This window comes from Acidovorax sp. PRC11, assembly GCF_031844105.1.
Classification (GTDB): domain Bacteria; phylum Pseudomonadota; class Gammaproteobacteria; order Burkholderiales; family Burkholderiaceae_C; genus Paracidovorax.
In genome coordinates, this window is the sequence record NZ_JAUZUQ010000004.1 from 221856 (window position 1) to 277772 (window position 55917).

The window sequence follows — 55917 nt, forward strand, 5'->3', positions numbered from 1 at the left end:
TCAGGCCATAGGCCATGTTCTCGAAGTTCGTCATGTGCGGATAGAGCGCGTAGTTCTGGAACACCATCGCGATGTCGCGCTGGGCCGGCTCCAGGTCGTTGACCACGCGGCCGCCGATGTCGATCTCGCCGCCGGAAATCTCTTCCAGGCCGGCGACCATGCGCAGCAGGGTCGATTTGCCGCAGCCCGAGGGGCCGACGATGACGATGAACTCGCCGTCCTGGATTTCGGCGTTCACGCCGTGGATGACCTGGTTGGCCTTGGGGCCGTGGCCGTAGCGCTTGATGACGTTGCGCAGGGAAAGGGATGCCATAGTGCGGAGGAATCGGTTAGCGGGTGGCGAAATGGGCGCGGAGCGGGCGGGGGGGGAGTGCGGAGACGGGCGATGCGCCCGCTTATTTCTCGGTGTCCACCAGGCCCTTCACGAACCATTTCTGCATCAGGATCACCACGAAGGCGGGCGGCAGCATCGCGAGGATGGCGGTGGCCATGACGATGTTCCATTCGTTCTGGCCGTCGCCCCCGGCGATCATGCGCTTGATGCCGATCACCACCGGGTACATGTCTTCGCTGGTGGTCGCCAGCAGCGGCCAGAGGTACTGGTTCCAGCCGTAGATGAACTGGATCACGAACAGCGCGGCGATGGAGGTGCGCGAGAGCGGCACCAGCACGTCCTTGAAGAAGCGCAGCGGGCCGGCGCCGTCGATGCGCGCGGCCTCCACGAGTTCGTCGGGCACCGTCAGGAAGAACTGCCGGAACAGGAACGTGGCAGTGGCCGAGGCGATCAGCGGCACCGTGAGGCCCGCGTAGCTGTTGAGCATGCCCAGATCGGACACCACCTGGTAGGTCGGCCCGATGCGCACTTCCACCGGCAGCATCAGCGTGACGAAGATCAGCCAGAAGCACAGGCCCTTGAAGGGGAAGCGGAAGTACACGATGGCGAAGGCCGACATCAGCGAGATGGCGATCTTGCCGAAGGTGATGACCATGGCCGAGACGAAGCTCACCCACATCATGCGCGCCACGGGGGCGGTGGAGCCCGCGCCCTGGTCGCGGCCGAACAGCGCGGCGGAGTAGGTCTCCCAGAAGTGCCCGCCCGGCAGCAGCGGCATGGGCGCCTGCACGATCTCCTGGGCGGTGTGGGTGGATGCCACGAAGGCGAGGTAGAGCGGGAACGCCACGATGGCGACCCCCAGGACCATGATGAAGTGCGCGAGCAGGCCGCGCGTGAGGCTGCGTTCTACCATCTCAGTATTGAACCTTTTTCTCGACGTAGCGGAACTGCACGACGGTGAGCGCCACCACGATGAGCATCAGCACCACCGACTGCGCGGCCGAGCCGCCCAGGTCCATGGCCTTGAAGCCGTCGTAGTAGACCTTGTAGACCAGGATGGCCGTGTCCTTGCCGGGGCCGCCCTGGGTGGCGGCGTCCACGATGGCGAAGGTGTCGAAGAACGCGTACACCACGTTGATCACCAGCAGGAAGAACGTGGTGGGCGAGAGCAGCGGGAACTGCACGCTCCAGAACCGGCGCCAGGGCCCGGCGCCGTCGATGGCCGCGGCCTCGATCAGCGATTTCGGGATGGACTGCAGGCCGGCCAGGAAGAACAGGAAGTTGTAGGAGATCTGCTTCCACACGGAGGCCATCACGATCAGCGCCATGGCCTGGCCCGAGTTGAGCAGGTGGTTCCAGTCGATGCCGAACGTGCCGAGCGCGTACGACACCACGCCGAGCGACGGCGAGAACATGAAGACCCACAGCACGGCCGCCACGGCGGGCGCCACGGCGTAGGGCAGGATCAGCATGGTCTTGTAGAACATCGCACCCTTGGCGATGCGGTCGGCGAACACCGCCAGCAGCAGCGACAGCACGATGCCCGAACCGGCCACGAGCACCGAGAACATCGCCGTCGTCTTGAACGACTCGATGTAGCCCGGATCATCGAACAGGCGCTTGAAGTTCTCCAGCCCCACCCATTCCGTGGAGGTGCCGAAGGCGTCCTGCATCTGCATCGACTGCACGAGCGCCTGGCTGGCCGGCCAGAAGAAGAAGACCAGGATGATCGCCATCTGCGGGGCGATGAGCAGCCAGGGCAGCCAGGTGGATTGGAATCGGACGCGTTTTTCCATGGGGATGCGCGGGTTCCTGGTCGTGCGCCTTCAGGGGCGCACCGCAGGGGGTGAAAAGGAAGAAAAAACCCTCCCCGCTCAGCGGGGAGGGCCGGGTGCCAGGGGTGGGGGCCGGCCGGGCCGGCCCGCGCGATCAGCCCTTGTTGGCCTTCTGGAAGCGCTCCAGCTGTTCGTTGCCGCGCTTCACGATGGCTTCGAGCGCCTCCTTGGCGGTCTTCTTGCCGGACCAGACCTGTTCGAGTTCCTCGTCCTCGATGGCGCGGATCTGCACGTAGTTGCCCAGGCGGATGCCGCGGCTCTTGTCGGTCACCTTGCGGATCATCTGCGTCACGGCGACGTCGGTGCCCGGGTGCTCCTTGTAGAAGCCGGACTTCTCGGTCAGCTCGTAGGCGGCCGTCGTCACGGGCAGGTAGCCGGTGCGCTTGTGGCTGGCCGACTGCACTTCGGGCGTCGAGATGAACTTGAAGAACTCGGCCACCCCCTTGTACTCGGCGGGCTTCTTGCCGGCCATCACCCAGAGGCTGGCGCCGCCGATGACGGTGTTCTGCGGCGCGCCCTGCACGTCCGGGTAGTAGGGCAGGGGCGCGAGGCCGTAGGCGAACTTGGCGTTCTTGGCCACGTTGCCGTAGAAGCCCGACGACGTGTTGATCATCGCGCACTCGCCGGAGACGAAGCTCGCCTCGGGCACGTTGCCTCGGCCCTTGTAGACGAACAGGCCCTGCTTGGCCATGTTGGCCAGGTTCTCGATGTGGCGCACGTGCAGGGGCGAATCGACCTTCAGGCGCGCGTCGAGGCCCTGCAGGCCGTTGGCCTTGCTCGCGAACTCGACGTTGTGCCAGGCCGAGAAGCTCTCGACCTGCGTCCAGTTCTGCCAGGCCGTGGTGAACGGGCACTTGTGCCCGGAGGCCTTGAGCTTGGCGGCCGCGTTGACCACTTCGGGCCAGGTGGCGGGCGCCTTGTCGGTGGGCAGGCCGGCGGCCTTGAAGGCGTCCTTGTTGAAGTAGAAGATGGTGGTGGAGCTGTTGAACGGGAAGCTCAGCATCTGGCCGTTGGGGGCCGTGTAGTAACCGGCCACGGCGGGGATGTAGGCCTTGGGATCGAACGGCGCGCCGGCGTCCTGCATCACCTTGCCCACGGGCACGATCGCGCCCTTGCTGGCCATCATCGTGGCGGTGCCCACTTCGAACACCTGCAGGATGTGCGGCGCGTTGCCGGCGCGGAAGGCGGCGATGGAGGCGGTCATGGACTCGTCGTAGGTGCCCTTGTAGGTGGGCACGATCTTGTAGTCCTTCTGGCTCTCGTTGAACTGCTTGGCCAGGTCGTTGACCCATTCGCCGTTCACGGCCGTCATGGAATGCCACCACTGGATCTCGGTCTGGGCCTGGGCGGAAGCGCAAGCGGAAGCGGCGATGGCGGCGGCCAGCGCCAGGTGCTTGAATCGCATGGGGAAAACTCCTCAAAGAATGGCGGAATGAAACGGCGCATGTTATGCACCGTTCATGTCATCGGCATGTCGTTGTCGCATACAACGGCCATTCCGCAGATCGGTAACTTCCCGGGACGGGAGGTCGTGTGTGGCGGAATTGTGTCCGTTTTGTGACGAAATCTTGTGAATGTGCGTCACGCCGGTGACGCACATTCCGCATGCCGGATCGGAGAACCCGCCAAGTGCAGGGTTTTTTCCCATTGCACAATGGAATGCGATCTGCGTCGCGCAGGCGTTCGCGGGCCCCTTCCGCTCATCCTTTCCTTTTCCTCCTCGCCAATCCATGACCAAGACGACATCGCTGGACAAGAGCAAGATCAAGTTCCTCCTGCTGGAGGGCGTGCACCCTTCCGCCCTCGACGTGCTGCGCGGAGCGGGCTACACGCAGATCGAGACCCTGCCGGGCGCGCTGGACGGCGAGGAGCTCAAGCGCCGGATCGCGGACGTGCATTTCCTGGGCATCCGCTCGCGCACCCAGCTGACGGCGGACGTGTTCGCGCATGCGCACAAGCTGGTGGCCGTGGGGGCCTTCTGCATCGGCACCAACCAGATCGATCTGGACGCGGCGCGCGAGCGCGGCATCGCGGTGTTCAATGCGCCGTACTCCAACACCCGCTCGGTGGCGGAACTGGTGCTGGCCGAGGCCATCCTGCTGCTGCGCGGCGTGCCCGAGAAGAATGCCGTGGCGCACCGCGGCGGCTGGCTCAAGAGCGCGGAGAACGCCTACGAGATCCGCGGCAAGACGCTGGGCATCGTGGGCTACGGCTCGATCGGCACGCAGCTGTCGGTGCTGGCCGAGGCGCTGGGCATGCACGTGGTGTTCCACGACGTGGTCAGCAAGCTGCCGCTGGGCAACGCCCGCCAGGCGCCCTCGCTGCAGGCGCTGCTCGCGCAGAGCGACATCGTGACCCTGCACGTGCCCGAGCTGCCCTCCACGCAGTGGATGATCGGGCCCGACGAGATCGCGGGCATGAAGCCGGGTGCGATCCTGATCAACGCGGCGCGCGGCACCGTGGTGCGCATCGAGGCCCTGGCCGACGCGATCCGCGACAAGCGCCTGCTGGGCGCGGCCATCGACGTGTTCCCGGTGGAGCCGCGCAGCAACAAGGACGAATTCACCTCGCCGCTGCGCGGGCTGGACAACGTCATCCTCACGCCGCACATCGGTGGCTCCACGATGGAGGCGCAGGCCAACATCGGGCTGGAGGTGGCCGAGAAGCTCGTGAAGTACAGCGACAACGGCACCTCGACCTCGTCGGTGAACTTCCCCGAGGTGGCGCTGCCGGCGCACCCGGGCAAGCACCGCATCCTGCACATCCACCGCAACGTGCCGGGCGTGCTGTCGGCCATCAACCAGGTGTTCGCCGACAACCAGATCAACATCGCCGCCCAGTACCTGCAGACCAACGAAAAGGTGGGCTACGTGGTGATCGACATCGATGCCCAGTCGTCGGAGCTGGCGCAGGACAAGCTCGCCACCGTGCCGGGCACGATCCGCAGCCGCGTGCTGTTCTGAGCGGGCGCCCGGCCGCCGCGGCGGCCGCAGCCGCGGCGCGGGCAGGGCCGGAGGCGGGCCGCCCCGGCAGGCGGCGGGGCGCTGGCGTAAAATCGCCGGCCCCGAGGCACGAGGGGCGCGCCGCCTGCGCCCGACCCAGGTCCACCCCATGAATGTTCCGATAGCGCTGGCCGCCCTGCAGGCCCAGTCCGCCGAGCCCACCCGCCTGCGCGAGATTCCCTACAACTACACCTCGTTTTCCGACCGGGAAATCGTCATCCGGCTGCTGGGCTCCGCCTCCTGGGATGTGCTGGACCAGCTGCGCCGCGAGCGCCGCACCGGCCGCTCGGCGCGCATGCTCTACGAGGTGCTGGGCGACATCTGGGTCGTGCAGCGCAACCCCTACCTGCAGGATGACCTGCTGGACAACCCCGACCGCCGCAAGGCGCTGGTGGATGCGCTGCAGCACCGGCTCGCCGAGATCGGCAAGCGCCGCACCCCGGGCGAAGACGAGGAGCGCGACCGCCTGGTGGGCCAGCTGGTGGAGTCCGCCCGCCGCGCCATCGCCGAATTCGACGCCACCTTCGTGGAGGCCGCGCAGCTGCGCCGCCAGGTGCAGAAGCGCCTGGGCCGCCACACGGCCAAGGACAACATCAAGTTCGACGGCCTCTCGCGCGTCTCGCACGTGACGGACGCGACCGACTGGCGCGTCGAATACCCGTTCGTGGTGCTCACGCCCGACACCGAGGCCGAGATGGCCGCGCTGGTGAAGGCCTGCATCGAGCTGGAACTCACCATCATCCCGCGCGGGGGCGGCACCGGCTACACCGGCGGCGCGATCCCGCTCACGTGGCGCAGTGCCGTCATCAACACCGAGAAGCTCGAAGCCATGACGGAGGTGGAGATGCGCCGCCTGCCGGGCATGGACCGCGAGGTGGGCACCATCTGGACCGAGGCCGGCGTGGTCACCCAGCGCGTGGCCGACGCGGCCGAGCGCGCGGGCTTCGTCTTTGCCGTGGATCCGACCAGCGCCGAGGCTTCGTGCATCGGCGGCAACATCGCCATGAACGCGGGCGGCAAGAAGGCCGTGCTCTGGGGCACGGCGCTGGACAACCTGGTCAGCTGGCGCATGGTGACGCCCGATGCGCAGTGGCTGGAGGTCACGCGCCTGGACCACAACATGGGCAAGATCCACGACGTGGAGACGGCCACCTTCGAGCTGCAGTACTTCGAGGCCGACGGCAGGACGCCGATCCGCACCGAACGGCTGGCCATTCCCGGCCGCACCTTCCGCAAGGAGGGCCTGGGCAAGGACGTGACGGACAAGTTCCTCTCCGGCCTGCCTGGCATCCAGAAGGAAGGCTGCGACGGCCTCATCACCAGCGCGCGCTGGGTGGTGCACCGCATGCCGGCGCACACGCGCACCGTGTGCCTGGAGTTCTTCGGCAACGCCAAGGACGCCGTGCCCTCGATCGTCGAGATCAAGGACTTCATGTTCGCCGAGCAGAAGCGCTCGGGCGTGCTGCTGGCCGGTCTGGAACACCTGGACGACCGTTATCTGAAGGCCGTGGGCTACGCCACCAAGAGCAAGAAGCACGGCGGCGGCCTGCCCAAGATGGTGCTGTTCGGCGACATCGCGGGCGACGATGCCGACGCCGTGGCGCGCGTGACCAGCGAAGTGGTGCGCATCGCCAATTCGCGCGCGGGCGAGGGCTTCATCGCCATCAGCCCCGAGGCGCGCAAGAAGTTCTGGCTGGACCGCAAGCGCACGGCCGCCATCAGCCGCCACACCAACGCCTTCAAGATCAACGAAGACGTGGTGATCCCGCTGCCGCGCATGGCCGAATACACCGACGGCATCGAGCGCATCAACATCGAGCTGTCGCTGCGCAACAAGCTCAAGCTGTGCGACGCGCTGGAGGAATTCCTGCTGCGCGGCAACCTGCCGCTGGGCCGCCAGGACGATGCGCACGAGATCCCTTCCGCCGAACTGCTGGAAGACCGCGTGGCCCAGGCCGTGGCGCTGGTGGGCGGAGTGCGCGACCTGTGGGCCGGCTGGCTGCAGGACGTGGCCGCGCTGTTCCCGCAGCTGCAGGACCACACGCTGCGCGCGAGCTGGAAGACGCAGCTGCGCGAGCCGCTCTCGAAGATCTTCCCCGGAGCGTCCTTCCAGCCCATCATGGACGAGATGCAGGCCATCCACCAGCGCGTGCTCAAGGGCCGCGTGTGGGTGGCGCTGCACATGCACGCGGGCGACGGCAACGTGCACACCAACATCCCCGTCAACAGCGACGACTACGACATGCTGCAGACGGCGCACGAGGCGGTCGAGCGCATCATGGTGCTGGCGCGCAGCCTGGACGGCGTGATCTCCGGCGAGCACGGCATCGGCATCACCAAGCTGGAGTTCCTGACCGACGAGGAGCTGCGACCGTTCGCCGACTACAAGCAGCGCGTGGACCCGCAGGGCCGCTTCAACAAGGGCAAGCTGCTGCGCCACCAGGAGCCGCCGGTGCCGCCGGGGCAGGGCGCGCGCGCCGACGCGGCCGTGCATGCGCGCCGCTCGCTGATGTTCGCGGACCTGACCAATGCGTACACGCCGAGCTTCGGCCTGATGGGGCACGAATCGCTCATCATGCAGCAGAGCGACATCGGTGCCATCGCCGATTCGGTCAAGGACTGCCTGCGCTGCGGCAAGTGCAAACCGGTGTGCGCCACCCACGTGCCGCGCGCCAGCCTGCTCTACAGCCCGCGCAACAAGATCCTGGCGACCTCGCTGCTGGTCGAGGCCTTCCTGTACGAGGAGCAGACGCGCCGCGGCGTGTCGATCAAGCACTGGCAGGAGTTCGAGGACGTGGCCGACCACTGCACCGTCTGCCACAAGTGCTACACGCCGTGTCCGGTGAAGATCGACTTCGGCGACGTGACGATGAACATGCGCAACCTGCTGCGCAAGATGGGCAAGAAGAGCTTCCGGCCCGGCAACAAGCTGGCCATGGCGATGCTGAACGCCACCAATCCCGACACCATCAAGCTGATGCGTTCGGCGATGGTGGACGTGGGCTTCAAGGCGCAGCGCGCGGTGGTCGATCTGGCGCGCGCCGTGGGCCGGCGCCAGACCGCGCACCCGCCGGCCACGGTGGGCACCGCGCCCATCAAGGAACAGGTGATCCACTTCGTCAACAAGAAGCTGCCGGGCGGGCTGCCGAAGAAGACGGCGCGCGCGCTGCTGGACATCGAGGACAAGAACTACGTGCCCATCATCCGCAACCCGGCCGCCACCACGGCCGAGACGGAGGCGGTGTTCTACTTCCCCGGCTGCGGATCGGAGCGCCTGTTCAGCCAGGTGGGCCTCGCCACCCAGGCGATGCTCTGGCATGCGGGCGTGCAGACCGTGCTGCCGCCGGGGTACCTGTGCTGCGGCTATCCGCAGCGCGGCAGCGGCCAGTTCGACAAGGCCGAGAAGATGATCACCGACAACCGGGTGCTCTTCCACCGCGTGGCGAACACGCTGAACTACCTGGATATCAAGACCGTGGTGGTGAGCTGCGGCACCTGCTACGACCAGCTGCAGGGCTACCAGTTCGACAAGATCTTCCCGGGCTGCCGCATCATCGACATCCATGAATACCTGCTGGAAAAGGGAATCACCCTGGGTGATTCCCTTTCGGCGGACGCCGCAGGCGGCAGCCAAAAGGGCCGTGCCTACCTCTACCACGAGCCCTGCCACAACCCGATGAAGCTGCAGGACTCGGTGAAGACCGTGAAGGCGCTCGTCGGCCCGCAGGTGACCAAGAGCGACCGCTGCTGCGGCGAATCCGGCACGCTGGGCGTGACGCGGCCCGACATCTCCACGCAGGTGCGCTTCCGCAAGGAGGAGGAGATCCGCAAGGGCGAGGCCGCGCTGCGCGCGAGCGGCGCCGTGGGCGCGCAGGACAACGTGAAGATCCTCACCAGCTGCCCGAGCTGCCTGCAGGGCCTGAACCGCTACCAGGACGACCTGCAGAACGGCCTGCTCGAAGCCGACTACATCGTCGTCGAGATGGCGCGCGAAATCCTGGGCGAGAACTGGATGCCCGAGTACGTGCAGCGCGCCAACGCGGGCGGCATCGAGCGGGTGCTGGTCTGATGGCCCCGGCCTGCCCGCTCTGCGGCGGCGACGGCGGCACGCTGGTCTGGCGCGGGCCGCGCATGCGCGTGGTGCATGCCGCCGAGGAAGCCGAGCGCGGCTTCCCGGGCTTCTACCGCGTCATCTGGAATGCGCACGTGCCGGAGTTCTCGGATTTGGCCGAAGCCGACCGCGCGCACTGCATGGCGGCCGTGGCCGTGGTGGAGCAGGTCCTGCGCGAGCAGCTGCAGCCCGCGAAGATCAACCTCGCGGCCCTGGGCAACATGGTGCCGCACCTGCACTGGCACGTGATCGCCCGCTTCGCGTGGGACAGCCATTTCCCGGCGCCCGTCTGGGCGCCGCCCCAGCGCGAGCGCGATCCGGCGCAAGAGGCCGCCGTGCAGGCGCGCGGCGAATCCGTCGCGCGGCGGCTGCGCGAGCGCCTGGACCAGGCCGGCCTGGGCTGAGTCCACGCGCCGGGAGAGGGCACCGTCCGGGGCCGGGGCCGGGGCCCGGCCGCCGGTCAGTCCGCCGCGGTCACGCGGTTGCGCCCCGCATCCTTGCTGGCATACAGCGCGCGGTCGGCGCGGGCGATCGCGGCTTCGAGCGACTCGCCGCTGCGCAGTTGCGCCACGCCCAGGGACACGCTCGCCGGGATGGCGCCGGCCCCGTGGCCGGCCGGCTGGCGGGCCACGGCGTCGCGCATGCGCTCGGCCACGGCCAGCGCATCGTCCAGGCCGGACGTGGGCATCACCAGCAGGAACTCCTCGCCGCCCCAGCGCGCCAGCAGGTCCTGCGCGCGGCTGTTGCGCGCCAGCAGGTCCGCCACGTGCACCAGCACCCGGTCGCCGGCGTCATGGCCGTGGGAGTCGTTGATGCGCTTGAAGTGGTCGATGTCCGCGATCACCACCGCCGCCGGCTCTCCGGCCTGCCGTGCCTGCGCGATGCGCTCCGCGGCGAGGCTGGCCAGGCGCCGCCGGTTGGACAGTCCCGTGAGCGGATCGGTGGCGGCCTGGTCCTCCAGCCGGCGCTCGGCGCGCAGGACCGATCCGTAGTAGTAGCGGGCCGTGTAGGCCGCCATGGCGAACACCACCGCCACGTTGAACGCATGCATGACGGAAAGCCCGGATGCGTCGAGCGGCGCCTGCGCGCCGTGGCGGCGCGACAGCTCGTACATGCCGATGTAGAAGACGAACAGCGCCAGCAGCAGGACCGGCGTGACCCTGCGGCGCCCCCGGCCCACCACGATGGCGGGAATGAACATCAGCAGGTAGTAGTGGAAGCCGCTGTTCCAGCCGATCAGCCAGGTGCCGAGCGCGGAATGGCCCACCACCTCGGTCCATATCAGCACCAGCGCGGCACCGTTGCGGTGCCGCCGCAGCAGCGCATGGGCCGCCGCGTACAGGGCGATGCTCGCCACGTTGATCCAGGTCAGCAGCGGCGATCCGAGCAGCAGGAAGAGCGGGATGAAGGACGCGTCCACGGCCGCGGCCATCACGGTCACCCGCCGGGTCATCACCCAGAAGGCCTTGCGTGCCAGGCGCCCCTCCCGGACGGATCGGTGCGCGGGGGACGGGGAAGCGTCGGTGCTTGGCATGTGGGCCTGTGTGGGATGGCGGGTGGTGGGACAATTCTCGTCCACGAATGTAAGAGTTGCTACCGCGCGGCCCGCCGCGTGTCGGCAAGACGAGACGAGTAGAGAAGGACTCCCCATGGCAGACCCGCATACGGCCGCCGCCGCAGCGCCGCAATCGCTCACCGTGCATGGCACCTCGCGCGTGCTCGAAATCGCCTTCGAGGACGGCGCGCATTTCCGCATCCCGTTCGAGTTGCTGCGGGTGTACTCGCCCTCCGCGGAGGTGCAGGGCCACGGCCCGGGCCAGGAGGTGCTGCAGACCGGCAAGCGGGACGTGGAGATCACCGCCATCGAACCCGTCGGCCACTACGCGATCAAGCCCGTGTTCTCCGACGGGCACCAGAGCGGCCTGTTCACCTGGCAGTACCTGTACCGGCTCGGGCGGGAGCAGGAGACGCTCTGGCGGCAGTACCTGGAGCGCCTCGCGGCCGCGGGGCTCGACCGCGATGCGGCCATGGCGGCGGGGCGCAGCGGCAGCGGGAGCCCCGGAGGCGCCTGCGGCACCGAATGACCCCATGCTCTAATATTGATAGCGCCTGCACTTTTTTCCACGAGCGCCGGCGCCGGTTTTCCCTTCAGGTTTCGCGTACCCGCCGCGCGACACATGCCCCAACCCTCTGCGGGGTTGTCGCCATCTGCGCGGCCCCGCGCTCTTAGCATGCCCACCATGAGCACCACCCATTTCGGTTTCCAGTCGGTCGATGAGAAGGACAAGGCCCGCCGCGTGCGCGGCGTGTTCGATTCCGTGGCCTCGAAGTACGACCTCATGAACGACCTCATGTCCGGTGGCCTGCACCGGGCCTGGAAGGCCTACACCGTGATGGTCGCCAACCTGCGCGAAGGCCAGAGCGTGCTCGACATCGCGGGCGGTACCGGCGACCTGGCGCGCGCGTTCGCGAAGAAGGTGGGCGCGAGCGGCACGGTGGTGCACACCGACATCAACGAATCCATGCTGCGCGTGGGCCGCGACCGCCTGATCGACGGCGGCACCGTGCTGCCCACGCTGGTCTGCGACGCGGAGCGCCTGCCGTTCCCCGACAACCATTTCGACGTGGTGAGCGTGGCCTTCGGCCTGCGCAACATGACGCACAAGGACCAGGCCATCGCCGAGATGTGCCGCGTCCTCAAGCCGCGCGGCCGCCTGCTGGTGCTGGAGTTCTCGCAGGTGGCCAAGCCGCTGCGCAAGCCCTACGACTGGTATTCCTTCAAGGTGCTGCCCCGCCTGGGCAAGCTCGTGGCCGGCGACGACGCGAGCTACCGCTACCTGGCCGAATCGATCCGCATGCATCCCGGCCAGGAGGAACTCAAATCCCTCATGCAAAAAAATGGCTTTGGGCATGTGGACTATCACAACATGACGGGCGGCGTGGTCGCCTTGCATGTTGGAATCAAGTGCTGAGCCGCGTCCGCGGCTCCCGATAAATAGAAGGAGATGACATGATGAAATTCTGGTCCTTGGCTCTGGTGGCGATGCTCGCCGTGGTCCACCTGGATGCCGATGCCCGCCGCATGGGGGGCGGCAAGTCGGTCGGCAAGCAGTCGAGCAACGTGACGCAGCGCGAGGCCGCGCCCGCCGCGCCGGCCGCTCCCGCGCAGAACGTGAACAACGCGGCGGCGGCCAAGCCCGCGGCCGCACCCAACGCCGCGCCCGCCGCGGCGGCGCCCAAGAAGCCCTGGGGCGCGATGCTCGGCGGCCTGGCCGCCGGCCTGGGCCTGGCCTGGCTGGCCCATTCGCTCGGCCTGGGCGCCGCCTTCGGCAACTTCCTGCTGATCGCGCTGCTCGCGCTCGTGGCCTTCGCGGTGATCGGCATGATCATGCGTTCGCGCAAATCCGGCCCCGTGGCGGCGGGTGCCGGCGCGGGCGGCGGTGCGCCGTTCGCCTTCCAGGGCGCGGGCGCCGGCTCGGTGTCTCCTGCCGAGGCCCCCGTGCCGCGCCAGTACAGCCCGCAGAACGTGGGCAACGATGCCTCCGCGCGCCCCTTCGAGCGCAGCGGCATGGCCTTCGACGCCTCGCGCGCCGGTGGCGCCGGCGTGGGCAGCGGCGTGGTGATCGGCTCGGGCCTCGCGGGCTCGCAGAACTGGGGCATTCCGGCCGATTTCGACACGCAGGGCTTCCTCGATGCGGCCAAGCGCAACTTCGTCACGCTGCAGGCCGCCTGGGACCGCTCCGACATCCCGACGCTGCGCTCGATGATGACCGACAGCATGATCGACGAGATCCGCTCCCAGCTGAGCGAGCGTGAATCGCTGCGCGGCGCGAACCAGCCCAACCACACCGACGTGGTGATGCTGGAGGCGCAGCTGCTGGGCATCGAGGACCTGGGCGACGGCTACATGGCCAGCGTCGAGTTCTCCGGCATGATCCGCGAGGAGCTCTCCGCCGGCCCGAGCCCGTTCCGCGAGGTCTGGAACATGACCAAGCCCAAGAGCGGCAGCAGCGGCTGGCTGGTGGCGGGCGTGCAGGCGCTCCAGTGAGGCGCTCCGCGGGCCGCAGGCGGCCCGCGGTTTTTCTTTTTTCCTAATGGCGCGGCGCGCGTACGGACAAGCTTTCGGGCGCCCGGGCCAGTTCGGGGAATAATCGGGGACTATGGCAGCACCACAGTCCCCTTTTTCGTTCCTGGACGGGCTCTTCGAGCGCCTGGCCGGCGGCCCGCAGCCCCCGCAATGGCTGGTGCACGAGGTCCAGCACCGGCTCGTGCTGCTCGTCAACCACGTGCTCATGCAGGAGCCCGAGGCCATGGAGCGGCTCGTGCGGCAGAGCGGCAGCGTAGCCCGGGTGCAGTGGCGCGCCTACTCGATGGCGCTTCGCGTGACGCCCGCCGGCCTGTTCGATCTGGCCGGTGAGGCCGCCGTGCCGGACCTGCGGGTGGAGATCACCGACACCTCGCCGCTGTCGCTGGCCCAGACGGCCCTGCGCGGCGCCCGGCCCGCCATCCGCATCGAGGGCGACGTGCAGCTCGCCGCCGAGATCCAGTGGCTGGCCGACCACGTGCGCTGGGACCTCGAGGAAGACCTGGCGCGCATCATCGGCGACGCGCCCGCCCATGCGATCGGCACGGTGGCGCGGCGCGTGGCGCAGGCGCTCAAGCAGTTCGTGGGCATGCGCATGGCCGCAGGGCGCCCGGCGCCCGACGACGGCCCGCAGGCCGGCGCGCCCGGCTCGGACCGCGGCGCTCCATGAGCCGGCTGTTCCGCGGCGCCACCATCGTCTGGGTGGTGCTGCGCCATGGGCTCGACGAACTGGTCCTGACGAGCTTCCAGAAGCCCTGGCTGCGGATGCTCGCGCGCGTGGTCTCCGTCGGCCGCAACCTGGACGCCCCGCGCGGCCGCCGCCTGCGCGAGGCGCTGGAGCGGCTGGGGCCCATCTTCGTGAAGTTCGGGCAGGTGCTCTCCACGCGGCGCGACCTGCTGCCGCCGGACATCGCCAACGAGCTCGCCCTGCTGCAGGACCGCGTGCCCCCGTTCGATCCGAACGTGGCGGTGGCCACGATCGAGCGCGCCTTCCGCCGCCCGATCGGCGAGATCTTCGTGTCGTTCGACCGCGAGCCGGTCGCCAGCGCCTCGATCGCGCAGGTGCACTTCGCGGTGGTCCGCGACCGCTACGGCGTGGAGCGCGAGGTGGCCGTGAAGGTGCTGCGGCCCGGCATGCTACCGGTGATCGACAACGACCTGGGCCTGATGCGCGCGATGGCCGGCTGGGTGGAGAGCCTGTCGGCCGACGGCAAGCGGCTCAAGCCCCGGCAGGTGGTGGCGGAATTCGACAACTACCTGCACGACGAGCTCGACCTGATCCGCGAGGCCGCGAACGCCGCGCAGCTGCGCCGCAACATGGAAGGCCTGGGCCTGGTGCGCATTCCCGAGATCCTCTGGGACTTCTGCCACCCCGAGGTGCTGGTGATGGAGCGCATGAACGGCGTGCCGATCAGCCAGATCGAGCGGCTGCGCTCGGCGGGCGTGGACATCCGCCAGCTCGCGCGCGACGGCGTCACGATCTTCTTCACCCAGGTGTTCCGCGATGGCTTCTTCCATGCGGACATGCACCCGGGCAACATCCAGGTGAGCCTGGAGCCCGGCTCGTTCGGCCGCTATATCTCGCTCGATTTCGGCATCGTCGGTTCGCTCACCGAGTTCGACAAGGAATACCTCGCGCAGAACTTCACGGCCTTCTTCCGCCGCGACTACAAGCGCGTGGCCGAGCTGCACGTGGAAAGCGGCTGGGTGCCGGCCGACACGCGCATCAACGAACTCGAATCGGCCATCCGCGCCGTCTGCGAGCCGTACTTCGACCGGCCGCTCAAGGAGATCTCGCTCGGCATGGTGCTGATGCGGCTCTTCCAGACCTCGCGCCGGTTCCAGGTCGAGATCCAGCCGCAATTGGTGCTGCTGCAGAAGACGCTGCTCAACATTGAGGGCCTGGGCCGCCAGCTCGACCCGGACCTGGACCTCTGGAGCACGGCCAAGCCGTTCCTCGAGAAGTGGATGCTCGACCAGATGGGGCCGCAGCGCTTCTGGCGCGAGGTGAAGGCCGAGGCGCCGCATTTCGCGAAGATGATGCCCGAGCTGCCGCGCCTGCTGCACGACTACCTGCGCCACAAGCCGCACGACCACCGGCGCGAGATGCAGGAGCTGCTGGCCGAGCAGCGCCGCACCAACCGCCTGCTGCAGGGCCTGATCTACGGCGGCCTGGGCTTCGTGCTGGGGCTGCTGGCACTGCAATTGCTCATCCGCTGGCGGATCTACTGACGGCGCGTCCGCCGCGCTCCTGCGCGGCGCGCCGCCGGTTCCGCCTTCCCCCACCCCACTGCAACCCCCATCACTTCGCGACATCGAGGAGCATGCCGTGCTGCTGACCCTGGTCATCGTCTATCTGCTGGTCACCATCGCCATCGGGCTGGTGGCCGCCAAGCGCGTCAAGAACACGGCGGATTTCGCCATCGCGGGACGGCACCTGCCGCTCTACATGATCATCACCACGACGTTCGCGACGTGGTTCGGCTCGGAGACGGTGCTGGGCATTCCCGCCAAGTTCATCGAAGGGGGGCTGGGCAACGTGGTGGAGGACCCGTTCGGCGCCGGCTTCTGCCTGATCCTGGTGGGCCTGTTCTTCGCGGCCAAGCTCTACCGGATGACGCTGCTCACGATCAGCGATTACTACCGGGAGCGCTACGGCCGGGCGGTGGAGGTGATCTGCTCGCTGATCATCATGCTGAGCTACCTGGGCTGGGTGGCCGCGCAGGTGACGGCGCTGGGGCTGGTGTTCAACCTGCTCTCGGGCGGCTCGGTCAGCATCCCGATGGGGATGACGATCGGCGTGGTGTCGATCCTCGCGTACACGCTCTTCGGCGGCATGTGGTCGGTGGCGGTGACCGATTTCATCCAGATGATCATCCTGGTGGTGGGCCTGGCGATCATCGCGGTGTTCGCCGGCCGGATGGCGGGCGGGGCGGACAAGGTCATCGATTTCGCGGCCAGCCGCGACCTGTTCCGCTTCCTGCCGGAGCCGAAGTTCCACGACGTGGTGTTCTTCATCGCGGCCGGCATCACGATGATGTTCGGCTCGATCCCGCAGCAGGACGTGTTCCAGCGCGTGATGTCCGCCAGCAACCTGAAGGCCGCCACGCGCGGGCCGGTGATCGGCGGCATCTGCTACATCCTGTTCGCGTTCGTGCCGATGTTCCTCGTGGCGAGCGCGCTGCTCATCATGCCGAACGAGACCGCGGCGCTGCTCAAGGAAGATCCGCAGAAGGTGCTGCCCACGCTGGTGCTGGAGAAGATGCCGTTCGTGATGCAGGTGCTGTTCTTCGGTGCGCTGCTGTCGGCGCTGAAGTCCACCGCCTCGGCCACGCTGCTGGCGCCCAGCGTCACCTTCACCGAGAACATCTGGCGGCAGTTCCGCCCCGCCGTGAGCGACCGCGAGCACCTGCGCACGATGCGCATCAGCACGCTGGTGTTCAGCCTGCTGGTGCTGGCCTATTCGATCCGCATGCAGGGCACCTCGATCTACGAGCTGGTCTCGGGTGCCTACCAGGTGCCGCTGGTGGGCGCATTCGTGCCGCTGGTGTTCGGCCTGTACTGGAAGCGCGCCACCACCCAGGGCGCGCTCTGCGCGATCGTGCTGGGCCTGGGCTTCTGGCTGGCGTTCATCGCGCTGCCGGTGGGCGCCGTGTTCCCGGCGCAGCTCGCCGGGGTGCTGGCCGCCGCGGTGGGGATGCTGGCGGGTTCGCTCGCACCGCAGTGGCTCGCCAACCGCCACGCGCCGCACCACCGCGTGGTGGGCGCCGGGTGAGCGGGCGGGGCCTGGCGGCGGCGCCGCGGGCCTGCGGTAGCGCCTGCCTATAATTGAAGGTTTTGCGGCGCTTGCGTCCGCATTTCCCACAGCTCGGTATTAAGCACGGTACACATGCCTATCTACGCCTACAAATGCGGCTCCTGCGGCCATGCCAAGGATGTGCTGCAGAAGATGTCCGATGCCCCTCTCACGGTCTGCCCCGCCTGCGGCGCGGAGACCTTCTCCAAGCAGGTCACGGCCGCCGGCTTCCAGCTCAAGGGCTCGGGCTGGTACGTGACCGATTTCCGCGGCGGCAACGGCGGCGGTGCGAGCGCACCGGCCCCGGCCGCGGAAGGCTCCGGCGGCGGTGCCGCGGCCCCCGCCGCAGCGCCCGCGCCGGCCGCGTCGCCGGCCCCGGCGGCCGCACCCTCCGCCGCGGCGCCCGCCGCTTCCTCCTCCAAGAGCTGAACGCCCCTCGATGTCCGCTTTGCGCAAATGGCTGTTCACGGGCCTGCTGGTGATCGTTCCGGGCGTGATCACCGCCTGGGTCCTGCACTGGATCATCAGCACGCTCGACCAGACCCTGCAGATCCTGCCGGAGAACTGGCAGCCCGACCGGCTGCTCGGTTTCCACATCCCCGGCTTCGGGGTGCTGCTCACGTTCGCGATCCTGCTCACCGTGGGCGCGCTGGCGAGCAACTTCGCCGGCCGCAAGCTGGTGGAGTGGGGCGACCGGCTCGTGAGCCGCATCCCGGTGGTGCGCTCGATCTATTCGAGCGTCAAGCAGGTCTCGGACACGCTGTTCTCGGAGAGCGGCAACGCCTTCCGCACCGCGGTGCTCGTGCAGTGGCCGCGCGAGGGCGTCTGGACGGTCGCCTTCATCACCGGCTCGCCGAGCGGCGAAGTGGCCGCCTACCTGCGTGACGGCTACGTCAGCGTGTACGTGCCGACGACGCCCAACCCCACCGGCGGCTATTTCGTGATCCTGCGCAAGAGCGACTGCGTCGAGCTCGACATGAGCGTCGATGCGGCGCTGAAGTACATCGTATCGATGGGCGTCGTGGCTCCGCCGGACCTCACGCCTCCCGAACCCAAGTAACCCCGTTTTCGATCGCCTCCCCGTGGGGCGCCTGGAAACCCTCCCCATCCCGTTTGCGCGCTCCCCGCGGGCGCAGGAAGAAGCACCCATGGCCATGCGTTCCCACTATTGCGGTCTCGTCACCGAAGCCCTGATGGGCCAAACCGTCACCCTCGCGGGCTGGGTGAACCGCCGCCGCGACCATGGCGGCGTGATCTTCATCGACCTGCGCGACCGCGAAGGCAACGTGCAGGTGGTGTGCGACCCGGACCGCGCCGACATGTTCAAGACTGCCGAAGGCGTGCGCAACGAGTTCTGCGTGCAGATCAAGGGCCTGGTGCGCGCGCGCCCCGAGGGCACGACCAACGACAACCTGAAGAGCGGCAAGATCGAGGTGCTGTGCCACGAGCTGAACGTGCTGAACCCCTCGGTGACGCCCCCGTTCCAGATGGACGACGAGAACCTGTCGGAGACCACGCGCCTCACGCACCGCGTGCTCGACCTGCGCCGTCCCTACATGCAGCGCAACCTGATGCTGCGCTACAAGACGGCGATCCAGGTGCGCAACTTCCTGGACAAGGAAGGCTTCATCGACATCGAGACGCCCATGCTGGGCAAGAGCACGCCCGAAGGCGCGCGCGACTACCTCGTGCCCAGCCGCGTGCACGACGGCCAGTTCTTCGCGCTGCCGCAGTCGCCCCAGCTCTACAAGCAGATGCTGATGGTGGCCGGCTACGACCGCTACTACCAGATCACCAAGTGCTTCCGCGACGAGGACCTGCGCGCCGACCGCCAGCCCGAGTTCACGCAGATCGACTGCGAAACCTCGTTCCTGGGCGAGGAAGAGATCCGCGCGATCTTCCAGCGCATGGTGACCGAGGTGTTCAAGACCCAGCTGGACGTGGACCTGGGCGAATTCCCGATCATGACGTACCAGGACGCGGCGTTCCGCTTCGGCTCCGACAAGCCCGACCTGCGCGTGAAGCTCGAATTCACCGAACTCACCGACGTGATGAAGGACGTGGACTTCAAGGTGTTCTCCGGCGCGGCGAACATGGTCGGCGGCCGGGTGGTGGCCCTGCGCGTGCCCGGCGGCGCGCGCGAGAACGGCGGCCTGTCGCGCGGCGAGATCGATGCGTACACCGAATTCGTGAAGATCTACGGCGCCAAGGGCCTGGCCTACATCAAGGTCAACGAACTGGCGAAAGGCCGCGACGGCCTGCAGTCGCCGATCGTGAAGAACATCCACGACGCGGCCATCGCCGAGATCCTGAAGCGCACCGGCGCGCAGGACGGCGACCTGCTGTTCTTCGGCGCCGACAAGCTGAAGGTGGTGAACGACGCGATCGGCGCGCTGCGCCTGAAGATCGGCCACAGCGAGTTCGGCAAGAAGAACGGCCTGTTCGAGAACGTCTGGGCACCGCTCTGGGTGGTGGACTTCCCGATGTTCGAGTACGACGAGGACGACGCCCGCTGGGTGGCCGTGCATCACCCCTTCACGGCGCCCAAGGACGGCCATGAGGACCTGATGGACACCGACCCTGGCCGCTGCATCGCCAAGGCCTACGACATGGTGCTGAACGGCTGGGAGCTGGGCGGCGGCTCGGTGCGGATCCACCGCGCCGACGTGCAGAGCAAGGTGTTCGCGGCCCTCAAGCTCACGCCCGAGGACGCCCGCGCCAAGTTCGGCTACCTGCTGGACGCGCTGCAGTACGGCGCGCCCCCGCACGGCGGCCTCGCCTTCGGCCTGGACCGCCTCATCACGCTGATGACGGGCGCAGAGTCGATCCGCGACGTGATCGCCTTCCCCAAGACGCAGCGCGCGCAGGACCTGCTGACGCAGGCGCCGAGCCCGGTGGACGAGAAGCAGCTGCGCGAGCTGCACATCCGCCTGCGCAACCTGGACGCCGCCAAGGCCGTCTGACCGGGGGCCGGCGACGGTATCTTCCATCCCATGGCAGGGGCCTCGCGGCTTCTGCCATTTTTTTTGGGAGTGCCCCACAAAACTCGTGACAAGGAGCTGTATCCATGCGTGGTTTCGCGAAAAGCGCTGGGCTCGTGGCCGTGGCGCTGGCCCTGGCGGCCTGCGGCGAGAAGAAGACGGAGCTGGGCGAGGGCGGCTCGGTGGTGAGCGGCTCCGCCGGCCCGGAGGGCGCACGCAATGCGGCGCGCGAGCTGGTGCGCTGCGATGCGCCGGTGGCCACGCTGGCGCTGGCCGAGAATCCGAACGGCTACGTGATGGGCTCCGGCTACCAGTTGCCGGCCTCGCCCGTGCCGCTGGTCAAGCTGCTGGCCCAGCAGAGCGGGTGCTTTCGCGTGGTGGACCGCGCCGCCGGCCTGCGCGGCACCGTGCAGGAGCAGGACCTGCGCGAGTCCGGCGTGCTGCGCAAGGAGTCCACGGTGCGCAAGGGCCGGGGCTACGAGGCGCAGTACACGCTCACTCCGAGCGTCACCTTCAGCGAGCAGGACGCCGGCCGGGGCCTGGGCGGCATTCTCGCGATGATCCCGGGGCTGCGCGACGTGGCGGGCCTCGTCGGCCTCGCCGAGCAGGTGAAGTTCAAGGAAGCGCAGACGGCGCTGCTGCTGTCGGACAACGAGACCACCGAGCAGGTGGCGGCCGCCACGGGCGCCGCGCGCACCACCGACCTGGGCGTGGGCGGGCTGGTGCTGGGCCGCCTGGGTGGGGGCGCCGGGGCCGGCTGGAGCAACACGAACGAAGGCAAGGTGATCGCCGCGGCTTTCCTCGATGCGCACAACCAGCTCGTGGCGCAGGTGCGGGCCCTGCAGGCCAAGGAGCTGCCACCCGCGGTGCCGGTGCGCACGCGGCCGGCCGGCGGCTGAGGCGGCCGATGGAGGGCTCGCCCGCCGCCTTCAAGCTGCCCGAATCGGTGCTGGTGGTGATCCACACGCCGGCCCTGGACGTGCTGCTGATCCGCCGCGTGGGCAGTGGCGGCGAGCCGCACTGGCAGTCGGTCACGGGCAGCAAGGACTGGCCGCAAGAGCCGTTCGAGGCCGCCGCGGTGCGCGAGGTGCGCGAGGAGACCGGGATCGATGCCCGGGCGCCGGGGCACGTGCTGGCCGACTGGTTCCTGGAGAACGAATACGAGATCTGGCCGCAGTGGCGGCACCGCTACGCCCCGGGCGTGGTGCGCAATCGCGAGCGGCTGTTCGGCCTGTGCGTGCCGTCCGGCACGCCGGTGGTGCTCAGCCCGCGCGAGCACGACGCCTGGCAGTGGCTGCCGTGGCGCGAGGCCGCGCTCGCCTGCTTCTCGCCCTCGAATGCCGAGGCGTGCCTGCTGCTGCCGCGCTTTGCCGCCGGCGCGCCGCGGCCGCCGGGCTGGCGCTGAGGGGGCCGCACGGCGCCGAGGGCGGCGCGGCCGGCCGGCTGCTTCAGGCCGGTCGCAGGCGGAGCACGTCGGCGGCGTCCGCGCCGGCGGCGGCTGCGGCGGCGGCACCGGCCGCGGTACCGGTGTCGGCAGCGGGAGGCGGGCGCACGGTTTCGGGACGGGCGACGGCGGCCCGGCCGGTGCGCAGCACCAGCTCGCCGGGCTTGCGCTCCGTGCCCTGGCCCAGCATCGCCCGCGGCGGCGCGTGGCCGCAGCGCTCCCGCAGGGCCGCGATCTCCGCTTCCTGGGCCGCGACCAGAGCCGGGTCCAGCCGTGCGGCGTAGCGCGTCAGCACCTGCTGCGCGAGGTCCAGCAGCTTGGTGTTGAGGGTGTCGTCGGCGCGCACGATCAGCTGGCGCACGGCGCCGCCCGGATCCCCGCCCAGGCTGTGCGCGATCGCCTCCTCGGCCGCGCGGTTCACGCGCGGCAGGCAGGCGCGCACGGCCTCGGCATACGCGGGGCAGAGGCTGCCCGCGTTGGCCAGCAGCTCGCACAGGCTGCGCGTGTTCGAATAGCGCATGCCCAGCGCGTCGACCCAGCCCGGCGCTTCCGGCAGATCGATCGAGGTCTGCATGAGCACGGCCAGCAGGCCGATGAGGTTGCAGGCGGCCTCGAAATCGAAATCCGGTGCCGACGCCTCCGCCGCCATCGCCCGCACGCCGGCGACGGCCTGCCCGAACTGCCGCTGCAGGATCAGCTGCAGGGTGCGCACGACGTTCTCGAAGCGCAGCAGGCGCTCGCTGCCGGGATGTCGCTCCCGGATGCGCGCGAAGTCGGCCATGCACCGCTCCAGGCCCTTGCGGTCGGCGGCGTCGAAATGGTTGAACGCGAGCAGCACCACCGACTGGTAGTCGAACAGCTTGGAATCGAGCCCCAGGACGGCCGCCCGCGCGAGCATCTTCGTGGCGGTTTCGCGCTCCCCCAGGTAGTGGGCCATCATGCCCAGCTTCTGCAGCCGCACGATGGAGTCGGGCGTGAGCTGGGCCGCGGTGCGGTAGGTGCCGAGCGCTTCGTCGAACTGGCCCATCTCCACCTGCGCGCGCCCGAGCACGTCGTAGGCGTCGGCGAACGAGGCGTCGTCGCCGATGATGCCCTGCAGGGTGGTGACCGCCCGCGGCGCCTGGCCGGCCTCGATCTGCGCGCGGGCCACGCCCAGCTTGGCCCAGGGCAGGGCGCGCGCGTCGATGACGGCCTCGAAGAGCGTCCGGGCCTCGGTGTGCCGGCCCAGGCGCAGCAGCAGTTCGCTGCCGATGCGCGCCGCATAGAGCCAGTAGGGCTGGCGGGCCTCGAAGCGCTCCACGCACAGGCTGGCGGCCCCTTCGAAGTCCTCCGCGCCGATGGCGTCGAAGATTGGCTTGAGGTGGTTCTTGCGCAGCCGCGCGAGCGACAGCCGCTCGAACAGCGCGAGGGGCGTGAACGGCTTGAGCAGGTAGCCGTCGAGCGCGGATTCCGCGGCTTCGGCGACGGCGCCGTACGAGGCCTCTGCCGTCACCATGAAGAAGACGGTGGAGAACGGCAGCATCTGGGCGCGCCGCAGGTCGTCGAGCAGCGTCTGGCCCGACTGGCCCGTTTCCTGGAAGTACTGCTCGCAGAGCACGTAGTCGAAGACGGTGTGCTCCAGCCGCGCGCGGGCGTCCTGCACCCGGCTGCACTGCACCACGCGCCCGATGCCGTAGTCGCGCAGCTGCGCCACGAGGATGCTGCGCGACGTGGCGTTGCCGTCGATGACCAGGGCCTGCGATTCGGGAGGGACGGCGGCGGCTTTGGCGCTGGACATGGCAGGGCCGCGGCACGGCCTGGTGGGGATATCCACCAGTGTAGGGCTTTGCCGCTTCCCGGGGGACGGTAGATGCCCGGGGCCGCGCTCCTGGGCCACAATCGCGCCATGGAAGCAACGGACGTCCCGGACGACGGCGGCATTCTGCGGGTCGCCACCTACAACATCCACAAGGGCGTGCAGGGCGTGGGCCCGGCCCGCCGGCTGGAGATCCACAACCTCGGTCATGCGGTGGAGCAGCTCGATGCCGACATCGTCTGCCTGCAGGAAGTGCGCAAGCTGCACCACCGCGGCGCGCAGCATTTCGCGCGCTGGCCCGAAATGCCGCAGGCGGACTTCCTCGCGCCCGAGGGCTATGAGGCCGTCTACCGCACCAACGCGGTCACGCGCCATGGCGAGCACGGCAATGCGCTGCTCACGCGCTGGCCCGTGATCGGCCACCAGCACGAGGACATCTCCGACCACCGTTTCGAGCAGCGCGGACTGCTGCACGTGGAGCTCGAGGTGCACGGGCGCCGCGTGCACGCCATCGTGGTGCACCTGGGGCTGATCCCGGGCAGCCGCGTGCGGCAGGTGGCGCAGCTGCAGCGCTTCGTGGCGCGCGAGGTGCCGGCGGGCGCCCCCCTGGTGGTGGCCGGCGACTTCAACGATTGGGGCCTGCAGGTCAAGCGCGCGCTGGCGGAGTTCGGCATGCAGGAGTACGAGAGCCTGCATCGCGCCTTCACCTACCCGGCGCGCCTGCCGGTGGTGCAGCTGGACCACGTCTACGTGCGCGGCATGGAGCCCCTGGGCCTGCACGTGCCGCGCGGGCGCATCTGGTGGCGCATGTCGGACCACCTGCCGCTGATCGCCGAGTTCCGGCTGTGAACCGGCCGCCCCCGCGTTTCGCGCTCGGGCGGCGCGCGGCGCCGGCCGCGCTCTCCGGCGGCCACCGCATCGCGCTGCTGCAGGGGTCGGGCGAGCTCTTCCCGGCGCTGGTGGCCGACATGGACGCGGCGATCTCGGACATCCAGTTCGAGACCTACATCTTCGACTGCACCGGTGCCGGGGCCGAGATCGCCGAAGCGCTGGTCCGCGCGGCCCGGCGCGGCGTGCGCGTGCACCTCGTGGTGGACGGCGTGGGCACCGGCATCCTGTGCTCTCCCTGGCCGGAGCGCTTCGAGGAGGCGGGCGTGCGCATGCAGGTGTATTCGCCGCTCGGGCCGCTCGGGCTGCTGTTCCCAAAGCGCTGGCGGCGGCTGCACCGCAAGCTCTGCGTGGTGGACGGCTGCGTGCTCTACTGCGGCGGCATCAACGTGCTCGACGACCTGCACGACCCCAACCACGGCGCGCTGGAGGCGCCGCGGTTCGACTTCGCGGTGCGCATGGAAGGCGCCATCGTGGAGGAAGCGGGCGAGGCGATGGAGCAGGTCTGGTGGCGGCTGCAGGCCGGCAAGGACGCACGCCGGCACCGGCTGGCCGACCTGGTGCGGGACCTGCGCGCCGCGGCGCAGGCGCGCCAGGCCGAACGCATCGCCCGCGAGTCGGCGCTGGCCGGTCCGGCGGACGGCACGGGCCTGCGCGCGGGCCTGCTGCTGCGCGACAACCTGCGCAACCGCAGCCGCATCGAGCGGGCCTACCGCCGCGCGATCGGCAACGCGCGCGAGGAAATCATCATCGCCAATGCCTACTTCCTGCCCGGCGGCAAGCTGCGGCGCGCGCTGGTGCTGGCCGCGCGCCGGGGCGTGCGCGTGCGGCTGCTGCTGCAGGGACGCTACGAGTACTTCATGCAGTACCACGCGGCGCGGCCGGTGTACGGCGCGCTGCTGGCGGCGGGCGTGGAGATCCACGAATATGCGCCGAGCTTCCTGCACGCCAAGGTGGCGGTGATCGACGCACAGGGCAGCCGCCCCTGGGCCACGGTGGGCTCCTCCAACCTCGATCCGCTGTCGATGCTGCTGGCGCGCGAGGCGAACGTCGTGGTGGAGGATGCAGGCTTCGCGCGGGCGCTGCGCTCCCGCCTGGTGGACGCCATGGAGCACGCGGGCCGCCGGCTGGACCCGCTGGCCTACGGCGCGCGCCCCTGGGGCCAGCGGCTGCGCGACCGGGCCGCCTTCGCGCTCATGCGCCTGGCGCTCTGGGTCACCGGCAACCGCTATTGATTTTTGCTATCAAATGAATAGCTCCCGGCAGGCACCGGCCGGTGCTGCGCCGGCGAAGCCCCTGCCGAGCCGGAACGGGCCATCGCTGGTACCATCGCGCGCATGTTCACACAACTCGCCGACGATCCGGACGGCGCGCCCCCCGCGGAAGGCGTGCCTGTCTCGGCCAAGATCCGGGAACGCCTGCTCGCTGCCCGCAAGCGGTTCCATGCCAACGACAACATCGCCGACTTCCTGGAGCCCGGCGAGCTCGAGCTGCTGCTCGACGAGGTCGAAGCCAAGATGCAGGGCGTGCTCGACAGCATGGTCATCGACACGGCCGGGGACCACAACACCCAGAACACGGCCCGCCGCGTGGCGAAGATGTACCTGGGCGAGGTGTTCAAGGGTCGCTATGCGAAGCAGCCGGCCATCACCGAGTTCCCCAACGCCGAGCACCTGAACGAGCTCATGATCGTGGGCCCGATCACCGTGCGCAGCGCCTGCAGCCACCATTTCTGCCCCGTGATCGGCAAGCTCTGGATCGGCGTGCTGCCCAACGAGCACACGAACGTGATCGGGCTGTCGAAGTACGCGCGGCTCGTGGACTGGGTCATGGGCCGTCCGCAGATCCAGGAGGAGGCCGTGGTGCAGCTGGCCGACCTCATCATGGAGAAGACCCAGCCCGACGGCCTCGCGATCGTGATGGAGGCGAGCCATTTCTGCATGTCCTGGCGGGGCGTGCGCGAGATGGACAGCAAAATGCTGAACTCGGTGATGCGCGGCGTGTTCCTGAAGGACCCGGCGCTGCGCCGGGAATTCCTCTCGCTCATCCCCGGAAGGAACTGACATGCTCGTACGCCTGCTCTATGCGAGCCGCGCGGTGGATACCTCCAGTGCGGCCGTCGAAGACATCCTGGCGCAGTCGCGCCAGCACAACGCCGCCTGCGGCATCACGGGCGTGCTCTGCTACGGCGGCGGCGTGTTCCTGCAGGCCATCGAAGGAGGGCGCTCCGCGGTGAGCGAGCTCTACGGCCACATCCAGCGCGACCCGCGCCACAAGGACGTGGAACTGCTCCACTTCGACGAAATCGACGAGCGCCGCTTCAGCGGCTGGACGATGGGACAGGTGAACCTCGGCAAGATCAACCAGTCGATCCTGCTGAAGTACTCCGAGAAGCCGGAACTCGACCCGTACGCGGTTTCCGGACGCGTCTCGCTGGCGCTGCTGCAGGACCTGATGGCCACGGCGGCGGTCATCGGCCGGGGCTGATCCTGCCCGCGCGGGCGGGCTCCGCATGCCGCTTTCCGCCTTCGCCCTCATCCTGCTCGCCGGCCTGATCCACGCCGGCTGGAACATCGTCGCCAAGAAGGCGGGCGGCGATGCGCGCTTCGCCTTCTTCACCTCGGTGGTGATGATGGTGGTCTGGGCGCCGCTCGGCTTCTGGCTGGGGCGCGAGGCCGTGCCGCGCTGGGGCGGGGTTGAGTGGGCCTTCGTGGCCGCGAGCGGGCTGCTGCACGTCGCCTACTACGTCATCCTGCTGCGGGGCTACCGCAAGGCGGACCTCACCGTCGTCTATCCCGTGGCGCGCGGCTCGGGGCCGCTGCTGTCGTCCTTCGTTGCCATCGCGTTCCTGGGCGAGCACATCAGCGCGCTCGGGCTGGCCGGCATCGCGGGCGTGGTGGGCGGGGTGTTCCTCATCGCGGGCGGGCCCGCGCTGCTGCGCGCATCGCACGATCCGGCGGCGCGCCGCCGCGTGCACCAGGGCATCGCCTACGGGCTGCTCACGGGCGCCTTCATCGCCAGCTACACCGTGGTGGACGGCTATGCCGTCAAGGTGCTGCTGATGTCGCCCATCCTCGTGGACTACATGGGCAACTTCGTCCGCGTGGCGCTGCTGGCGCCGGTGGTGCTGCGCGACGTGCCCACGGCGCGCCGGCTCTGGAGCGCGCAGTGGCGTTTCGCCGTCGCCGTGGCGGTGGTGAGCCCGGTGGCCTACGTGCTGGTGCTCTATGCGATGCGGGAAGCGCCGCTGTCGCACGTCGCGCCGGCGCGCGAGGTCTCGATGCTGTTCGCGGCCCTGATCGGCGGGCACCTGCTCGGCGAGGGCGACCGCGCGGCCCGGCTGGCGGGTGCGGTGTGCATCGCGGCCGGCGTGGCCGCGCTGGCGCTGGGATAGGCCCATGGCCGCACCGGTGCCCCCTCCGATTCCGTCGCCGCCGTCCCCGACGTCCGGCCCGGTGCTGCTCGGCTGCGACTTCTCCAGCAGCCCCAGCCGCCGCAAGCCGATCGTGGTCGCGCTCGGCCACGAACGCGCGGCCCGGGTGGCGCTCGCCGCGCTGGAGCGCTTCGAAACGCTCGAATCCTTCGGCCGCTGGCTGGCCGCGCCCGGGGCCTGGGTGGGCGGGTTCGACATGCCGTTCGGGCTGCCGCGCGGCCTGCTCGCCGACCTGGGCTGGCCGATGGAATGGGAAGCCAGCATGGCGCACTACCGCGCCCTCACGCGGCCGCAGATCCGCGAGACCTTCGCGGCGTTCTGCGCGGCGCGCCCGGTGGGCGCGAAGTTCGCCCACCGCGCCACCGACGGGCCGGCAGGCTCCAGCACGTCGATGAAGTGGGTCAACCCGCCCGTCGCCTACATGCTGCACGCGGGCATGCCGCTGCTGATCGACGCGGGCGTGGAGATACCGGGGCTGCAGGCCGGCGATCCGGCGCGCGTGGCGCTGGAGGCTTATCCCGGTCTGCTGGCGCGCGAGATCCTCGGGCGGCGCAGCTACAAGAGCGACGAGGTGGCCAGGCAGACCGCCGACCGCTTCATCGCCCGCAAGGACCTGATCGCGGGGCTGGAGGCCGGTGCCACCCGCCTCGGCCTGCGGCTGGCGCTCACGCATGCCCAGCGGGACCTGCTGGCCGGCGATGCGAGCGGCGACAGCCTGGATGCCGTGCTCTGTCTCGTGCAGGCCGCCTGGGCGGCCCGGCAGCATGCGCGGGGCGATCCGCGCTACGGCCTGCCCGCGGGCATGGACCCGCTCGAAGGCTGGATCGTCACCGCGCCGTTCCCTGGCGCATGACACCGCCGTGGGCTGGCCGGTGGCGGCCGGCAGGGGCCGACGGTTTCGCACGGGCGACATCCGGGCTTTGCGCCGGCTTCACAGGGCGGCCGCACAATCCAGGCCGCACAGGCCGCAGTGGCTGCGGCGAAAGGATCCGGCATGCACCAGAGGACAGGAGCGACATCGGCGGCATGGCGCCGCGCCGCGCGGTCGGCGCTGGTCGCGCTCACGGTGATCGGCGGCGTGGCCGCGCAGGCAACCGGCCATGCGGACGGTGAGGGGCGCGCGCAGCGTGCGGCCCGGCAGGCGGACGGCGACGGCCCGTCCGGCGCTCCCTGGACGGCTCCCGCGGGCATGCGCTTCCTGCACGATGTGCCGTACGGAACCGATCCGCGCCAGCGCATGGACGTCTACCTGCCGGCCCGTCCGCAGGGGGCTCCGGTGGTCTTCATGGTGCATGGCGGCGCATGGCGGTACGGCGACAAGGCCGGCTCCACCGTCGTGCGCAACAAGGTGGAGCACTGGGTGCCGCGCGGTGCGGTGTTCGTGTCCATCAACTACCGCATGCTGCCGGACGCCGGCCCGCTCGTGCAGGTGCAGGACGTGGCCCGGGCGCTGGCCGAGGCGCAGCGCCTGGCGCCGCGCTGGGGAGCGGACCCGGACCGTTTCGTCACCATGGGCCATTCGGCGGGCGCGCACCTCGTCGCGCTGCTCGCGGCCCGGCCCGCGCTGCAGCGGGCAGCCGGCGTGCGGCCCGTGCTCGGCACGGTGGCGCTGGACAGCGCCGCCATGGACGTTCCCCGCCTCATGCGCACGCCCCATCCGAAGCTCTACGACCGTGCCTTCGGCACCGACCCGGCGCGCTGGCCCGAGGCTTCGCCGGCCGACCAGTTGCGGCAGAGCGCCCCGCCGTTGCTCGCCGTCTGCTCCAGCCGGCGCGCCATCGCCTGCGACCAGGCCTACCGGCTGGCTGCGCAGGCCCAGTCCGTGGGCATGCGGGCCGACGTGCTGCCGCAGGATCTGAACCACCTCGGCACCAACGAGCAGCTGGGCCTGCCGGGCGCGTACACCGACACGGTGGACGCGTTCCTGCGGTCCGTGGGGGCCGCGCCGTGATGCGTGCCGTCGCGACCCTGTCGGCCGCGGCCACGCTGGCCTGCGCGGCCCTGCTGGCGCCTGCCACGGTGCTGGGCGCACCCGCGCCCTGGTACTACTGGCGCAGCAAGGTGGATGGCCAGCGGGTGTGCGCGCAGGTGTCGCCCGGCCCGGGGTGGGAGCGCGACAGCGAGCCCTACCAGGGGCCCGGCTGCACGGCGCCCCGCAGGGTGTTCGTCATTCCGGTGCGCTAGCAGCAGGCCCCGCGGCCACGGGCCACGGCGGAAGCCTCTTGCGGCCCTCCTTGCGACCGGGCCCGGCAACGCCGGCTCAGGCGCTTTCGCGCTCGACGATCGAAAAGCCGATGTCGACGTGGGGCCGGGCCACCGATCGGCCTTCGGCACGATCGGCGATGAACGCGGCCGCCGTCTGTCCGATGCGCGTGCCGTCGATGCGCACGGTGGTCAGGCTGGGGGCGAGCGTGGCGGCGAACTCGATGTCGCCGAAACCCGCGACGGCCAGATCGCCGGGCACGGCGATGCCCCGGGTGCGCGCCTCGGTGAGCACACCCAGCGCCAGCATGTCGGAACTGCAGAACACGGCATCGGTGCGCGGCGCGGCTTCCAGCAGCGCGGCGAGCCCGGTGCGCCCCTGCGCATGCGAGGTGGGCGCCGGCACCCACTGCAGCGCCGGAGCCTCCAGTCCCAGCCGGCGCGCCGCCGCTGAAAACCCCTGCTGCCGGCGCGTGGCGCGTTCATCGTCGCCGCTGATCACGGCCAGTCGCCGGCGGCCGCGCGCGTGCAGGTAGGCGCACACGGCTTCTCCCAGGCGTTCGTGCGACAGTCCCACCAGCATGTCGATCGGCGTGGGCGTGGTGTCCCAGGTCTCCACCACCGGGATGCCGGACGCCAGCAGCAGCCTGCGCCCTTCGGGCGAATGCACCACGCCGGTGAGCACGATGCCGTCCGGCCGCCGCCCGACGATGGCGCGCAGCAGTTCGTCCTCGCGCGAGGCGGCGTAGCCCACCTCTCCGAACATGACCTGGAAGCCGCGCCCGTGCAGCGCATCGGTGAGTGATTGGATCATCTCCCCGAACAGCTGGCCGCGCGTGGTGGGCACCAGCGCCATGACGAGGTGGCTGCGCGAGGAGCGCAGGCCGCCTGCGACCAGATTGGGCACGTAGCCCAGCGCGGCGACGGCTTCCTGCACGCGGGCCCGCGTGGCCTCGCTCACCTGCGCGGGCGTCTTCAGCACGCGCGACACCGTGATCATCGACACCCCCGCGCGGTCGGCCACCTCGCGCAGCGTGACGGCGGCGCGCGCGGCGGAAGGCACGGAGGAAGGATCGGGCGGCCGGGAGCGGTCGGGAGGCGCGGACATGGGCCGAGTCTAGACCGCCGGGGCCCGGACTGTTCGGTCCAAACGATGGGACGGCGACGCTGCCCGAAAGCGGCGGCACAGGGTTAACCCGCTGCAACTCCTTGATGTTAACGTTAACATCTGCCCATAACCACCATAGAGATGGTATGTGCCGGCATGTCGCCGTGCACCGCGCATGCCATGAACCGGAGACATACGCCATGCCCCACATCGTTCCCTTCCGGCGCACGCTGTGCGTCGCCCTCTCCCTCGCCGCCGTGCTCTGCGCTGCCCAGGCCGCACGGGCGCAGACCGGCTGGCCCGACAAGCCGGTCACCATCGTCGTGCCGTTCCCGGCGGGCGGCTCCACCGACATGGTGGCGCGCGCCATGGCCCAGCACATGGGCGACCGGCTGGGGCAGAGCTTCGTCGTCGACAACCGGCCCGGCGCGACCGGCACCATCGGGGCCGGCCTCGTGAAGCGTGCCGCACCCGACGGCTATACCCTGCTGGTCTCCTCGCTCGGCGCCTTCGTGGTCACGCCGCACCTGCAGAAGAACGTGCCCTACGACGCCACCCGGGATTTCGACTACATCACCGTGCCCGTGCAGGCGCCCAACGTGCTCGTGGCGAACGTGGCGCAGAAGGCCCGCACGGTGCCCGAGGTGATCGCCCAGCTCAAGGCGCAGCCCGGCAAGGTGAGCTTCGCGAGTTCGGGCAACGGCTCTTCCGATCACCTGGCGGCCGAGGTGTTCTGGCAGCAGACCGGCACGCAGGGCCTGCACATTCCCTACAAGGGCGGCGCGCCGGCCATCAACGACCTGCTGGGCAACCAGGTGGACTTCTCGTTCCAGAACGTGAACGCCGTGCTGCCGCACATCCGCGCGGGCAAGCTGCACGCCATCGCCGTGACCGGCGGCCAGCGCTCGCCCGTGCTGCCCGACGTGCCCACGCTGGCCGAGGCCGGGGTGGCGGGGGCCGAGGTGTATTCGTGGCAGGGCATGGCCGCGCCCCGCGGCCTGCCGGCCGCCGTGAAGGACAAGCTCGCGGTTGCCGCCATCGCGTCGATGAAGGACCCCGCCGTGCGCAAGCGCATGGAGGAGCAGGGCCTGGAGATCGTGGCGAGCACGCCGGCCGAGTTCACCGCCTTCCAGGCGCGCGAATGGACGCGCTGGAAGCAGCTCATCGAAACCCGCAAGATCACCGCCGACTAGTGAACAGCACCTCCCTGAGCGGCTGCGCCGCTTCCCTCCGCTCTCGCCTTGCTTTGCACGGCGGGCAGAGGGATGCCGCCGGTGGCCCTGCAAAGCCGGTTCCACGGCGTCCGCTGGCGAGGCCTGCTCCGCGGCCATCGGACGGTTACAGGGCGCGCGTCGGACACGGCACCCAGCGGGCCGCCATACCCACTTTCCTTTTCTCATTCACCATGACATCTTCCGACAACCTCCAGGCCCCGGGCGCCACGCCCGTCATCACCGACCTGCGCGTCGTGCCCGTGGCCGGCCACGACAGCATGCTGCTGAACCTGAGCGGCGCGCACGGCCCGTTCTTCACGCGCAACCTGCTGATCCTGCGCGACAGCGCCGGCCGCACCGGCGTGGGCGAAGTGCCGGGCGGCGAGAAGATCCGCCAGACGCTGGAAGACGCGCGCGCGCTGATCGTGGGCCAGGGCGTGGGCAACCACCGCGCGGTGCTGAACGCGATGCGCGCGCGCTTCGCCGACCGCGACAGCGGCGGCCGGGGCCTGCAGACCTTCGACCTGCGCGTGACGATCCATGCGCTCACCGCCGTGGAGTCGTGCTTCCTCGACCTGCTGGGCCAGCACCTGGGCGTGCCCGTGGCCGCGCTGCTCGGTGACGGGCAGCAGCGCGACGCGGTGCAGATGCTGGGCTACCTGTTCTACGTGGGCGACCGCCACCGAACCGATCTGGCCTACCGAGACGAATCCGGCGCAGAGGACGACTGGTTCCGCCTGCGCAACGAGGAGGCGCTCACGCCCGAGGCCATCGTGCGCCTGGCCGAGGCCACGCATGCGCGCTACGGTTTCGCGGACTTCAAGCTCAAGGGCGGCGTGCTGCGCGGCGAGGACGAGGTGGAGGCCATTCGCGCGCTGCACGAGCGCTTCCCGCAGGCGCGCGTCACGCTGGACCCCAACGGCGGCTGGCTGCTGAAGGACGCCGTGCGCCTCACGCGCGACCTGCACGGCGTGCTGGCCTATGCCGAAGACCCGTGCGGCGCCGAGGGCGTGTATTCCGGCCGCGAGGTGATGGCCGAATTCCGCCGTGCCACCGGCCTGCCCACGGCCACCAACATGGTCGCCACCGACTGGCGCGAGATGTCGCACAGCCTGTCGCTGCAGTCGGTGGATATTCCGCTGGCCGATCCGCATTTCTGGACCATGGCCGGATCGGTGCGCGTCGCCCAGGTGTGCGAGGCCTTCGGACTGACCTGGGGCTCGCACTCCAACAACCACTTCGACGTGTCGCTCGCCATGTTCACCCACGTGGCGGCCGCGGCGCCCGGCAAGGTCACGGCCATCGACACCCACTGGATCTGGCAGGACGGCCAGCACCTCACGCGCGCGCCCTACCGAATCGAGGGTGGTCGGATCCAGGTGCCGCAGCGTCCCGGCCTGGGGCTGGAACTCGACATGGACGCGGTGGATGCCGCGCACCGGCTCTACCTGCAGCACGGCCTGGGCGCGCGCGACGATGCGGTCGCCATGCAGTACCTGGTGCCGGGCTGGCGCTTCGACAACAAGCGGCCCTGCATGGTGCGCTGAAGGACAGGGCACCGCCCGCCGGTTCGGGCGGATGCCCTACAGCCGCGCCCGGCGGGGCGCGATAGGGTCTCTCCGTTTCTTTCAGGAGACCCTTGCATGCTGAAGCTCAAGAACCCCGGCCTGCTGCGCGAGCAGGCCTATCTGGACGGCCGGTGGGTGGACGCCGACGACGGCGCCACCCTCGACGTCACCAACCCCGCCACCGGCGACACCGTGGCCCGCGTGCCGCGCATGGGCGCGGCCGAAGCCCGCCGCGCCATCGAGGCCGCGAACCGGGCCTGGGGCCCCTGGCGCCGTCGCACGGCCAAGGAGCGCGCCGCCATCCTGCGCCGCTGGAACGACCTGATGCTGGCGAATGCCGACGACCTGGCCGCCATCATGACCGCGGAGCAGGGCAAGCCGCTGGCCGAGGCCAAGGGCGAAATCGGCTACGCGGCCTCGTTCATCGAATGGTTCGCGGAAGAGGGCAAGCGCGTGCAGGGCGACACGCTGGCCTCGCCCGCGGCCGACAAGCGCATCGTGGTCCTGAAGGAGCCGATCGGCGTCTGCGCGGCGATCACGCCGTGGAACTTCCCGGCCGCGATGATCACCCGCAAGGCCGGCCCGGCGCTCGCGGCCGGCTGCCCGATGGTGCTCAAGCCCGCCAGCGCCACGCCGCTCTCGGCCCTGGCCCTCGCGGTGCTGGCCGAAGAGGCGGGCGTGCCGCCCGGCGTGTTCAGCGTGCTCACGGGAGGCTCCAGCGACATCGGCGGCGAGATGACCTCCAACCCGCTGGTGCGCAAGCTCACCTTCACCGGCTCCACCGAAACCGGCCGCGCCCTGATGCGCCAGAGCGCGGACACCATCAAGAAGCTCTCCCTCGAACTGGGCGGCAATGCGCCCTTCATCGTGTTCGACGACGCCGACCTGGACGCCGCCGTGCAGGGCGCGATCGCCTCCAAGTTCCGCAACGCCGGACAGACCTGCGTGTGCGCCAACCGCATCTACGTGCAGGCCGGCGTGTACGACGCCTTCGCGGAGAAGCTGGCCGAGGCGGTGCGGCGCCTGAAGGTCGGCAACGGCATGGACGAGGGCGTGGAACAGGGCCCGCTCATCGACGAGGCCGCCGTGAAGAAGGTGCAGGAGCACCTGCAGGACGCCGTGGACAAGGGCGCGCGCATCCTCACCGGCGGCAAGCCGCATGCGCTGGGCGGCACCTTCTTCGAGCCCACGGTGCTGACGGGCGCCACGCCGCAGATGCAGCTCTCGCGCGAGGAAACCTTCGGGCCCGTCGCGCCGCTCTTCCGGTTCGAATCCGACGAAGAGGCCATCCGCCTGGCCAACGACACCGAATTCGGGCTGGCGAGCTACTTCTACAGCCAGGGCCTCCAGCGCGTCTGGCGCGTGGCCGAGTCGCTGGAATACGGCATCGTGGGCATCAACACGGGATTGATCTCCAACGAGGTCGGCCCCTTCGGCGGCGTGAAGCAGTCGGGCCTGGGGCGCGAGGGTTCGCGCTACGGGATCGACGACTATCTGGTCATCAAGTACCTGTGCCTGGGTGGTATCGAGCCTTGAGCGCTGCGCTACTGTAGCGCGCCGCTCACCCCTCCACCAGCGCCACGTACGCCCGCCGCGTCTCGGGCGACACCGATTCCACGAGCTGCGCGTGCGGCGTGCGGTGGCGCGCGGCCATGCGCGCCGAGGCCACTGCCTTCGACTTGCAGAACCAGTGGCAGGTGTGCTGCATCAGCAGCAGCTCCGCCGTGAGCGTGAAGGCCTTGTCGCGCTGCGAGAGGCCGCGCTCGTTGTGGACGCCGCGCGCAATGCCCTGGGCATGCACGGCGAAGGCCTGGCGCAGGTCGAACGAGGCTGCGGGAAAGAGCTGCAGCGCGAACGGCAGGGCCACGGGGATGCGGCTCACGCGCGCCCTCTGCGGCTCCACCTTCGCGAAATCGGCGGCGAAGCGCTGGAACTGCTCGGCCAGCTGCAGTTCGGTGGTGCGCAGCAACTGCCAGATCTGGTCGCGCCGCGCTTCCTCCTTCTCGCCGAGCGCCCGCAGGTAGCCCTCGAGCAGGTTTTCCATGAGCTTCTCGATCTGGAACTGGGAGAGGTGGCTGCCGAGCAGGGCGATGCGGCGGCGTTGCTGGCGCACGTTCAGCATGTGCACGCCGGCGGCGATCAGGGCCGCCATGATCAAGGTATCCATTCGGGGGCTTCGGTGCGTGGAGGGAAAGAGAGGGGGAAAGCGGAATGCAGGCCAGGATGCCCGGCTCAGGCCGCCGGCGGCCGCGGCCATGCCGGCAGCGGGCCGCGGACCTGCTCGAACGCCCGCGCCACGCGCAGCACGCCGAGGTCGTCGAACCGCGGGCCGGCGATCTGCAGGCCGATGGGCAGGCCCGCGGCCGTGTGGCCGCAGGGCACCGACGCAGCAGGCTGCTCCGACATGTTGAACGGCACGGTGAAGGCGATGTGCTCCAGCGGGCGCAGCGGATCGTTGGTGGGCGAGGGCAGTTCGGCCGCGAAGGCCGGCATGGGCGCCACGGGCGAGAGCACATAGTCGAACGGCGCGCAGGCCCGCACCGTGGCCACGCGCGTGGCGTGGAACTGCTGGCTCGCGTGGAACACTTCCATGCCGCTCATGCCGGAGGCGCTTTCGGCCCAGGCCCGGATGTAGGGCAGCACGCGGTCGCGGCGCCCGGCGGGGAGGGTGCGCAGATCGGCCAGGGAGCGCATGCGCCAGAAACGGTCCATGCCGTCCAGCATGCCGCGCGTGAAGAAGGGCTCCATGGGCACCACGATGGCCCCGGCAGCTTCCATGCGCCGCGCGGCCTGCTCGATCGCCTCGCGCACTTCCGGCTCCACCGGCAGGCCGCAGCCGGCATCCAGCAGCAGGCCCAGCCGCAGACCGCGCAAGTGCGTGGGCGGCACTTCGGCGCCGTTCCAGTCGATGTCCTGCGGAGGCAGCGCCATGCTGTCGCGCGCGTCGGGGCGGCTCAGCACGGCCATCATGAGCGCCGCGTCGGCCACCGTGCGGGTCATGGGGCCGGCCGCGCGGCCGGTGTAGGGGGGATCGATGGGGATGCGGCCCAGGCTGGGCTTCAGGCTGAAGATGCCGCACCACGAGGCCGGCAGGCGCAGCGAGCCGCCGATGTCGGTGCCCACGTGCAGCGGCCCATAGCCGGCCGCCGCCGCCGCGCCACCACCTGCGCTCGATCCACCGGGCCCCCTGGACAGGTCCCATGGATTGCGCGCCAGCGGATGGAAGGACGACAGTCCGGACGAGAGCATGCCGTAGTCGGGCATGGTCGTCTTGGCCACGAACACCGCACCGGCCTCCCGCAGCCGGGCGGCGGGCGGTGCATCGGCAGGCGCGGGCGCCAGCTCGGTGGCCGCCGTGCCCAGCGGCGTCGGGTCGCCCTGCGTGGCGATGTTCTCCTTGACCGTGGCCGGTACGCCGTCCAGCAGGCCCAGCGGCTCCCCGCGCGCCCAGCGCGCCTCGCTCGCGCGCGCCTGTGCCAGCGCCGCGTCGGGCCGCAGCAGGTAGGTGGCGCGCAGGTGCGGCTCCCAGCGCGCGATGTGGTCCAGTACCGATCGCACGGTGTCCACGGGCGAGAGCGTGCGGGCGCGGTAGGCCGCGAGCAGCGCGTGCGCGGGCCAGTCGTGCAGCGGCACGGCGGAGAGCTGGTCGGTGCTGCTGCTCATGCCCACGACAGCGCCGAAAGATCGTTGGCGAAGATAGGCATGTCCTTCCAGAGCCCGCGCAGGTTCTTGTTCGCCACCGTGGCCCACTGTGCCTGGTAGAGGAAGGCGTGCACGCAGTCCTCCGCCAGCATCCGCTGCGCATCGCCCTGCAGCCGCGCGCGGTCGGCAGGGGCGCTCGCGGTCTTGATCTGCTCGTAGAGCGCATCGAAGCGCGGCGAGCGGTAGCCCCAGTAATAGTCGGGCTTCGCGAAGTTGCCCAGGTCGAACGGCTCCACGTGCGAGATCAGCGTGAGGTCGTAGTTCTTGTTCGTGTAGGTGCCGCTCAGCCACTGCGCCCATTCCACGTTCTGCAGCTTCGCGACGATGCCGACCTTGGCGAGCTGGGCCGCGATCACTTCGCCGCCCTGGCGCGCATACGGCGTCGGCGGCAGCGTCATCGTGAGTTCGAGCGGCGTCTTCACCCCGGCCTCGGCCAGCAAGCGGCGGGCTTTCTCGGGGTCGTGCGGGTTGACGCCCGTGGTGTCGACGTAGCCGAAGGCCCCCGGCACGTAATGGCTACCGATCGGCACGCCCAGCCCGTCGGCGCCGCCCTGGATCACCGCCTTGCGGTCGATGGCGGCCGCGATCGCGCGGCGCACGCGCACGTCCTGCAGCGGCTTGCGCTGGTTATTGATCGCCAGGATGGTCTTGGCGCGCGAACCGCTCACGATCACCTGGAAGCGCGGGTTCGCCTTGAACTGCGGCACGCTGCGCGGCGCCACGCGCGGGAACGCGTCCACGTCGCCCGCCATCAGCGAGGCCACCTGGGCGGCCGGGTCGGAGATGAAGCGGAACACCGCGCGGCGGATCTTCGCCGTGCCGGGCGTGCGGTAGCCGTCCCAGGCGGTCAGCGTGACCGAGGCGCCCTTGCTCCAGGCCGAGAACCGGTAGGGTCCGGTGCCGACGGGCCGGGTGGCGTTGCCGTCGGCGCTGCCGGGCTCGACGATCGCGGCCGTCGCCTGGCCGAGCAGGAACAGCAGGTCCGGCTCGATCTCCTGGTTCGTCACCACCACCGTGTGCTCGTCCACCACCCGCGTGGAGAGGTTCGCGAAGGTGCGCTTGTCCTTGTTGGTGCTCTTCTCGCCGGCCGCGCGGTCGAAGGCGAACTTCACCGCGGCCGCATTGAACGGCGCGCCGTTGTGGAACTTCACCCCCTGGCGCAGCCGGAAGGTGCAAGTGCGCAGGTCGGGCGAGATCTCCCAGCGCTCGGCCAGCAGCGGAGAAGTGCTGCCGTCGGCGTTGATCTTCGTGAGCGTCTCGAACACGTTGTAGAGCGTGATCTCGCCGATCGCTGACGCCGCGCCCGCCGTGGGATCGAGCCCCGGCGGCTCCAGCGTCATCGCCAGCACGACCGTGTCCTTGCGGCCCTGCGCCAGAGCGGGCAGCGGCAACGACAGGGCCAGCGGCGCGGCTGCGGCGAGGAGGGTGCGGCGGTCGATGGGCATCGCGGGGATCTCCGGGGGGCGGACAGGGAAAGAAGGAATCGGCGCGCGGCCGGTGGGCATCGCGCTGGCACAAAAGGTGGGTGCCGTTCACGCACGGGCGAGATGTATTTGTACACCACAGGCGTGCGTGCTGCTGGGACCCGTATCGGCCGGGGACGCAGTAGCGCTCTGCCGGGACGTCTCCATCTGGCGTCACAGCCTGGTGATCTTCGGCTGCCGGACGGCTGCCAGGTATTCATAGAGGTGGGCAGAACCTGGAAAACATGAAAATCTATGAATATTTCTCGGCGCCAATGAAAAACGTCAACGTGGCTGCAGCCTTGGCACTGCCCGAGGCACGGCCGCCACCAGCTCCCGGGTGTACGGATGCGATGGCGACCGGAACAACGCGTCCGGCGTGCCGCGCTCCACGATCTTCCCGGCCTGCATCACCACCACCTCGTCGCACAGGTGCCGAACGACGGCGAGGTCGTGGCTGATGAGCAGGTAAGTGAGTCCGGCGTTGGCCTGCAGATCGCAGAGCAGGTTCAGCACCTGCGCCTGCACCGAGACGTCGAGTGCGCTCACGGGTTCGTCGGCCACGACCAGCGCCGGGCGTGTCCCGATGGCGCGGGCGATGGCGATGCGCTGGCGCTGCCCACCCGAGAATTCGTGAGGATACTTGCCCGCATCCGCCGGGCGCAGGCCCACCTGGGCGAGCACCTCGGCCACGCGCTCGCGCAGCATGGGGCGCGGCAGCCCTTCCAATGCGCCGAGCGGCTCGGCCACGATGCGCTCCACGGTCATGCGCGGGTCCAGCGAACCATACGGGTCCTGGAACACCATTTGCACATCGCGCCGCGCCGCGCGCAGTTCTGCCGGCCGCAGCGCGTGCAGATCGCGCCCGCGCAGCCGCACGGTGCCGGCCGTGGGCGTATCGAGCGCCATCACCAGCCGCGCGAGCGTGGACTTGCCCGAGCCGGATTCGCCGACGACCCCGAGGCTGCGGCCCGCTGCCAGCGTGAAATCGATGCCGTCCAGTGCGCGCAGCCGCGGCACGGGGCCGAGCAGGCGCTCGCGCGGCAGGGCGTAGTCGCGCACCAGCCCGCGCACTTCCACGAGGGGAGCATCGGCCTGGAGGGCGCTGCTGCCGGGCGTCGGCGTGCCGTTCGCCGTCATGCGGGACCTCTCGGCATAGGGGATGCGGCTGCCACGTCATCCAGCCGGATGCAGCGCGCCTGGTGCCCGGGCCCGACGGCCATGGGCGCCGGCAGGCCGGCATGGCACTCGGAGATGGTGAACGCGCAGCGGCCCGCGAACGGGCAGCCGGAAGGCAGGTCCGCGATGTCCGGCACGGTGCCGGCGATGGTGGGCAGCCGTGGCCGCGCAGCACCACCGGGGGTGGCCATGCCATCGCTCCCGGCATCGCCGTCTTCGCGATCCTCCAGCCACTGCGGCCGCGCCGCGAACAGCCCGCGCGTGTAGGGATGGGCCCGGTGGGTGAACACCTCCGCCGTGGGGCCGCTCTCGACCACGCTGCCGCCATACATCACCAGCATGCGGTCGACGTTCTGCGCGATCACGCCGAGGTCGTGCGAGATCAGCACCAGCCCCATGCCGCGCTCGGCGACGAGCTCCGCGATCAGGTCCAGGATCTGCCGCTGCACCGTCACGTCGAGCGCCGTGGTGGGTTCGTCGGCGATCAGCACGTCCGGCCCGCAGGCCAGCGCCATCGCGATCGTGATGCGCTGGCGCTGCCCGCCCGAGAACTGGTGCGGATAGGCATCGAAGCGCCGGGCCGCCTGCGGAATGCCCACACGGTCGAGCAGCGCCACGGCCCGTGCGCGCGCTTCGGCACGCGGCAGGCGCAGGTGCCGGCGCATCGGCTCGGCCACCTGCGCGCCGATGGTGTGCACGGGGTTGAGCGCCGTCATCGGCTCCTGGAACACCATCGCGATGCGGCGGCCCCGCAGCCGTGCCAGGGTATCGTCGGGCTGGCCCAGCAGTTCCGTGCCGCCGAAGCGCACGCTGCCGCCGGCGCGCGCGCCTTCGGGCAGCAGCCCCATGAGCGCCATCGCCGTGAGCGACTTGCCGCAGCCCGACTCGCCCACCAGCCCGATCGCCTCGCCGCGCGCGAGCGTGAACGACACCTCGCGCACCGCGCGCGCCGGGCCACGCTGCGTCGGCAGGTCCACGGTGAGGCCGCGCACGTCGATCAGCGGATCGCCGCGGCTGGGGAGGGGGTAGGAAGGCACGTCCACCATGGTCCGCGTCAACGGCGGCGCGCCAGGCGCGGATCGAGCAGGTCGCGCAGCCCGTCGCCCAGCAGGTTCAGGCCGAGCACGGCCAGGGCGATCGCCACGCCCGGCCACACGGTCAGCAGCGGCGCCTGGAACATCAGCGTCTGCGCCTCGCTCAGCATGCGGCCCCACGACGGCTGCGGGGGCTGGGTGCCCAGGCCCAGGTAGGAGAGGGCGGCCTCGGCCAGGATCGCCAGCGCGAACTGGATGGTCGCCTGCACCGTGAGCACAGCCGCGATGTTCGGGAGCACGTGGTCCCATGTGATGCGCCAGGGGCCCTTGCCGCAGGCGCGCGCCGCCAGCACGTACTCGCGCGCCCACACGGCCTTGGCGGATGCGCGTGCCACCCGCGCGAAGGTCGGAATGTTGAAGATGCCGATCGCGATGATCGAATTCACCACGCCCGCGCCCCACACCGCCGTGAGCATGATCGCCGAGAGGATGGCGGGAAACGCGAAGGTGAAGTCCGCCAGCCGCATCACCGCTTCCTCCACCCAGCCGCGCCGCGCCGCCGCCAGCAGCCCGAGCGCCGTGCCCACGGTGAGCCCGATGCCCACGGCGATCACGCCCACGAGGATCGAATTGCGCGCTCCCACCAGCAGCAGCGATGCCACGTCGCGCCCGAAGGCATCCGTGCCCAGCCAGTGCGCCGCGCCCGGCGGGCGCAGGGCGGCATCCATGTCCATCTCGTAGGGCGAACCGGGCGTCCAGAAGAACGACAGCAGCGCCGCCAGCACCAGCAGCAGCGAGAGCGCTGCGCCCAGCGCGAAGCTCGGGTGGCGCAGGGCCTGGCGCCATGCGCCAGCTGGCGGGCGCCCGGCCACGGCCGGGGATGCTGCAGTAGGTGCGGAAACAGGAGTGCGCGCAGGCATCAGAGATCGCTCGCCTTCACGCGCGGATCGATGGCCGCATACAGCAGGTCCACCACGAAATTCACCACGATCACCATCGCGGCCAGCAGCATCACGCAGTTGCGCACCACCACCAGATCGCGGTTCGCGATCGACTGGAAGATCAGCCGTCCCAGCCCCGGCAGGTAGAACACGTTCTCGACCACGATCGTGCCGGCCAGCAGGTTCGCGAACTGCAGGCCCATCACGGTGACCACGGGAATCATCGCATTGCGCAGCACGTGGCCCCAGAGCGCGGCCTGCCGCGACAGCCCCTTGGCCCGCGCCGTTCGCACGAAATCCTCGCGCAGCACCTCCAGCACCGCGGAGCGCGTGATGCGCGCGAGGATGGCCGCCTGCACCACCGCCAGCGCGATGGCCGGCAGCAGCAGGGCCTGCAGCGCCTGCAGCGGCCCGCCGCCCGAGGCCTCCGTCCAGCCCGGGAAGCCGCCCGCCGAGAACCACTGCAGCTTCACCGAGAACAGCAGGATCAGCAGGATGGCGAACCAGAAGTTCGGGATCGCGATGCCGATCTGGGCGAGCGCCATCACGCCCACGTCGCCCCAGCGGCGGTGGTGCGAAGCCGCGTACACCCCGGCCAGCAGCGCCAGCACCGCCGTGATCGCCATCGCCATCAGCGCCAGCGGCACCGTGAGCGCCAGCCGCTCCAGCACCAGGTCGCGCACCGGCGTACCGTAGGCATGGCTCTCGCCCATGTCGCCCGAGAGCAGACCGCCGATCCATTGCGCATAGCGCATGGGAGCGGGCTGGTCGAGCCCCAGCTGCGCGGCCAGCGCCGCCACGGCTTCCGGGGAGGCGTCCGGGCCCATCATCACCTGCGCCGCGTTGCCGGGCAGGATCTCCAGCACAAGGAACACGACCAGCGACGCCGCGGCCAGCGTGGCCACGAACGTCGCAAGGCGCTTGAAGAGGAACATTCCCATGGCGGGCGTGCGGATGGACGGGAGGCGGAAGCGTGGTCGTGGTGCTCGGAGGCCCGGGGCCGGCATGGCCGCGGGCCCGGAAGGCGCAGCATAGCGGCAAACGCGCGCCGTGACGGCGTGCCGGGCCGACTGCCCGCAGGCACGCTGGCAGGCCCCTGCCGTGCCATGGGGATGGGCGCCTGGGATAATCGGGGCATGACGTCCGTATCCCGCACTGCCCGGAGGCATCCATGGCCCTGATGATCACCGAGGAGTGCATCAACTGCGACGTGTGCGAGCCCGAGTGCCCCAACCACGCCATCTACCTGGGCGAGGCCACCTACGAGATCGCGCCCGACAAGTGCACCGAATGCGTGGGCCATTTCGACGAGCCCCAGTGCGTGCAGATCTGCCCCGTCGCCTGCATCCCGGTGAACCCGCAGCACGTGGAGAGCCGCGAGACGCTTTGGCAGAAGTACCAGCGCCTCACGGGCGACACCGCCGGGGCCCCGGCGGGCGCGCGCGCGGAGTAGGGCGCTGGATGCGCCGCTGCCTGCCAGGGCGGGCGCGGTGCGTGCATCCGAGGCCACAGTGTCCCCACATGGCCTGCATGGCCGCTGCCGTGGCGGCAGGTGGGCGATGGAGACCGGGCCCCGCCTACCGCTGCGCAGGCGGCGTCGGCGGCAGCCCTTCCGGCCGCGGCGGCTTCGGGCGTGGCGGCTTGGTGGTGTGCACGAGCAGCGTGGCCTTTTCCATGTCGCCCGCCAGCATGGCCGGCGCGGCCTTGAGCGAATGCGCGATGCTGTCCTCGATCTGCGTGCGGTGGTCGGGCGAGGGCTTCTTGAGCACCCAGTTGGGCACCTCTTCCTTCACGCCCGGGTGCCCGATGCCGATGCGCAGGCGCCAGTAGTCCGGCGAGCCCAGCTGCGCATGGATGTCGCGCAGCCCGTTGTGGCCCGCATGGCTGCCGCCGCGCTTGAGCTTGGCCTGGCCCGGCACGATGTCCAGTTCGTCGTGGGCCACCAGGATTTCCTGCGGCTGGATCTTGAAGAAGCGCGCCAGCGCAGCCACCGACTTGCCCGACAGGTTCATGAAGGTCTGCGGCTGCAGCAGCCACACGCTCTGCCCGTTCACGCTGGCGCGGGCGACCAGCCCGTGGTAGGCCCGCTCGGGCACGAGGTGCACCTTCAGGTCGCGGGCGAGACCGTCGATCCACCAGAACCCCGCGTTGTGCCGTGTGGCGTCGTAATCCGGACCGGGATTGCCCAGGCCCACAAACAGTTTGATCATGGTGCGCGCGATTATCGGAGGAGCGCGGCGCGGCACGCTCGCTCCCAAAAGAGCAACGGCCCACGCGCCGTGAAGCGGTGGGCCGTAGGGGCCGGATGCCACCCGTGGGGCGGCCATCCGGTCAGAGGGCGCGAAGAATTACTTCTTGCCCTTCTTGGCGGGAGCGGCGGCCGGAGCTGCAGCGCCTTCGGCCGGAGCCTCGACTTCGGCCACCGGCGTCACGACGGACACCAGCACCGGGTTCTGCTGGCTGCCACGCACCACGGCGGACACGCCGCGGGGCAGCTTGATGTCCTTCAGGTGCAGCGAGCGGCCCTTTTCCAGCTTGCTCAGGTCCACGTTGATGAACTCGGGCAGGTCGGACGGCATGCAGGACACGTCCAGTTCGTTCGCCACGGGGTTGACCATGCACTTGTCGATCTTCACGGCCGGGGATTCCTCGGCGCCGGAGAAGTGCAGCGGCACCTTCATGTGCAGCTTGGTCTTCTCGTCCACGCGCTGGAAGTCGATGTGCAGCACCAGTTGCTTGAACGGGTGGTATTGCACGTCGCGCAGCAGGACCTTGCTGGTCTGGCCGGCCACTTCCATGTCCAGTACGCTGGAATGGAAGGCTTCCTTCTTCAGGGCGTGCCACAGGGCGTTGTGGTCCAGCTCGATGAGCTGGGGTTCGGCGGAACCGCCGTAGACGATGCCGGGCGTCTTGCCCGAATTGCGCAGACGGCGGCTCGCACCCGTACCTTGCTTGGCGCGCTCAAAAGCGACGAAGTTCATGTTTCACTCCTGTGGGGGCCTGCCGCGACCAGCGGGCCCTGCGTTGACGAAGGCCCGCGCCAGGATGGCTGCGGGCCCGTGGGGTTGTTCCCGAACGCGCAAGCCTCCCGAAGGAGGCTTGGCATCTGCTGCGCCGGGCCGGAGGGCCGGGGCAGGGGAGGACGGATCCTCAGTCCGAGAACAGGCTCATCACCGACTCCCCCTTGGCGATGCGCTGGATCGTCTCGGCGATCAGCGGTGCCACGGAGAGCTGGCGAATCTTGGTGCATCCCTTGCCGGTTTCGCTCAAGGGAATGGTGTTGGTGACGACCACCTCGTCGAGCGCATCGCCCTGGGAGATGCGGTCGATGGCGGGGCCCGAGAAGATCGGGTGCGTGCAGTAGGCGTACACCTTCTTGGCGCCGCGCTCCTTGAGCACCTCGGCGGCCTTCACGAGCGTGCCGGCCGTGTCGATCATGTCGTCCATGATCACGCAGTTGCGGCCTTCGATCTCGCCGATCACGTGCATCACTTCCGAGACGTTGGCCTTCGGGCGGCGCTTGTCGATGATGGCCAGGTCGCAGCCGAGCTGCTTGGCGAGGGCCCGTGCGCGCACCACGCCGCCCACGTCGGGGGACACGACGATCAGGTCCTCGTAGTTCTTCTGGCGCAGGTCGCCGAGCAGCACGGGGGACGCATAGATGTTGTCCACCGGGATGTCGAAGAAGCCCTGGATCTGGTCGGCGTGCAGGTCCATCGTCAGCACGCGGGCGACGCCGACGGCCTGCAGCATGTTGGCGACGACCTTGGCCGAGATCGGCACGCGCGTGGAGCGCGGACGGCGGTCCTGGCGGGCATAGCCGAAATAGGGGATCACGGCGCTGATGCGCTCGGCGGATGCGCGCTTGAACGCATCGACCATGATCAGCAGTTCCATGAGGTTTTCGTTCGTGGGGGCGCAGGTGGACTGCACCACGAACACGTCGCGGGCGCGGACGTTCTCTTTGATTTCGACGGTGACTTCTCCGTCGGAGAAGCGGGCCACATCGATGGCGCCGAGGCTCGTGCCGAGATGCCGGGCGATGTCAGCGGCCATGCCAGGATTGGCATTGCCGGTGAAAACCATGAAGTCGGGGTGGTTGGCTTGCATGCGAGACCCAGCAGTCTGAAGTAAATGCCTGAAGCAAAAAGCTTTGGCAGGGGAAGAAGGATTCGAACCTTCGCATGCCGGAATCAAAATCCGGTGCCTTAACCAGCTTGGCGACTCCCCTACACAGGTTGACTGCCTGATGGCAATCCACCTCAATCTTCATCTGCTGCCCACCCTGCAAGGGGGTGGAGCCTCAGATTATCACATACTTTTGCCCTCCATCCGGTGGGCAGATCGAATAAATCGATCGCATGTGTCATTTGCGCAAACACCGCACTTCCCGAGCCGGTCATGCGGGCCTGCAATCCTTTGTCTTCCAGCCATCGGATGGCTTGGGAAACTTCGGGGCAGAGCTGTTCCGCGACCGGCTGCAGTACGTTTTTACCAAATTGGTAGCGTGCTGCAGCAAAGCCTGAGATTGTAGCACGCTGCGAATCGCGTTCCAGAGAAGGAGACGAAAAAATCGATTTCGTATCCAGTCCGGCTGCGGGTTTGACCACCACGAACCGGCTCCGGGGCAGCGCGTGCACGTTCTCGAGCGGCGTGATTGTCTCACCGATTCCTTCCACCCAAGCGTTCCTGCCGCGCAAAAAGAAGGGAATGTCGGCCCCGAGCGACAGACCGATGCGTTCCAGCGCCGCGCGTCCCAGATGCACGCCCCAGAGCCGGTTGAGCGCGATCAGCGTGGTGGCGGCATCCGAGGAGCCGCCGCCCATGCCGGCCTGTGCGGGAATGGATTTCTCCAGCGTGATGTGCGCGCCCTGGCGCGTGCCCGTGGCCTGCTGCAGCGCGCGGGCCGCGCGGGTGCAGAGGTCGTCGGCCGGCAGGGCGGCACCCCCATCGAGATCCTCGCGGCTGATGCCGCCGTCCGCGCGCAGTTCGACGTGCAGCGTGTCGCACCAGTCGATCAGCATGAACGCCGACTGCAGCAGGTGGTAGCCGTCGGGCCTGCGCCCGGTGATGTGCAGGAACAGGTTGAGCTTGGCCGGGGCGGGCAGGTCGTGGATCGCGCGCATGGAGTGGTTCAGCGGTCCAGCACGATGCGCAGCGTGGCCTGGGGCAGGGGGCTCTGGCGCTGGGCGGTCAGACGCCCGTCGTCCAGCCTGCCGAGGTTCACCGTCCATCCCGGCACGTCCACCGCGTCGCCCTGCAGCCAGGCAAAGAGCGCCGCGACCGGCAGGGCGCTGCCCGTCAGTTCCTCCACCAGCGCGTCGAGCGACGGCGAGGTGCGGCGCTCGCCGCCCTTTTGCAGGATGGCGCCCGAAGGGGACCATTCCAGCGTCGCGAGCACGTTGCCCAGCGGATTGAGCAGCACGAGTTCCCCCTGCCGCGCCTCTCCGCTCAATTCGAAGCCGGCGCTGACCGGCGCCACGTCCGGGTCGTCCACCTGCAGCGCCATGCGGCCGTTCCATTGCCGCACGCCGACGCGCGCCTGGGATGCCGGCCGGGGCGGCGTGGCACAGCCCGCCAGCAGCACGAGCGCGCCTGCCGCCAGTCCGCCGAGCAGTCCGCGGCGCTGCCCATCCATCGTCGCGGAGCGCATCACGGGTTGGCCTTCAGCCGCTTCAGCGTTTCCTGCAGCGTGTCGTTGTCCTTGTTCAGGCGCAGGCCGGTGCGCCACACCTCCAGCGCCTTCTCGCGCTCACCCAGGGTCCACAGCACCTCGCCGAGGTGCGCCGCGATTTCGGGATCGGGCTGGCGCTGGAAGGCCTCGCCCAGCAGCCGGGCCGCTTCGGCGTGGTTGCCCATGCGGAATTCCACCCAGCCCAGGCTGTCGGTGATGAACGGATCCTTCGGAGCGAACTCCAGCGCCTTCGCGATCAGCTGCCGGGCCTCCGGCAGGCGGATGCCGCGCTCGGCGAACGAATAGCCGAGCGCGTTGTAGGCGTGCTGGTAGTCGGGGCGCTTCTCGATGATCTGGCGCAGCAGCCGCTCCATGGCATCGAGGTCGCCGGCCTTCTCCGCCAGCATGGCCTGGTCGTACACCAGGTCGTAGTCGTCGGGCGCGAGCGCCACGGCCTTGCCCTGCACCTCGAAGGCCTGCTTGTACTGCTTGGCGTCGCGCAGCAGCTGCGCTTCGGCCACCAGCTTCAGGCGCTCTTCCTGCGCGTTGCGGGCCGGCAGCCTGCGGATCACTCCGACGGCCTCCTGCAGCTTGCCCTGGCGCGCCAGCAGCGAGGCACGCCGCGCCTGCGCCGCGAGCAGCTCGGAGGCGTTGTCGACCTTGGCGAGCCAGGATTCCGCCTGGGCGAGATCGCCCCGCTTCTCCGCGATCTGGGCGCGCAGCAGGTAGGCCTGGTTCATCGCCGCCTTGCGCGGGTCGCCGGGCGGGTACGACTGCAGCAGGCGCTCGAACTGGTCCAGCGACGCCTCGGCTTCGGGCAGCCGGTCCGACTGCAGCGCCAGCGAGGCCTTGAGCAGCCACGCCTCGGCCATGTCCGGCGCTTCGCGGGTGAGCGTGTCCAGCTGCGCGCCGGCTTCCGCGAAGCGCTGCAGGTTGAGCAGCACGCCCGCGTAGGCCATGCGGATCTGGGGCTGCGGCTTGCCGGCCATGTAGCGGGTCACGAGCGGCTCGGCCTGGGCCTCGCCCGCTTCGAGCAGTTGCAGCGCGAGCAGCGCGGCGCTGTCCAGCGGCGCCTCCTGGGCCTGGGCCTGGCGGGCCGCCTCCAGCGCGCCCTTGCGGTCGCCCGCGGCGAACCGCATGCGGCCGATCGTGGTCCAGGCGACGGGGCCGGCCGCGGGGTTCTGCAGCTGGTCCGCCAGCGCCTTCTCGACGATGCCGGCGGCGGCCGCCTTGTCCGAGGCGCGCCCGTACAGCTGCGGAATGGCCTGCAGGGTGAGCAGCTTGTCCTGCGCCGGCGACTGGGCGAGTTCCTGCTTGAGCAGGTCGCCCGTCTCCTGGATGCGGTTCAGGGCGATGAGGATCTGCAGCACGTAGCGGTTGGCCTCGCGCGACTGCGGCTGGGCTTCCTTCCAGGCACGCGCCGCGGCCAGGGCGTATTCACCGGAGCGCGACTGCAGCGCGATGTCCGTGGCGCGCCGGTACAGCTGGCCGTCGCCGCTGCGGCGCGCGGCCTCCAGGATCAGCGCGTAGCCGGAGCCCGGATCGCCGCTGCTGGTGCTGAGTTCGCCGACCAGGATGTCGTAGAACAGCTCGGCGTCGAGCGCGGCGCGCGACTCGCTGCTGGGAATGGTTTCCGCTTGCAGCTCGACCTGCTTCGCCCGCGCCGGCGGGGGCGGTGGAGCTGCGGGTGCCGCGAGGGAAGGCGCCGCTGCGGCGCACAGTGCGCACAGAAATGCGGCACTCCGGAAACGATGTGATGGCTCCATCGGACCATAATAATCCATGCCCGACCTCGTTCCAGGAGCCCGTCCGCATGCCTGAGTTGCCCGAAGTGGAAGTCACGCGCCGCGGCGTGGCGGACGCCATGGCCGGAGCGGTGATCGAATCCGTCGTGCTGGGCAAGGCGCTGCGCTGGCCCCTGGGCCGCGCGCCCGACACCTTGCTCGGCCTGCGGATCGTCGCGGTGCGCCGCCGCGGCAAGTACCTGCTCGTGGACCTGGACCGTGGCCTGCTGCTGGTCCACCTGGGCATGTCCGGCAGCCTGCGCTTCGACCGGCTGGCGGAGCCGCCCGGCATCCACGACCACTTCCTGATGGCGACCAGCCAGGGCACCCTGCGGCTGAAGGACCCGCGCCGGTTCGGGGCGGTCGTCTGGGCCGATTCCGAGACCAGCCCGGAAGCCGTCCGGCTGCTGGGGCGCCTGGGCGTGGAGCCGCTGGAAGACGCCTTCACGGTGGAGGGTTTCGCGGCCGCGCTGCGGGCGAGCCGGCTGCCGGTCAAGCAGTTCCTGCTGGGCGGCAAGGCGGTGGTGGGGGTGGGGAACATCTATGCCTCCGAGGCGCTCTTCCTCGCGGGCATCCGGCCGACCGTGCGGGCCTCGTCCATCGGGCCGGTGCGCGCGCGGCGGCTGCACGCGGCCATCCGCTCGGTGCTGGCGCGGGCCGTGGAGCGCGGCGGCAGTACGCTGCGGGACTTCGCAGGGGTGGACGGCAACGCCGGGCATTTCCAGCTGGAGGCGCACGTCTATGGCCGCGAGGGCCTGCCGTGCCGCACCTGCGGCACGCCGATCCGCGCGATCCGGCAGGGCCAGCGCAGCACGTACTATTGCATCCAGTGCCAGAAGCCCTGATCTACGGAGGCAATGCCGGCCGGGGTGCTGATATATTTTGACCTTGCCGGCGCAGCCGGGATGCAGCATCCATCTCCAGGAGCACCGTGGGACCTTCTTTCAACGAGCAATTCGACCAGCATGGCGCCTGGCGGCGCGCGTTCGCGCTCCAGTTGAAGCAGCTGGGCGAATGGATGTCCTCGCATGCCCTGATGGATGCCGCCATCCAGGAGAAGCTGCGCCGCCTGGAAGACCAGGTGCGCAGCGACAAGGTCATGGTGGCGTTCGTCGCGGAGTTCTCCCGCGGCAAGTCCGAGCTCATCAATGCGATCTTCTTCGCCGACTATGGCCGCCGCATCATGCCGGCCAGCGCCGGCCGCACCACGATGTGCCCGACCGAGCTGGGCTACGACGCCGCGGTCTCCAACAGCCTGCGCCTGTTGCCGATCGACACGCGCCTGCAGCCCCAGGGCCTGGCCGAATGGCGGCTGCGGCCGGACCAGTGGACCGAGGTCCCGCTGAACGTCGGCGATGCGGAGCAGCTCGCCGGAGCGCTCGAGAAAGTGTCGGAGGTGCGCCGCGTCACGCAGGACGAGGCCCGCGCGCTCGGCTTCTGGCACGACGACCAGCCCCAGGACAATCCGGTGCCCGATGCGCGGGGCCTGGTCGAGGTGCCCGCCTGGCGCCACGCGCTGATCAACATCCCGCACCCCCTGCTGCGCCAGGGATTGGTGATCCTGGACACGCCCGGCCTGAACGCCGTCGGAGCGGAGCCCGAGCTCACCATCAACCTGATTCCCCAGGCCCATGCCGTGGTCTTCATCCTCGGCGCGGACACCGGCGTCACGCGCTCCGACCTGGAGATCTGGCGCCAGCACGTCGCGCCCGCCGTCGGCCATGCGGACGCCCGCCTCGTGGTGCTGAACAAGATCGACACGCTCTGGGACACCCTCAATTCGCCCACGCAGGTGCAGGAACAGCTCGAACGCCAGCGGCTGGCCTCCGCCGAGATGCTGGGCGTGCCGCCGGAGCAGGTGCTGCTGGTGTCGGCGCAGAAGGGGCTGGTCTCCAAGATCCACTGCGACGACGTGCTGCTGGAGTCCAGCGGCCTGCCGGTGCTGGAGGACGCGCTGGCGCAGGGCGTGATGGGCAAGCGCCAGGGCATCCTGCGCTCCGCCGTGACCTCGGGCGTGGCCTCGCTGCGCACGGCGGCGGGCCGCACCATCAACATCCGCCGCCGCGATCTGGACGACCAGGTGCTGGAGCTGCGCAGCCTGCGCGGCAAGAACGCATCCGTGATCGAGTCCATGCGCGTGCGCATCGAACAGGAACAGCGCGAGTTCGACGCCAGCGCCGCGAAGATCCAGGCCGTGCGGGCGGTGCACCTCAAGCTGCTGCGCGACATCTTCCAGGATCTCGGCGCGCGCTCGCTGAAGGCCGAGATGACGGCGCTGGTCGAGGCGCTGCAGCAGAAGGGCCTCAAATTCGGCGTGCGCAAGGTCTATGCGGAGACGTTCGAGCGCCTGCGGTCGATCGTCGACAAGGCCCAGGCCTCGGCCACCGAGATCCACGCCATGCTCGGCGGCACCTTCCGCCAGCTGAACGCGGACTTCGGCTTCTCCCTGCAGGTGCCGCCGACCCCGCAGCTCGACGGCTTCCTGGCGGAGATCCGGCAGATCGAGGAGCGCCACGTGCAGTACATCGGCGTGGGCAACACGCTGCGCCTGGCCCAGCCGGACTTCGTACAGCGCCTGGTGCGTGCCCTCGGCATGCGCCTGCGCACCGTCTTCGAATCGGCGGCCAACGACCTGGAGCTGTGGAGCAAATCCGCCACCGCGCAGCTCGACGCCCAGCTGCGCGAACGCAAGCGCAGCTTCGCGCGGCGCATCGAGGCCGTGGACCGCATCCAGCATGCGGCGGGCAGCCTGGCCGAACGGATCGAGGAGATCGAGCAGGCCGAGCAGGAACTGACGCAGCTCGAAGCGCGGCTGAACGAGCTGACGGGGCAGCTGGCGTCCCTGCCCGCGGAAAGCGGAGGCCCGCGGCCCCCGGCGGCACCGTCCGCATGACGCGCGCGCTTCCCGACATCGCCACCGACGTGGTGCGCTGGCAGGCCGTGCACGGCCGCAACCACCTGCCCTGGCAGCAGACCCGCGACCCCTACCGCGTGTGGCTCTCCGAGATCATGCTGCAGCAGACCCAGGTCGCGACGGTGCTCGATTACTACACCCGCTTCCTGGAGCGCTTCCCGGACGTGGGGGCCCTGGCCGCCGCGCCCGAGGAAGACGTCATGGCCCTGTGGAGCGGCCTCGGCTATTACAGCCGCGCCCGCAATCTGCACCGCTGCGCCCGCGAAGTGGTGGAGCGGCACGGCGGCAGTTTCCCGCGCACCGCGGAGGTGCTGGCCGAGCTGCCCGGCATCGGCCGGTCGACGGCCGGCGCGATCGCCTCGTTCTGCTTCGCCGAGCGCGTGCCCATCCTCGACGCCAACGTGCGGCGCGTCCTGACGCGCGTGCTGGGCTTCGACGCCGATCTGGCGGTCGCCCGCAACGAGCGCGCCCTCTGGGACCAGGCCACCGCGCTGCTGCCGCAGACCGACCTGCACGACGCCATGCCCCGCTACACGCAGGGCCTGATGGACCTGGGCGCCACACTCTGCACGCCCAAGCGGCCCGCCTGCATCCTGTGCCCCCTGCACGCGCAATGCGCGGCTGCCGCCGCCGGCAATCCCGAGGACTATCCGGTGCGCACCCGCAAGCTGGTGCGCCGCGCCCAGGCCTGGTGGTTCCCGCTGCTGCACGACGGGGAAGGGCGCATCTGGCTGCAGCGCCGGCCATCGGAAGGCGGCATCTGGGCCGGACTGTACTGTCCGCCCATGTTCGAGAGCGAAGGCGAAGCGCATGCCTGGATGGCCCGCCGCGGCGTCTCGGAGCCTCCGGAGGCGCTGGACACCGTGTTCCACGTGCTCACCCACCGCGACCTGCATCTGCACCCGCTGCTGGCGCGCGCGCCGGGCGATGCCGTGCGTGCCGGCGAGGAAGAGGGCGGTACCGCGGGTTGGTTCGCCACCGCGCAATGGCGCGCCCTCGGCCTGCCGGCCCCGATCCGCAAGCTGCTGGAGCAGGTGCATCTGCCGAATGCGGGGCAGGCCGAAGCCATTTCCTGATTCACCGGCTTCAACCTGTCAGAAGGCCGCGGAGCAGGCCACGCCAGCAGACGCCGTGGAACGGGCTTCGCCCGGCCACCGGCGGCGTCTCCCTGCCCGCCGTGCGCAGCATGGCGAGAGCGGGGGGAGGCGGGCGCAGCCGCTCAGGGGGGTGTTCTCCTCATGTCCAGCTCGCGATGCCGCCGCAGGGTGGTCCACCGGTCCGAGAAATCCTCGCACAGCCGCTCCACGAGATACACCGAACGGTGCTGCCCGCCCGTGCAGCCGATGGCGACGGTGACGTAGCTGCGGTGGTTCTGCGCCAGCAGTTCGAGCCAGTGCGCCAGGAAGCGCGTGATGTGCTCCCGCATCAGCCGGACGTCCTTGATCTGCTCCAGGTAGCGCACGACCGCTGCGTCCTGGCCCGTCAGGTCGCGCAGGCCGGGTTCGTAGTGCGGGTTGGGCAGCATCCGGACGTCGAAGACATAGTCCGCGTCCACCGGCACCCCGCGCTTGAAGGCGAACGACTGGAACACCAGCGTCAGCTGCCCCGGCAGGGCCGGCATCAGGCTCTTCACGTAACCCTGCAACTGCGCGGCACGGATGGCGCTGGTGTCGATCACGTGCGATTGCTCGCGCAGGTCCGCCAGCAGCTCGCGCTCCAGCTCGATGGTCTCCAGCAGCGCATGGGTCTCGCCCTGCCGTTCGTCGCGCGACAGCGGGTGCCGGCGCCGCGTTTCCGAGAACCGCCGCACCAGCGTGTCCGTCGTCGCGTCCAGGAACAGCGAATGCACCGTGACGCCCTCGGCGCGCAGGCGCCTGAGCTGCTGCGGCACCAGCGGCAGGGCGGTCGCGCTGCGCACGTCCATGGCGATCGCCACCCGGTTGCCATGGTGCTGGTGCTCCAGCGCCACGAAGGCCGCGAGCAGTTCCGGCGGCAGGTTGTCGACGCAGTAATAGCCCGCATCCTCCAGCGCATGCAGTGCCACGGACTTGCCGGAGCCCGACATGCCCGTGATCAGCACGATCTCCAGCGCAGCGGCCGTCACGCGCGCTTCCCTTGAGCCGGGGGCGTGCGGCTGTGGTCCAGCATCTCGCGGGCGTGCGCCAGCGTGGCGGCGGATGCCCGCTCGCCGCCGAGCATGCGCGCCATCTCCTGCACGCGGCGGTCGCCCTCCACCGGCGCGACCGTGCTCACCGTGCCGTTCTGGCGGGAGCGTTTGGACACCACGAGGTGGTGGTCCGCGCAGGCGGCCACCTGGGGCAGGTGCGTCACGGCCAGCACCTGCCGGTCGGCGCCGAGGCGCTGCATCAGCTGGCCCACGGTCTCTGCGACGGAACCGCCGACGCCCGAATCCACTTCGTCGAAGATCAGCGTGGGCGCTTCCCCCAGGCGGCTGGTGGTGACGGAGATCGCGAGCGAGATCCGCGAGAGCTCGCCACCGGAGGCGACCTTGCCGATCGGCCGCGGCGACACCCCCTGGTGGCCCGCCACCAGGAAGGCGACGCTGTCCAGCCCGTGCGGCCCCGGTTCCGCCTGCGCATCGAGCGCCACGTCGAACCGGCCGCCCTTCATGCCCAGGCCCTGCATCGCCTCGGTGATGGCGCGCGCGAGCTGCGGCGCGGCCTTGGCACGCTTCTGGGATATTTCGCGGGCGGCCTTCATGTAGGCGGCCTCGCTCTTGCGGGCGCTCTCGGCCAGCGCCTCGACGTCGGAGGCGCCGTCGAGGCGCGCCAGTTCCTCTTCCCAGCCGGCAAGCAGGCCGGGCAGATCCTGGGGCTGGCGCTTGAAGCGGCGCGCCAGCGACATCCAGAGGCCCATGCGGGTGTCGAGCGTCTCCAGCCGGTCAGGATCTACATCGGTGTGGCGCAGATAGGACTGCAGCGAATGCGCCACGTCCGAGGCCTGCGCCAGGCACGAGGCCAGCACGTCCAGCATCGACTGGAACTGCGGGTCCAGCGAGGCCTTGGCTTCCAGCAGGCCACGCGCGCGCACCAACTGGCCATGGGCTCCGCCCTCGTCGTCTTCGAGCGTCGAGAGCGCTGCCTGGGCGGTATCGATCAGTGCCTGCGCATGCGACAGGCGCGTGTGCTGCGCGTTCAATTCGTCCCACTCGCCCTCGGCGGGACCGAGCTTCTGCATCTCGGCGATCTGCCACTGCAGCCGGTCGCGCTCCTGCTGGATGCTGTCCTGGCCCGCGCGGGCCGTTTCCAGGGCCTTGCGGTCGTCGCGCCAACGCGTCCAGAGCGGCAGCAGGCCGTCGGCGCGGATGCCGCCGTAGGCGTCCAGCAGGCCGCGCACCGCGTCCACGCGCGTCAGGCTCTGCCACGCGTGCTGGCCGTGGATGTCGATGAGGTGCGAGCCCAGCGTGCGCA

General features: G+C 70.0%; 51 protein-coding genes and 1 tRNA gene (2 of these 52 running past the window's edge). 29 read left to right on the plus strand and 23 right to left on the minus strand.

What is annotated here, in order from left to right; all coding sequences use genetic code 11:
• From Q9R47_RS06640 to ugpB, 4 genes are all read right to left on the minus strand, one after another.
• A protein-coding gene (locus Q9R47_RS06640) for a sn-glycerol-3-phosphate import ATP-binding protein UgpC (protein ID WP_311232417.1) crosses the window boundary here: on the minus strand, window positions 1–313 show its 5' end (the start). 704 nt of this gene lie to the left of the window's left edge; the window shows 313 of its 1017 coding nt (coding positions 1–313); the start codon lies at window positions 311–313; the stop codon falls past the left edge of the window.
• An 82-nt stretch (window positions 314–395) separates the two neighbouring features.
• Window positions 396–1247, minus strand: coding sequence for a sn-glycerol-3-phosphate ABC transporter permease UgpE (ugpE, locus tag Q9R47_RS06645; protein WP_311232418.1), 852 nt, complete (start codon window positions 1245–1247; stop codon window positions 396–398).
• A 1-nt stretch (window position 1248) separates the two neighbouring features.
• The gene (ugpA, locus tag Q9R47_RS06650; protein WP_311232419.1) at window positions 1249–2130 is read right to left on the minus strand and encodes a sn-glycerol-3-phosphate ABC transporter permease UgpA; all 882 of its coding nucleotides are present in this window, start codon (window positions 2128–2130) and stop codon (window positions 1249–1251) included.
• Between the two features lie 133 nt (window positions 2131–2263).
• Window positions 2264–3574 carry a sn-glycerol-3-phosphate ABC transporter substrate-binding protein UgpB gene (ugpB, locus tag Q9R47_RS06655; RefSeq protein WP_311232420.1) on the minus strand — a complete coding sequence of 437 codons (1311 nt, stop codon included), beginning with the start codon at window positions 3572–3574 and terminating at the stop codon, window positions 2264–2266.
• Window positions 3575–3899: 325 nt separating this feature from the next.
• Here ugpB and serA point away from each other — a divergent pair, with 325 nt between their 5' ends.
• From serA to Q9R47_RS06670, 3 genes are all read left to right on the plus strand, one after another.
• Window positions 3900–5132, plus strand: a complete 1233-nt coding sequence (serA, locus tag Q9R47_RS06660; RefSeq protein ID WP_311232421.1) for a phosphoglycerate dehydrogenase — start codon at window positions 3900–3902, stop codon at window positions 5130–5132.
• Window positions 5133–5280: 148 nt separating this feature from the next.
• The gene (locus Q9R47_RS06665; RefSeq protein ID WP_311232422.1) at window positions 5281–9240 is read left to right on the plus strand and encodes an FAD/FMN-binding oxidoreductase; all 3960 of its coding nucleotides are present in this window, start codon (window positions 5281–5283) and stop codon (window positions 9238–9240) included.
• Window positions 9240–9686 (plus strand): HIT family protein, encoded by a 447-nt coding sequence (locus Q9R47_RS06670; RefSeq protein WP_311232423.1) that lies wholly within the window; start codon window positions 9240–9242, stop codon window positions 9684–9686. Before Q9R47_RS06665 ends, Q9R47_RS06670 begins: the two co-directional genes overlap by 1 nt.
• 56 nt (window positions 9687–9742) lie before the next feature.
• Here the strand turns inward: Q9R47_RS06670 and Q9R47_RS06675 are convergent, their stop codons facing one another.
• Window positions 9743–10816 carry a GGDEF domain-containing protein gene (locus tag Q9R47_RS06675; RefSeq protein WP_311232424.1) on the minus strand — a complete coding sequence of 358 codons (1074 nt, stop codon included), beginning with the start codon at window positions 10814–10816 and terminating at the stop codon, window positions 9743–9745.
• Between the two features lie 115 nt (window positions 10817–10931).
• Here Q9R47_RS06675 and Q9R47_RS06680 point away from each other — a divergent pair, with 115 nt between their 5' ends.
• The 11 genes from Q9R47_RS06680 to nudB all read left to right on the plus strand — a co-directional run bounded on the left by Q9R47_RS06680 (window position 10932) and on the right by nudB (window position 21548).
• Window positions 10932–11366 carry a DUF971 domain-containing protein gene (locus Q9R47_RS06680; protein WP_311232425.1) on the plus strand — a complete coding sequence of 145 codons (435 nt, stop codon included), beginning with the start codon at window positions 10932–10934 and terminating at the stop codon, window positions 11364–11366.
• 156 nt (window positions 11367–11522) lie between these two features.
• Window positions 11523–12254, plus strand: coding sequence for a bifunctional demethylmenaquinone methyltransferase/2-methoxy-6-polyprenyl-1,4-benzoquinol methylase UbiE (ubiE, locus tag Q9R47_RS06685; RefSeq protein ID WP_311232426.1), 732 nt, complete (start codon window positions 11523–11525; stop codon window positions 12252–12254).
• 38 nt (window positions 12255–12292) lie between these two features.
• On the plus strand, window positions 12293–13330 hold the full coding sequence (locus tag Q9R47_RS06690) for a Tim44-like domain-containing protein (RefSeq protein WP_311232427.1): 1038 nt from the start codon (window positions 12293–12295) through the stop codon (window positions 13328–13330).
• Window positions 13331–13442: 112 nt separating this feature from the next.
• Window positions 13443–14036 (plus strand): hypothetical protein, encoded by a 594-nt coding sequence (locus tag Q9R47_RS06695; protein ID WP_311232428.1) that lies wholly within the window; start codon window positions 13443–13445, stop codon window positions 14034–14036.
• Window positions 14033–15598, plus strand: a complete 1566-nt coding sequence (ubiB, locus tag Q9R47_RS06700) for a ubiquinone biosynthesis regulatory protein kinase UbiB (protein ID WP_311232429.1) — start codon at window positions 14033–14035, stop codon at window positions 15596–15598. The genes Q9R47_RS06695 and ubiB overlap by 4 nt, the downstream gene beginning before the upstream one ends.
• A 97-nt stretch (window positions 15599–15695) precedes the next feature.
• Window positions 15696–17141: a sodium:solute symporter family protein gene (locus Q9R47_RS06705; RefSeq protein ID WP_311232430.1), complete on the plus strand. Its 1446-nt coding sequence runs from the start codon at window positions 15696–15698 to the stop codon at window positions 17139–17141.
• Window positions 17142–17255: 114 nt separating this feature from the next.
• A complete protein-coding gene (locus tag Q9R47_RS06710; protein ID WP_171410651.1) occupies window positions 17256–17591 on the plus strand; it encodes an FmdB family zinc ribbon protein in 336 nt (111 codons plus the stop codon).
• A 10-nt stretch (window positions 17592–17601) separates the two neighbouring features.
• Window positions 17602–18222, plus strand: a complete 621-nt coding sequence (locus tag Q9R47_RS06715; protein ID WP_311232431.1) for a DUF502 domain-containing protein — start codon at window positions 17602–17604, stop codon at window positions 18220–18222.
• An 88-nt stretch (window positions 18223–18310) separates the two neighbouring features.
• On the plus strand, window positions 18311–20125 hold the full coding sequence (gene aspS / locus Q9R47_RS06720; RefSeq protein WP_311232432.1) for an aspartate--tRNA ligase: 1815 nt from the start codon (window positions 18311–18313) through the stop codon (window positions 20123–20125).
• A gap of 104 nt (window positions 20126–20229) precedes the next feature.
• Entirely contained in the window at window positions 20230–21042 is an 813-nt protein-coding gene (locus tag Q9R47_RS06725) for a CsgG/HfaB family protein (protein WP_311232433.1), read from the plus strand.
• Between the two features lie 8 nt (window positions 21043–21050).
• Window positions 21051–21548, plus strand: coding sequence for a dihydroneopterin triphosphate diphosphatase (nudB, locus tag Q9R47_RS06730; protein ID WP_311232434.1), 498 nt, complete (start codon window positions 21051–21053; stop codon window positions 21546–21548).
• Between the two features lie 43 nt (window positions 21549–21591).
• Here the strand turns inward: nudB and Q9R47_RS06735 are convergent, their stop codons facing one another.
• Window positions 21592–23364: a response regulator gene (locus tag Q9R47_RS06735; protein WP_311232435.1), complete on the minus strand. Its 1773-nt coding sequence runs from the start codon at window positions 23362–23364 to the stop codon at window positions 21592–21594.
• Between the two features lie 108 nt (window positions 23365–23472).
• Between Q9R47_RS06735 and Q9R47_RS06740 the strand changes: the two genes are divergently transcribed.
• The 8 genes from Q9R47_RS06740 to Q9R47_RS06775 all read left to right on the plus strand — a co-directional run bounded on the left by Q9R47_RS06740 (window position 23473) and on the right by Q9R47_RS06775 (window position 29887).
• Complete coding sequence (locus Q9R47_RS06740; RefSeq protein ID WP_311232436.1) at window positions 23473–24231, plus strand: endonuclease/exonuclease/phosphatase family protein; 759 nt, start codon at window positions 23473–23475, stop codon at window positions 24229–24231.
• Between the two features lie 68 nt (window positions 24232–24299).
• Window positions 24300–25505: a cardiolipin synthase ClsB gene (gene clsB, locus Q9R47_RS06745; RefSeq protein WP_404977111.1), complete on the plus strand. Its 1206-nt coding sequence runs from the start codon at window positions 24300–24302 to the stop codon at window positions 25503–25505.
• A 102-nt stretch (window positions 25506–25607) separates the two neighbouring features.
• A complete protein-coding gene (folE, locus tag Q9R47_RS06750) occupies window positions 25608–26333 on the plus strand; it encodes a GTP cyclohydrolase I (protein WP_311232438.1) in 726 nt (241 codons plus the stop codon).
• A gap of 1 nt (window position 26334) precedes the next feature.
• Entirely contained in the window at window positions 26335–26757 is a 423-nt protein-coding gene (locus Q9R47_RS06755) for a BLUF domain-containing protein (protein WP_311232439.1), read from the plus strand.
• Window positions 26758–26782: 25 nt separating this feature from the next.
• Window positions 26783–27664, plus strand: coding sequence for an EamA family transporter (locus tag Q9R47_RS06760; protein WP_311232440.1), 882 nt, complete (start codon window positions 26783–26785; stop codon window positions 27662–27664).
• A gap of 4 nt (window positions 27665–27668) precedes the next feature.
• Window positions 27669–28556, plus strand: a complete 888-nt coding sequence (locus Q9R47_RS06765; protein ID WP_311232441.1) for a DUF429 domain-containing protein — start codon at window positions 27669–27671, stop codon at window positions 28554–28556.
• A gap of 141 nt (window positions 28557–28697) precedes the next feature.
• Complete coding sequence (locus Q9R47_RS06770; protein WP_311232442.1) at window positions 28698–29654, plus strand: alpha/beta hydrolase; 957 nt, start codon at window positions 28698–28700, stop codon at window positions 29652–29654.
• Entirely contained in the window at window positions 29654–29887 is a 234-nt protein-coding gene (locus tag Q9R47_RS06775; RefSeq protein WP_311232443.1) for a hypothetical protein, read from the plus strand. Before Q9R47_RS06770 ends, Q9R47_RS06775 begins: the two co-directional genes overlap by 1 nt.
• A 76-nt stretch (window positions 29888–29963) precedes the next feature.
• Here Q9R47_RS06775 and Q9R47_RS06780 read toward each other — a convergent pair whose 3' ends face one another.
• A complete protein-coding gene (locus Q9R47_RS06780) occupies window positions 29964–31013 on the minus strand; it encodes a LacI family DNA-binding transcriptional regulator (RefSeq protein WP_311232444.1) in 1050 nt (349 codons plus the stop codon).
• A gap of 200 nt (window positions 31014–31213) precedes the next feature.
• On the opposite strand from Q9R47_RS06780, the gene Q9R47_RS06785 reads away from it, so the two are divergent.
• The 3 genes from Q9R47_RS06785 (at window position 31214) to gabD (ending at window position 35331) form a co-directional block, all read left to right on the plus strand.
• The gene (locus Q9R47_RS06785) at window positions 31214–32206 is read left to right on the plus strand and encodes a tripartite tricarboxylate transporter substrate binding protein (RefSeq protein WP_311232445.1); all 993 of its coding nucleotides are present in this window, start codon (window positions 31214–31216) and stop codon (window positions 32204–32206) included.
• 212 nt (window positions 32207–32418) lie between these two features.
• The gene (gudD, locus tag Q9R47_RS06790; protein ID WP_311232446.1) at window positions 32419–33774 is read left to right on the plus strand and encodes a glucarate dehydratase; all 1356 of its coding nucleotides are present in this window, start codon (window positions 32419–32421) and stop codon (window positions 33772–33774) included.
• A gap of 96 nt (window positions 33775–33870) precedes the next feature.
• Window positions 33871–35331: an NADP-dependent succinate-semialdehyde dehydrogenase gene (gabD, locus tag Q9R47_RS06795; RefSeq protein WP_311232447.1), complete on the plus strand. Its 1461-nt coding sequence runs from the start codon at window positions 33871–33873 to the stop codon at window positions 35329–35331.
• Between the two features lie 25 nt (window positions 35332–35356).
• Here the strand turns inward: gabD and Q9R47_RS06800 are convergent, their stop codons facing one another.
• The 7 genes from Q9R47_RS06800 to Q9R47_RS06830 all read right to left on the minus strand — a co-directional run bounded on the left by Q9R47_RS06800 (window position 35357) and on the right by Q9R47_RS06830 (window position 43055).
• The gene (locus Q9R47_RS06800) at window positions 35357–35962 is read right to left on the minus strand and encodes a hypothetical protein (protein WP_311232448.1); all 606 of its coding nucleotides are present in this window, start codon (window positions 35960–35962) and stop codon (window positions 35357–35359) included.
• Window positions 35963–36027: 65 nt separating this feature from the next.
• Window positions 36028–37458, minus strand: coding sequence for an amidase (locus Q9R47_RS06805; protein WP_311232449.1), 1431 nt, complete (start codon window positions 37456–37458; stop codon window positions 36028–36030).
• Window positions 37455–38942, minus strand: coding sequence for an ABC transporter substrate-binding protein (locus Q9R47_RS06810; RefSeq protein ID WP_311232450.1), 1488 nt, complete (start codon window positions 38940–38942; stop codon window positions 37455–37457). The genes Q9R47_RS06805 and Q9R47_RS06810 overlap by 4 nt, the downstream gene beginning before the upstream one ends.
• A 303-nt stretch (window positions 38943–39245) precedes the next feature.
• Entirely contained in the window at window positions 39246–40100 is an 855-nt protein-coding gene (locus Q9R47_RS06815; protein ID WP_311232451.1) for an ATP-binding cassette domain-containing protein, read from the minus strand.
• The gene (locus Q9R47_RS06820) at window positions 40097–41176 is read right to left on the minus strand and encodes an ABC transporter ATP-binding protein (protein ID WP_311232452.1); all 1080 of its coding nucleotides are present in this window, start codon (window positions 41174–41176) and stop codon (window positions 40097–40099) included. The genes Q9R47_RS06815 and Q9R47_RS06820 overlap by 4 nt, the downstream gene beginning before the upstream one ends.
• Before the next feature lie 17 nt (window positions 41177–41193).
• Window positions 41194–42093, minus strand: a complete 900-nt coding sequence (locus Q9R47_RS06825; RefSeq protein ID WP_311232453.1) for an ABC transporter permease — start codon at window positions 42091–42093, stop codon at window positions 41194–41196.
• The gene (locus Q9R47_RS06830; RefSeq protein ID WP_311232454.1) at window positions 42093–43055 is read right to left on the minus strand and encodes an ABC transporter permease; all 963 of its coding nucleotides are present in this window, start codon (window positions 43053–43055) and stop codon (window positions 42093–42095) included. Before Q9R47_RS06830 ends, Q9R47_RS06825 begins: the two co-directional genes overlap by 1 nt.
• A 230-nt stretch (window positions 43056–43285) precedes the next feature.
• Here Q9R47_RS06830 and Q9R47_RS06835 point away from each other — a divergent pair, with 230 nt between their 5' ends.
• Window positions 43286–43567: a YfhL family 4Fe-4S dicluster ferredoxin gene (locus tag Q9R47_RS06835; protein ID WP_311232455.1), complete on the plus strand. Its 282-nt coding sequence runs from the start codon at window positions 43286–43288 to the stop codon at window positions 43565–43567.
• Between the two features lie 124 nt (window positions 43568–43691).
• Here Q9R47_RS06835 and pth read toward each other — a convergent pair whose 3' ends face one another.
• The 7 genes from pth to Q9R47_RS06870 all read right to left on the minus strand — a co-directional run bounded on the left by pth (window position 43692) and on the right by Q9R47_RS06870 (window position 49572).
• Window positions 43692–44324 (minus strand): aminoacyl-tRNA hydrolase, encoded by a 633-nt coding sequence (gene pth, locus Q9R47_RS06840; RefSeq protein ID WP_311232456.1) that lies wholly within the window; start codon window positions 44322–44324, stop codon window positions 43692–43694.
• A 138-nt stretch (window positions 44325–44462) separates the two neighbouring features.
• The gene (locus Q9R47_RS06845; protein ID WP_311232457.1) at window positions 44463–45095 is read right to left on the minus strand and encodes a 50S ribosomal protein L25/general stress protein Ctc; all 633 of its coding nucleotides are present in this window, start codon (window positions 45093–45095) and stop codon (window positions 44463–44465) included.
• Window positions 45096–45264: 169 nt separating this feature from the next.
• Complete coding sequence (locus Q9R47_RS06850) at window positions 45265–46224, minus strand: ribose-phosphate pyrophosphokinase (RefSeq protein WP_311232458.1); 960 nt, start codon at window positions 46222–46224, stop codon at window positions 45265–45267.
• A 44-nt stretch (window positions 46225–46268) separates the two neighbouring features.
• Window positions 46269–46345: transfer RNA gene (locus Q9R47_RS06855), tRNA-Gln, on the minus strand.
• Window positions 46346–46376: 31 nt separating this feature from the next.
• Window positions 46377–47240: a 4-(cytidine 5'-diphospho)-2-C-methyl-D-erythritol kinase gene (gene ispE / locus Q9R47_RS06860; protein WP_311232459.1), complete on the minus strand. Its 864-nt coding sequence runs from the start codon at window positions 47238–47240 to the stop codon at window positions 46377–46379.
• Window positions 47241–47248: 8 nt separating this feature from the next.
• Window positions 47249–47767 (minus strand): lipoprotein insertase outer membrane protein LolB, encoded by a 519-nt coding sequence (locus Q9R47_RS06865; RefSeq protein WP_311232485.1) that lies wholly within the window; start codon window positions 47765–47767, stop codon window positions 47249–47251.
• On the minus strand, window positions 47767–49572 hold the full coding sequence (locus Q9R47_RS06870; protein WP_311232460.1) for a tetratricopeptide repeat protein: 1806 nt from the start codon (window positions 49570–49572) through the stop codon (window positions 47767–47769). Before Q9R47_RS06870 ends, Q9R47_RS06865 begins: the two co-directional genes overlap by 1 nt.
• 29 nt (window positions 49573–49601) lie before the next feature.
• Between Q9R47_RS06870 and mutM the strand changes: the two genes are divergently transcribed.
• From mutM to mutY, 3 genes are all read left to right on the plus strand, one after another.
• Window positions 49602–50417, plus strand: a complete 816-nt coding sequence (gene mutM / locus Q9R47_RS06875; protein WP_311232461.1) for a bifunctional DNA-formamidopyrimidine glycosylase/DNA-(apurinic or apyrimidinic site) lyase — start codon at window positions 49602–49604, stop codon at window positions 50415–50417.
• An 86-nt stretch (window positions 50418–50503) separates the two neighbouring features.
• Window positions 50504–52465, plus strand: coding sequence for a dynamin family protein (locus Q9R47_RS06880; RefSeq protein ID WP_311232462.1), 1962 nt, complete (start codon window positions 50504–50506; stop codon window positions 52463–52465).
• Window positions 52462–53562, plus strand: coding sequence for an A/G-specific adenine glycosylase (gene mutY / locus Q9R47_RS06885; protein ID WP_311232463.1), 1101 nt, complete (start codon window positions 52462–52464; stop codon window positions 53560–53562). Before Q9R47_RS06880 ends, mutY begins: the two co-directional genes overlap by 4 nt.
• Window positions 53563–53705: 143 nt before the next feature.
• Here the strand turns inward: mutY and rapZ are convergent, their stop codons facing one another.
• Together rapZ and recN are read right to left on the minus strand one after the other, a co-directional pair.
• A complete protein-coding gene (gene rapZ, locus Q9R47_RS06890) occupies window positions 53706–54590 on the minus strand; it encodes an RNase adapter RapZ (RefSeq protein WP_311232464.1) in 885 nt (294 codons plus the stop codon).
• Window positions 54587–55917 carry the 3' portion of a DNA repair protein RecN gene (gene recN / locus Q9R47_RS06895; protein WP_311232465.1) on the minus strand. It continues 346 nt past the right edge of the window, so 1331 of the gene's 1677 nt are visible here — the last part of the coding sequence; its start codon lies off the right edge, out of view; the stop codon is at window positions 54587–54589. The genes rapZ and recN overlap by 4 nt, the downstream gene beginning before the upstream one ends.

Excerpts from the sequence above, each read along its gene's own strand:
- ugpE (WP_311232418.1), bottom strand. The coding sequence starts at position 1,247 with ATGGTAGAACGCAGCCTCACGCGCGGCCTGCTCGCGCACTTCATCATG.
- ugpA (WP_311232419.1), bottom strand. The coding sequence starts at position 2,130 with ATGGAAAAACGCGTCCGATTCCAATCCACCTGGCTGCCCTGGCTGCTC.
- ugpB (WP_311232420.1), bottom strand. The coding sequence starts at position 3,574 with ATGCGATTCAAGCACCTGGCGCTGGCCGCCGCCATCGCCGCTTCCGCT.
- serA (WP_311232421.1), top strand. The coding sequence starts at position 3,900 with ATGACCAAGACGACATCGCTGGACAAGAGCAAGATCAAGTTCCTCCTG.
- Q9R47_RS06665 (WP_311232422.1), top strand. The coding sequence starts at position 5,281 with ATGAATGTTCCGATAGCGCTGGCCGCCCTGCAGGCCCAGTCCGCCGAG.
- Q9R47_RS06670 (WP_311232423.1), top strand. The coding sequence starts at position 9,240 with ATGGCCCCGGCCTGCCCGCTCTGCGGCGGCGACGGCGGCACGCTGGTC.
- Q9R47_RS06675 (WP_311232424.1), bottom strand. The coding sequence starts at position 10,816 with ATGCCAAGCACCGACGCTTCCCCGTCCCCCGCGCACCGATCCGTCCGG.
- Q9R47_RS06680 (WP_311232425.1), top strand. The coding sequence starts at position 10,932 with ATGGCAGACCCGCATACGGCCGCCGCCGCAGCGCCGCAATCGCTCACC.
- ubiE (WP_311232426.1), top strand. The coding sequence starts at position 11,523 with ATGAGCACCACCCATTTCGGTTTCCAGTCGGTCGATGAGAAGGACAAG.
- Q9R47_RS06690 (WP_311232427.1), top strand. The coding sequence starts at position 12,293 with ATGATGAAATTCTGGTCCTTGGCTCTGGTGGCGATGCTCGCCGTGGTC.
- Q9R47_RS06695 (WP_311232428.1), top strand. The coding sequence starts at position 13,443 with ATGGCAGCACCACAGTCCCCTTTTTCGTTCCTGGACGGGCTCTTCGAG.
- ubiB (WP_311232429.1), top strand. The coding sequence starts at position 14,033 with ATGAGCCGGCTGTTCCGCGGCGCCACCATCGTCTGGGTGGTGCTGCGC.
- Q9R47_RS06710 (WP_171410651.1), top strand. The coding sequence starts at position 17,256 with ATGCCTATCTACGCCTACAAATGCGGCTCCTGCGGCCATGCCAAGGAT.
- Q9R47_RS06715 (WP_311232431.1), top strand. The coding sequence starts at position 17,602 with ATGTCCGCTTTGCGCAAATGGCTGTTCACGGGCCTGCTGGTGATCGTT.
- aspS (WP_311232432.1), top strand. The coding sequence starts at position 18,311 with ATGGCCATGCGTTCCCACTATTGCGGTCTCGTCACCGAAGCCCTGATG.
- Q9R47_RS06725 (WP_311232433.1), top strand. The coding sequence starts at position 20,230 with ATGCGTGGTTTCGCGAAAAGCGCTGGGCTCGTGGCCGTGGCGCTGGCC.
- nudB (WP_311232434.1), top strand. The coding sequence starts at position 21,051 with ATGGAGGGCTCGCCCGCCGCCTTCAAGCTGCCCGAATCGGTGCTGGTG.
- Q9R47_RS06735 (WP_311232435.1), bottom strand. The coding sequence starts at position 23,364 with ATGTCCAGCGCCAAAGCCGCCGCCGTCCCTCCCGAATCGCAGGCCCTG.
- Q9R47_RS06740 (WP_311232436.1), top strand. The coding sequence starts at position 23,473 with ATGGAAGCAACGGACGTCCCGGACGACGGCGGCATTCTGCGGGTCGCC.
- folE (WP_311232438.1), top strand. The coding sequence starts at position 25,608 with ATGTTCACACAACTCGCCGACGATCCGGACGGCGCGCCCCCCGCGGAA.
- Q9R47_RS06755 (WP_311232439.1), top strand. The coding sequence starts at position 26,335 with ATGCTCGTACGCCTGCTCTATGCGAGCCGCGCGGTGGATACCTCCAGT.
- Q9R47_RS06760 (WP_311232440.1), top strand. The coding sequence starts at position 26,783 with ATGCCGCTTTCCGCCTTCGCCCTCATCCTGCTCGCCGGCCTGATCCAC.
- Q9R47_RS06765 (WP_311232441.1), top strand. The coding sequence starts at position 27,669 with ATGGCCGCACCGGTGCCCCCTCCGATTCCGTCGCCGCCGTCCCCGACG.
- Q9R47_RS06770 (WP_311232442.1), top strand. The coding sequence starts at position 28,698 with ATGCACCAGAGGACAGGAGCGACATCGGCGGCATGGCGCCGCGCCGCG.
- Q9R47_RS06775 (WP_311232443.1), top strand. The coding sequence starts at position 29,654 with ATGCGTGCCGTCGCGACCCTGTCGGCCGCGGCCACGCTGGCCTGCGCG.
- Q9R47_RS06780 (WP_311232444.1), bottom strand. The coding sequence starts at position 31,013 with ATGTCCGCGCCTCCCGACCGCTCCCGGCCGCCCGATCCTTCCTCCGTG.
- Q9R47_RS06785 (WP_311232445.1), top strand. The coding sequence starts at position 31,214 with ATGCCCCACATCGTTCCCTTCCGGCGCACGCTGTGCGTCGCCCTCTCC.
- gudD (WP_311232446.1), top strand. The coding sequence starts at position 32,419 with ATGACATCTTCCGACAACCTCCAGGCCCCGGGCGCCACGCCCGTCATC.
- gabD (WP_311232447.1), top strand. The coding sequence starts at position 33,871 with ATGCTGAAGCTCAAGAACCCCGGCCTGCTGCGCGAGCAGGCCTATCTG.
- Q9R47_RS06800 (WP_311232448.1), bottom strand. The coding sequence starts at position 35,962 with ATGGATACCTTGATCATGGCGGCCCTGATCGCCGCCGGCGTGCACATG.
- Q9R47_RS06805 (WP_311232449.1), bottom strand. The coding sequence starts at position 37,458 with ATGAGCAGCAGCACCGACCAGCTCTCCGCCGTGCCGCTGCACGACTGG.
- Q9R47_RS06810 (WP_311232450.1), bottom strand. The coding sequence starts at position 38,942 with ATGCCCATCGACCGCCGCACCCTCCTCGCCGCAGCCGCGCCGCTGGCC.
- Q9R47_RS06815 (WP_311232451.1), bottom strand. The coding sequence starts at position 40,100 with ATGACGGCGAACGGCACGCCGACGCCCGGCAGCAGCGCCCTCCAGGCC.
- Q9R47_RS06825 (WP_311232453.1), bottom strand. The coding sequence starts at position 42,093 with ATGCCTGCGCGCACTCCTGTTTCCGCACCTACTGCAGCATCCCCGGCC.
- Q9R47_RS06830 (WP_311232454.1), bottom strand. The coding sequence starts at position 43,055 with ATGGGAATGTTCCTCTTCAAGCGCCTTGCGACGTTCGTGGCCACGCTG.
- Q9R47_RS06835 (WP_311232455.1), top strand. The coding sequence starts at position 43,286 with ATGGCCCTGATGATCACCGAGGAGTGCATCAACTGCGACGTGTGCGAG.
- pth (WP_311232456.1), bottom strand. The coding sequence starts at position 44,324 with ATGATCAAACTGTTTGTGGGCCTGGGCAATCCCGGTCCGGATTACGAC.
- Q9R47_RS06845 (WP_311232457.1), bottom strand. The coding sequence starts at position 45,095 with ATGAACTTCGTCGCTTTTGAGCGCGCCAAGCAAGGTACGGGTGCGAGC.
- Q9R47_RS06850 (WP_311232458.1), bottom strand. The coding sequence starts at position 46,224 with ATGCAAGCCAACCACCCCGACTTCATGGTTTTCACCGGCAATGCCAAT.
- ispE (WP_311232459.1), bottom strand. The coding sequence starts at position 47,240 with ATGCGCGCGATCCACGACCTGCCCGCCCCGGCCAAGCTCAACCTGTTC.
- Q9R47_RS06865 (WP_311232485.1), bottom strand. The coding sequence starts at position 47,767 with ATGCGCTCCGCGACGATGGATGGGCAGCGCCGCGGACTGCTCGGCGGA.
- Q9R47_RS06870 (WP_311232460.1), bottom strand. The coding sequence starts at position 49,572 with ATGGATTATTATGGTCCGATGGAGCCATCACATCGTTTCCGGAGTGCC.
- mutM (WP_311232461.1), top strand. The coding sequence starts at position 49,602 with ATGCCTGAGTTGCCCGAAGTGGAAGTCACGCGCCGCGGCGTGGCGGAC.
- mutY (WP_311232463.1), top strand. The coding sequence starts at position 52,462 with ATGACGCGCGCGCTTCCCGACATCGCCACCGACGTGGTGCGCTGGCAG.